Below are 54,691 nucleotides of genomic sequence, written 5' to 3' on the forward strand. Positions count from 1 at the left end.
ACCGTGAACACCTCAAGCCCCGCGGTGGCGGCGCGGAAGCTCTCGTACATCTCCCGGTCGTGCAGGACATGGTCGAAGATGACGGAATTCCCGGCGTCGACCAGGGCCCGGACCGCCGGTGCCATGCCGTCGATCAGGTTGCGGAACACCGGGCCGAAGCGGGCGCTCACGGACAGCGGCGCGCCGGGCGGCGAGGTCGTGACCATTTCGACCCCGAGCGCGGTGAACCGGTCGCGCTCCTCCTGCCGGCCGGTATCGGCGCCGAGATAGTAGCGCGGTGCGGACATGAAGATGAAGTCGTCGAAGCCGACCACCAGGTAGGGATGCTCGATGGCACTCTGAAGCGCCCGGCAGAGCGTCGACTTGCCGGCGCTGGACGGGCCGTTCACCAGGATGAGCTGCGGCCAGCCCGCGCTTGCGCTCTTCACCGCGCCCCCTGAAGGATCATGCTGCCGTCCCCCTGCCATCTGTCATATCCCAGCTGCCCAACTCTACCGGCGACGGTAGCGGCCTACCAGCCGAATTCGATGAAATCGGACCGTGCCCGGCCACCGGGTGAGGCGGCTCATGCGTGGCCGACACGGAGGCCGCCCGCCTTGTCCTTCCGGTTCAGGCCGGGGCGAAGCCGCCGGTCTGGCGGAGCGCCTCGCCGGCGACGAGCCCCACCGCGACTGCAAGGTTCAACGACCGAACGCCGTCGACCATCGGGATCCGGAGCCGGTGGTCGGCCGCCGCGTGCACCGCTTCCGGCGCGCCCGCCGATTCCCGACCGAACAGAAGCGTGTCGCCGTCCCGGAACCCGAAATCGACGTGCCGGGTCTCGGCGCGGGTGGTGAGCAGCAGCAGTCGGCCTCCGACATCGTGACGCGCTGCGACAAATTGGTCCCAGGAGGCATGACGCACGAGCCCGGCCCGCTCGATGTAGTCGAGCCCGGCCCGGGTGAGGGCCCGGTCCGTGAGCGAGAAGCCGGCGGGCTCGATCAGGTCGACCACAAAGCCGAGGCACGCCGCGGTCCGGAGGATGGTGCCGGTGTTCTGGGGAATATCGGGCTGGTAGAGCGCGACGCGGATCGGCATCGGACCTCAAGGGGAATGGCGTTTTCGGCGATCTCGCGCACTTTGTCGGTTTTGCGACAAACCGTCCAATGCGTCGGCTCGACACTGGACATCCGCATGAAGGGGTGCAAAAACGCAAGCGGTTCTAAAAGAGCCGTTCGTGGGCTCGGGGCGGTGCCCCCTTCGACCGTCTCCCTGGCTGTCGAAAGTGCCAGACCGAGCTGGTCCCGCGAGAAACTGAGATCATCATTCTCGGCATCTAGAGGAGCCGACCTTGGCGAGCATGGATTCGTCGGAGCCGAACCGCCGCGACTTTCTTTATCTGGCCACCGGAGCGTTTGGCGCGGTGGGCGTTGCCGCGGTTGCCTGGCCCTTCATCGATCAAATGAACCCGGACGCTGCCGCGCTCGCGCTGGCGACGACGGAAGTCAACGTGTCCTCGATGTCGCCCGGCCAATCGATCACGGTCAGCTGGCGCGGCAAGCCCGTTTTCGTGCGCTATCGCACCGAGGAAGAGGTCAATGCGGCGAAGGAAACGCCGCTGTCCGACCTCAAGGATCCGGTTGCGCGCAATGAGAACCTGCAGGGCGATGCTCCGGCAACGGACGAGAACCGCGGCGCTCCCGACAAGGAAGCCTGGCTGATCATGGTGGGCATCTGCACCCATCTGGGCTGCGTACCGATCGGCGAAGCAGGTTCGTTCAACGGCTGGTTCTGCCCCTGTCACGGCTCGGTCTACGACACCGCTGGCCGTATTCGCAGCGGTCCGGCCCCGACCAACCTGCCGATCCCGACCTACCAATTCACCGCCGACACCGTGATTCGGATCGGTTGACGGGCGTCAAGGGAAACTCGGAATGTCCGGACACTCGACCTATCAGCCTCAGGGAAAGTTCGCGAAGTGGCTCGACTCGCGGCTCCCCATCCTCACCTTGATGAATGCGCAGGCGATCGACTTCCCGACGCCGCGCAATCTCAACTATTTCTGGACCTTCGGCGCCATCCTGATGATGATGCTGGTGGTGCAGATCCTCACCGGCGTCGTGCTGGCGATGCACTATGTCGCAGACACGCAGCTCGCGTTCGCATCGGTCGAGAAGATCATGCGCGACGTGAACTTCGGCTGGCTGCTGCGCTACATGCACGCCAACGGCGCATCGATGTTCTTCATCGCCGTCTACATCCACATTTTCCGCGGCCTCTACTACGGCTCCTACAAGGCGCCCCGCGAGATCCTCTGGATGCTCGGCGTGGTCATCTTCCTTCTGATGATGGCGACCGCCTTCATGGGCTACGTGCTGCCCTGGGGCCAGATGTCCTTCTGGGGCGCGACGGTGATCACCAACCTGTTCTCGGCGATCCCGCTGGTGGGTGAATCGATCGTGCAGTGGCTGTGGGGCGGGTTCTCCGTCGCCAACCCGACGCTGAACCGGTTCTTCGCCCTCCACTACCTGCTGCCCTTCATGATCCTCGGCGTCGTGATCCTCCACATCTGGGCGCTGCACGTCCCGGGCAACAACAATCCGACCGGCGTGTCCGTGAAGTCGGGGCAGGACACGGTTCCGTTCCACCCCTACATCACCGTCAAGGACATGTTCGCGATGGTGGTGTTCTGCATCTTCTTCGCGTGGTTCCTGTTCTACATCCCGAACTATCTGGGTCACGCGGACAACTACATCGAGGCCAACCCGCTGGTGACCCCGGCGCACATCGTTCCGGAATGGTACTTCCTGCCGTTCTACGCGATCCTGCGCGCCGTGCCGTCCAAGCTCGGCGGCGTGATCGCCATGTTCGGCGCGATCGCCATCCTGTTCGTGCTGCCCTGGCTCGACACCTCCAAGGTCCGGTCCGGCGCCTTCCGGCCGATGTTCCGTCCGTTCTTCTGGGTCTTCGTTCTCGTGTGCATCCTGCTGGGCTGGCTCGGTGCCCAGCCGGCCGAGGGCATCTACGTGATCCTGGCCCGGATCGGAATGGCCTACTACTTCGCCTACTTCATCATCATCCTGCCCTTGCTCGGGATGGTGGAGCGGACCACGCCGCTGCCTGCCTCGATCTCCGAATCGGTCCTGGGCAAGCAGGGTGGCGGCAGTGCCCACCCCGCCGGCTCGACGGCGGCGCCTGCGGACAAAGGGTGAGCCGGATATGCTTTTGACACGGAAGAAGAAAATGAGTCTCCGGTCCGCCGCATTCCTCGCCGCCGGCCTTCTCGGTGCGGTCCTCACCGCACCGACGGCCATGGCCGCCGGAGAGGCACCGCACATCCCGAAGGAGCGCTGGTCGTTCTCCGGTCCCTTCGGACAGTACGATCCGGCCCAGCTCCAGCGCGGCTTCAAGATCTACCAGCAGTCGTGCTCGGCCTGCCATTCGCTGCAGTACGTGGCCATCCGCACCCTCGGCGCGGCGACCGGCCCCGACTTCCCGGAGGCGGCCGTCCGGGAGATTGCCGCCGGCTATCAGGTCGAGGACGGCCCGAACGACGACGGCGAGATGTTCATGCGGCCCGCCCGGCCGTCCGACCACTTCCCGCCGCCGTTTCCCAACGAGGAAACGGCCCGGCTCGCCAATGGCGGCGCCTATCCGCCCGACCTGTCTCTGATCGCGAAGGCGCGTGCGGCCCATGCCGGCTTCCCGTGGTTCGTGTTCGACGCCTTCACCCAGTATCAGGAGGCCGGTCCGGACTACGTCCACGCCCTTCTGACCCACTACGAAGAGGCGCCGGAAGACGTCGAGCTGGCACCGGGCATGTACTACAACACGGCCTTCCTCGCCGGTAACCAGATCGCCATGCCGCCGCCGCTGTCGGACGGGCAGATCGAGTACACCGACGGCACGCCGGAGACCGTCGACCAGTACGCGCGCGACGTCGCAGCATTCCTGATGTGGACTGCCGAGCCGAAGCTGGAAGAGCGCAAGCAGATCGGCTTCCGGGTGATGCTGTTCCTGGTGGTCTTCGCCGCCCTGCTCTACTTCACCAAACGCAAGATCTGGAGCAACGTCGCCCACTGACGACGCCACTCCAAAGCCTCCCCGACACGACGCGCCCGAACCCGGTTCGGGCGCGTTTTTTGTTGCCGCACCCCGACGGTGAACCATTGTGCCGGTCGTCCGCAGGCCGGGTCCGGGAACAGGCTCCCGAGACCGCTGGATTCCGTAGATATTTGAGAAAATTATCGATTTCCTTCCCCGACCTTCCTGCGTAATATGCACAATGATGCACTTTCCGGGCGGTGCCCCGGAAAGCCAGCCGCTCCGCCCAAGCATGCGGAACGTCAAGAAGAAATCGGATCTCGGGAGGATCTCTATGAAGCGGGTATTGGTTTGTGCGGCCCTCATGGCCGGCACCGCGCTCTCGGCCCATGCCGAGGAAGTGACGCTGCGCGGCGCGAGCGCGTTCGCCTCGGGCACCACGTTCGACCGGCCCTTCCAGGCGTTCGTCGAGTGGATCAACGAGAACGGCGAAGGCGTCCTGCAGATCAACGTGGTCGGCGGCCCCGAAGCCGTTCCGCCATTCGAGGTGGGCAATGCCGTGTCCTCGGGTGTCATCGACATCGCCAACGTGACCGCCGCGTTCTACACCAATCTCCTGCCGGAGGGCGACGCGCTCAAGCTGGCCACGAACACCATCCAGGACCAGCGCGAGAACGGCTGCTACGAGTTGGTCGACCAGCTTCATCAGGAAGCGATGAACGTCAAATATCTCGGCCGGACCGGCGACGGCATCCCGTTCCATCTCTACCTGACCAAGCCGATCGACTCCGCCGATCTGAGCGGCCTCACGATCCGCACCACACCGGTCTATCAGGCGATGTTCGAATCGCTCGGCGGCAATCTGGTCCGCACGGCGCCGGGCGAGGTCTATACCGCGCTCGAGCGCGGCACGATCGATGGCTACGGCTGGCCGGCCCAGGGCGTGCTCGATCTCGGCTGGGATGAGCAGACCAAATACCGCGTCGATCCGGGCTTCTATCAGGTCGATGTGGACCTGATCATGAACCTCGACACCTGGAACGAACTCGGCGAGGAGCAGAAGTACCTGCTCCAGCGCGGCATCAAGTGGATCGAAACCCGGAATGCCGAAAACGAGCAGATCAACGCCGAGGAGCGCGAGAAGCAGGCTCAGGCTGGTATCGAGACCATCACCCTGGAAGGCGAAGAGCGCGAAAAGTGGCTGACCGCCGCCCAGGAAGAGGGTTGGGCCGCCATCGAGAAGATTGATGCGGAAAACGCGGAGAAGCTGCGCGCCTGCCTCACCGACTAGGCATCGCACCAGCGCCTCCCGTCATCTGGCACCGGAGCCTGTCCGCATCGCGCACGAGCGGGCGGGCTCCGGAGTTTCCGCGACACGGCCCGTTCACAGGGCGCGACCGTGTACCCCCTCACAACCCCTGACCTTCTGTCCAACTTCATGCGACTGTTTTCGAGCGTCTTCGACAAGGTGATCACCGCGCTCGCCTATCTGGCGGGCGCGATCTTTTCGGCGATCGCGCTGGCGATCGCGGTGAACGTCGTCCTGCGCGCCGCCGACGCGCCCCAGGTCCGCGGCCTCGTCGACCTGATCGAGGCGGGTATGGTCGCGGCGACCTTCCTGGCGGCGCCCTGGGTTCTGAACCGGAACGCCCACGTCACCGTCGACATTCTGTCCTCCCAGTTGCCCCTGGAGAGCCGCCGCGTGCTTGCGCGGGCGGTGGCCCTTCTGGGCATGGCGCTCTGCGCCGTCTTCTTCTGGAGCGCGCTGCAGGCGGTGCTGATCAGCTACGACCGCGGCTCGATGGTGCGGGGCATTCTCGTCTATCCGGAATGGTGGCCCCTGATGGCGCCGACGATTTCGGCCGCGCTCCTGTCGCTGGAGTTCGCACGGCGCGCCGTCAGCGGAACAACCGCGGCCGAGCGGCAGGCAAGCGGGCTCTAGGCGATGGATTGGTCCACCACACTCGTTCTGATGCTGGGCAGCCTCGTCGCGCTGCTGGCCATCGGACTGCCGGTCGCCTTCGCCTTCATCGCGGTGAACATTGCCGGCGCCTATTTCATCCTCGGCGGCGAGAACGGTCTGGTCCAGATGGCGCGCAACGCGACCCAGTCCGTCTCGACCTTCTCGCTCGCGCCCATCCCGCTCTTCATCCTGATGGGGGAGATCCTGTTCCAGACCAGGGTCGCCCACCGGGCGATTGACGCCATCGAACGGGTCGTCACGCGCGTGCCCGGCCGGCTTTCGGTGGTCACCGTCTTCGGCGGCACCATCTTCGCCGCGCTCTCCGGCTCCACGATCGCCAACACCGCGATGCTGGGCTCGACGCTGCTGCCGTCGATGCTCAAGCGCGGCTACCATCCGACGCTGGCGATGGGGCCGATCATGGCGTCGGGCGCTATCGCGATGCTGATCCCGCCGTCGGCGCTCGCGGTGCTGCTCGGTTCCCTCGCCGGCATCTCCATCGCAGGCCTTCTGGTGGCCGGCATCCTGCCCGCCATCATCCTGTCCGCCCTGGCCGTCCTGTTCATCGTCGGCCTGGCGACCCTGCGACCGAACCTCGCGCCGCGGGACGATGCCCCGTCCATGGGCCTGCGCGAACGCTGGACGCCGTTCGCCATCTACGTCCTGCCGCTCTCCGGCATCTTCATCGTCGTCATCGGCAGCCTCCTGACCGGTCTCGCCACCCCGACCGAGTCCGCCGCACTCGGCTGCATCGCCGCGATCGTCGCCGGACTGGCCTACCGCTCCATGAGCGCCGGCGCCCTCGTCACCGCCGTGATGGAGACCGTCAAGCTGTCCGTGATGATCCTGTTCATCATCGCGGCCAGCCAGACCTTCAGCCAGATCCTGTCTTTCTCCGGCGCCACGGGCGGCCTGATCCGGATGATCGAAGGGCTGGACCTCTCCGCCCTTTACATCCTGATCGGGATGATCCTGATCCTTCTGTTCCTGGGCTGTTTCGTCGACCAGATCAGCATGCTGATGGTGACGATCCCGGTCTTCATCCCGCTTGCCCGCTCCGTCGGCATCGACGAGCTGGTGCTCGGCGTCGTCTATCTGCTGACCATGGAGATCGCGCTTCTGACGCCGCCGTTCGGGCTGCTCCTGTTCGTCATGCAAGGCGTCTCGCCGCCGGAAATCCGCATGCGCCAGATCTACGCCGCGGTGACGCCGTTCCTGATCATCAAGCTGATCGTGCTGGCGCTGGTCGTCGCGATCCCGGCGCTCGGCACCTGGCTGCCCGGCCAGCTCGGGCGGTGAGCCCCGACGGAGACCCGGTTCCCACTTTCCTGGGATCGGCCTTTTTCTTCGCAAATCCCAGACGGAAAACCGGTTCCCACTTTTCCTGGGATTTGCTTGCCAGCGCGCGACGGCGCGCCGGCCGGTCAAGAGGCGAGAACCGAAGCGACCGGGACGAAAGATCCGCCGCCCCAGCGCAGCCATGAGCGCCGAGAATTGGCATGAGCGCTGTTTTTTGAACGCAAATCCCGGACGGAAAACCGGTTCCCACTTTTCCTGGGATTTGCGTCAGAACCCGGCCATCCGGTTGACGCTCTCGCCGATCACCAGGCTCAGGAGCAGGTCCAGCACCACGATGCCGATGGTCGGCGCAATCGCCAGTTCGAGCGCGATCCGCGTGATCAGGTACTGGTAGCGGACGACCACGACGATCACGATCAGGAACAGGATTGCCGCGAACTCCTGGCCGACCAGCCCGGACGCGAACAGGATCGCCGGAAGCACCGACAAGGACAGCGAAATCGGGCTCGCCCAGTTCCGAGCCACGACAAAGGGGATGTAGCGGGGGCCGAAACCGAGGGGACGCGCCAGGATCACCAGCACCACCGGCAGCGCGATCCAGTCGATGGCAAGCCCGAGCATCTTCCAGGCGAAGAACCAGCCCATCGGGAAGGCCTCCACCGAGGCGGCACCCCCGACCTGAAGAAGGCGCGCCTCGGCCAGCACCGAGATCGCATAGGGCGGCAGCAGCAGGAAGATCGCGCCGAAGGAGCGGAAGAAGCCGTCGATCGAGACGTCGAAGGCCTGCATGCCTTCGCGGCGGTTGAGAAACAGCGCCCACGCCCCGCCGAGCGAGCGGCCGATTTCCTCCCGCGTGGGTATCATGTGCCGGCCGCGCCGCCGCCCCCGGCCAGAACCAGGGACGTGAAGCGCCCGTAGATCTCCGTGAGCCCCTCAAGGTCGGCGAGAGGAACCCGCTCGTCGATCTGATGCATCGTGTCGCCGACGAGGCCGAACTCGACCACGGGGCAGTAGGCGCGCACATAGCGGGCATCGGACGTGCCGCCGGACGTGGAGAGCTCCGGCCGCGCGCCGACTACCTGGCTGATCGCCTCGCTCATGGCATCGGCGAGGGCACCGCTTTCGGTGACGAAGGGTTCGGACGGCCGCTCCCACTCCACCTGGGTCGAGATCCCGTCCGGCGTGGCATCCTCGATCCGGCGCAGCAGCTCCGCCTTCAGCGTGTCCGAGGACCAAATCGTGTTGAAGCGCACGTTGAAACGGATCTCGCAGGCGCCGGGAATGACATTGAACGCACTGTTGTCGGTGTCGATGGAAACCAGCTCGAGGTTGGACGGCTGGAAGTCGGACGTTCCCTCGTCGAGCGGATCCTCGGCGAGGGTCCGGGCGATCGGCGCGACGGCGGCCATCGGATTGAGGGCCCGGTGGGGATAGGCCGCATGGCCCTGACGCCCCTGGACCCGGATCGTGCCGGACAGCGACCCGCGGCGGCCGATCTTGGCCATGTCGCCCAGCCGGGCGACGCAGGTGGGTTCGCCCACGAGCGCGCCATCGAAGGCGAAGCCCTTGTCGGCGCACCAGGCGAGCGCCTTCTGGGTGCCGTTGATACCCGGGCCTTCCTCGTCTCCGGTGATCACGAGGGTGATCGTTCCCACGGGAAGCCGGTCCGCCGCCTTGAGCCGTGCAATCGCGGCGACGAAGGCGGCCACACCGCCCTTCATGTCGACGGCACCGCGGCCATAAAGAAAGCCGTCGTCGATCTCTCCGGAAAACGGCGGATGGCGCCAGGTCCGGCTGTCGCCGGGGGGAACCACGTCGGTGTGGCCGGCGAACAGCAGATGCGGAGCGCCGGTGCCGAGACTGGCGACCAGATTGTCGACCTCCGCCGTTCCCGGCTCGCTGAACGTCAGGCGCGTGACCGAGAAGCCCAGCCGGTCCAGCACGCGTTCCAGCAGATCCAGCGCGCCGCCTTCCTCCGGAGTAACGCTCGGGCAGGCGATGAGGGCGCGCGCGACCGCCACCGGATCGCAGACGTCCAGGCGGTCCTCGGTTTCGGCGGAGGGGGTGCTCATCAAAGCGTCCTCACGGCTTGCGCGTATTGGGTGCCGGGCCGAACGCGTTCGGCCCCTTCTCACCCGGAAGCAGGCCGAGCACGATGAACACGACGAGGTTCAGAAGCGGGACGAAGAGGAGCGCGGCGAACCAGCCCGAGAGCCCCCGGTCATGGAGACGCTTGACCACCAGCGCGAGCTCGCTCCACAGCGCAACGCACAGGATCACGAGAAAGCCGGCATCCATCATGACCTGCTCGTCGCCCTGCGGGCGATAGGGCGTCAGCGCGATGCTCGCCAGCAGCGACACCAGGAGAAAGCCCAGCCAGTAGGGTTCGCGCGAAATGCGCCCGTCGAAACCGAAGACGACCCAAATCACGTTCGAGATCTTCGTCTGGGATTGGCGGACCTGGTTCATTGCACTCCCGTGGCGTCGTGTGTCTCGGTCCGGCCGCGAACGCCGTCGGAGCCGACCGTTGTCATTCCCCCCAAGCCCCCGGGCCGTCCCGTGGCTCTTCGCCCTGCCCCTTGCCGGACCGATCCCGCCTGCCCGGCCAGAGGCCCCCGGCAACGACGAGAAGACCGACAAGAGCGCCCGCAGCGGCAGCGACCGCAAGCCGGGGCGGGGTCAGCACGCCACAGGCCCCGAGCGCATCGAGTTTCAGCGCCACCGGCGCAGCCAGTGCGGCGAGTGCCGGCAGGATGGCGAGCCAGTCCGGCCATCCCATGTCGGACAGCCGCTTGGCCCCGACTGCAACGAGCATAACTGCGCCCAGAAGCGCAAGCACGGCCAGTGCGGCGAAATAGACCTGCCCCATGTGATCGGCCAGGTCCATGGCGCAGAAGGCACCTTGGGGAACCCGGAAGATCACCGCGACGGCGCCCCCGTAGATCGCGATCAGGGCAATGCCGCCCCAGAACGCGCCTCGGCCGATGCGTCCGGATCCCGACAGAAGCAGGCGCTCGAGAGTCACGGATGCGGGTCTCCGGCTGGGGTTTGCGCCTGCGCTACGACCGCAGGAGTTCGTTGATCGACGTCTTGGCGCGGGTGCGTTCGTCGACGCGCTTTACGATCACCGCGCAGGCCAGAGCCGGACCCGGCTGGCCGTCCGGCAGCGGCCGGCCCGGGAGCGCCCCAGGCACGACGACCGAATAGGGCGGAACCTGGCCCACGAAGGTCTCGCCGGTTTCCCGGTCGACCACCTTGGTGGAGGCGCCGATGAAGACACCCATGGAGATGACGGCGCCTTCGCCCACATAGGCGCCTTCGGCAAGTTCCGAGCGCGCGCCGACGAAACAGTTGTCCTCGACGATCACCGGCCCCGCCTGCAGCGGCTCCAGCACCCCGCCGATGCCGACGCCGCCGGAGATGTGGCAGTTCTCGCCGATCTGCGCGCAGCTGCCGATGGTCGCCCAGGTGTCGACCATGGTGCCCGCACCGACGAAAGCGCCGAGATTGACGAAGGACGGCATCAGCACAACGCCCGGTGCGATATGGGCGGACCGGCGGACGATGGCGCCGGGCACCGCACGGAAGGCGGCTTCCTCAAAATCGCCCGCGCCCCAGCCGGCGAACTTGGAGGGAACCTTGTCCCACCACGGCGCGCCGCCGGGACCGCCGGGAATCACCGTCATCGGATTGAGGCGGAAGGACAGCAGAACGGCCTTTTTCAGCCACTCGTTGACGGACCAGGCGCCGTCCCGCTTCTCCGCGACGCGAGCCTCGCCCCGATCGAGCAGACCGAGAGCCGCATCCACGGCCTCGCGCACGTCCCCGCCGGTATCGGCACCGATTTCGGCCCGTTTCTCGAACGCCTCGTCGATGATCGGGGCAAGGGTCTCGGGCGCGGCAGAGGCAAGCGTCATATTCCAGCTCCAAGGAAACGCGAAAGGGTGGCCGAGGCGGTTGTCATATGTCGGGTCGACGAGGGCTGACACACAAGGACGCGGCGGACGATAGCGGCGGGTACAGCCGAGTCAACGCTCCTGCGGAGCGGGCGAGACAGGGTTGTGATCCAGCAGGCGCTCCAGAAAGCCGGTCAGGTGATCGGTGACGAAATCGATGTGCGGCGCGGTGCGGCCTTCCAGCTCCCAGCTTTCCCGGAAGACCTCCCGCGTTCCCTCCGGGACAACCAGCACCGTGCGCATGCCGAGATCGCCCGGAACCTTCAGATTGCGCGACAGGTCCTCGAACATGGCCGAGGCCTTCGGGTTGAGACCATGGAGTTCCAGGAATCGCGCATAGGTCGCTTCCGCCGGCTTGGGCAGAAGGTCGGCGGCCACTATGTCGAAGATGTCCTCGAAATGGTCGGTGATACCGAGACGCTCGGCGACCTTCTCCGCGTGGCGGCGCGAGCCGTTCGTCAGGATGAACCGGCGGCCCGGAAGAGCCGAGATCGCCTCACCGAGCCGGGGATCGGGATCGAGATGGGAATGGTCGATGTCGTGGACATATTCCAGGAAGCCGTCCGGGGATATGTCGTGTTCCTGCATCAGTCCGCGGAGCGTCGTGCCGTAGCGGTGATAGTAGTCCTTCTGGACGCGCTGGGCGGCCTGCGCATCCAGGTTCAGGAGTTTCTGAACATACTCCCGGATGCGGTCATTGACCTGATCGAACAGGTTCGAGTGCGCCGGATAGAGCGTGTTGTCGAGATCGAACACCCAGGTGTCGACGTGCCGGAAGGCGTCTGCGACCGGCATCTCCGCAGCCGGGTGTCCTTGATCCAGTTCTGAGCGCACGATGGCGGTCCTTGCGTGTTCGCCCCGGTGGGCCGGACCTGCCGGGCCACGCCGAGGCGCGTTGGGGTGCTCCCTTATCTAGGGAGTCATCAGCGTGCCGGCACCGCGCTCGGTGAACAGCTCCAGGAGCACCGCGTGGGGCAGCTTCCCGTTCAGGATGACCACACCCTTCACCCCGCGCTCCAGCGCCTCGATGCAGGTCTCCACCTTCGGGATCATGCCGCCGGTGATGGTCCCCTCGATGATCATCCGCCGCGCATCGGCGACGGTCAGTTCCTTGATCAGCCGGCCGTCCTTGTCGAGCACGCCCGCGACATCGGTCAGGAACAGCAGGCGCGAGGCATTCAGCGCGCCGGCGATCGCACCGGCGAAGGTATCGGCGTTGACGTTGTAGGTCTCGCCGTCGTCGCCCGGCGCCACGGGGGCGATGACCGGAATGATCTCGCTCTGGGCCAGCATGTCGAGAACCTCGCGGCGCACCTCTTTCGGTTCGCCCACGAAGCCGAGATCGACGACCTTCTCGATGTTGGAATCGGGATCGACCACCGTCCGCTTCACGCGTTCGGCCGTCACCATCCGGCCGTCCTTGCCGCACAGCCCGACGGCCCGTCCTCCGGCGCCGTTGATGGCCCGCACGATTTCCTTGTTGATCGATCCGGCAAGCACCATCTCGACCACCTCCACGGTGGCCTTGTCGGTCACCCGGAGCCCGCCGCGGAACTCGGAACGGATGCCGAGCCGCTCCAGCATCGAGCCGATCTGCGGCCCGCCGCCGTGGACGACCACCGGATTGATGCCGGCAAGCTTCATCAGGGTGACGTCTTCGGCGAACGCCTTGGCAAGCGACGGGTCGCCCATGGCGTGGCCGCCATATTTCACCACGATGGTGCGCTCGTCGTAGCGCAGCATGAACGGCAGCGCTTCGGCGATGATGCGCGCGCGCGACAGGTCGACTTCGTCGGTGTCCGTGTCCGTCAGGGTCATGGTCGCTCTTTCCGCACTCGGGCCGGTCTCGTTCAGCGCCTGCTATACCGGTCGCAGGGGCCCGGCTCAATCACTGTGCGCCGGCAGCTTCCGCCGCGAGCCTGGCGAGTTCGGCGCGAAGCGCATCGACCCCCTCCTTCGTGACCGACGACGTCGCCACGATCTCCGGGTAGGCCGCGGGCCGCTTCTTGATCTTCTCGGCCGTCTCCGCCAGCAGCGTTTCCAGCGCGGAGGGGGCGATCTTGTCGGTCTTGGTCAGAACGATCTGGTAGGACACCGCCGCCTGGTCGAGGGTGTTCATCACCTCCTCGTCGTTCGCCTTGAGGCCGTGGCGGGCATCGATCAGGAGATAGACCCGGCGCAGCGTCACGCGGCCGCGGAGATAGTCGAACACCAGCCCCGTCCAGGCTTCCACCGTCTTCTTCGGCGCGGCCGCATAGCCGTAGCCGGGCATGTCGACCATGACGATCGGCGCGGTGTCGGTGACGAAGAAGTTGAGTTCCTGGGTGCGGCCCGGCGTGTTGGAGGTGCGGGCAAGCGCCTTCTGGCCCACCAGCGCGTTCAACAGGGTGGACTTGCCGACATTCGACCGGCCGGCAAACGCGACCTCGAGCGGCCCGGCGTCCGGCAGGTCGCCCATGCCGCGCGCGCCGCGCAAGAAGGACCACGGCCGCGCGAACAGCCTGTGCGCAAGGTCATCCACGGGCAGGGCCTTCCGATCTCGGCCAAATCGGCGTCACGAGGACGATCCGCCCTCGTTGCTCTCTTTCTTCCGCTTGAACACGCCGGAGATATTGTCCCACAGCTCCACCTTCACGCCCTGGCGGCGCATGATGACATATTGCTGGAGAACCGACAGCGAGTTGTTCCAGGCCCAGTAGATCACCAGCCCAGCCGGGAAGCTCGCCAGCATGAACGTGAAGATCACCGGCATCCAGTTGAAGATCATCGCCTGCGTCGCGTCCGGCGGCGTCGGGTTCATCTTCATCTGCATCCACATGGTGAAGCCCATGATCAGCGGCCAGATACCGATCATCAGGAAGGACGGCGGATCCCACGGGATCAGCCCGAACAGATTGAAGATCGTCGTCGGGTCCGGCGCGGACAGGTCCTGGATCCATCCGAAGAAGGGCGCGTGCCGCATCTCGATGGTGACGAGGATGACCTTGTAGAGCGCGAAGAAAACGGGGATCTGGATCAGGATCGGAACGCAGCCGGAGACCGGATTGATCTTCTCCTTCTTGTAGATCTCCATCATCGCCTGCTGCTGCTTGACTTTGTCGTCCTTGTAGCGTTCGCGCAGCTTGACCATTTCCGGCTGTAGCTTCTTCATCTTGCTCATCGACACATAGGCCTTGTTGGCAAGCGGGAAGAAGATCGTCTTGACCAAAACCGTCACGATCAGAATGGCGACACCGAAGTTGCCCACGAGCTTGTAGAAGAAGTCGAGGGCGTAGAACATCGGCTTGGTCAGGAAGTAGAACCAGCCCCAGTCAATCAGCAGATCGAATTTCTCGATGCCGAGCGACGTCTTATAGCCGGAGATGACGTCGACTTCCTTGGCACCGGCAAACAGCAGGTTGCTGGATTCGGCGGAGGAGCCGGGATCGATGGTGATGCCGGATTCCAGATAGTCGCTCTGATAGATCTCGCGACCGCCGCGCTCCGTCGCCGACAGGCGGGCCTGGAACTCCGCACCCGGGGTCGGGATCAGGGTCGAGGCCCAGTATTTGTCGGTGAATCCGAGCCAGCCGTTGTCGACCTTCTCCGGAGAGATCGGCCCGTCCTCGATCAGGTCGTCGTAGCTGAACTCCTGCAGGCCCTCTTCGCCGAACACACCGATCGGGCCTTCGTGCAGGATGAAGAAGCCGGACGTCTCCGGTGTCCCGTGGCGGGAGATCAGTCCATAGGGGAAGAGCGTGACCGGTTCGGAGGTGTTGTTCTGCACCGACTGGGTGACGGTGAACATGTAGTTCTCATCGACCGCGAACGTCCGGTTGAAGGTGAGGCCGGCGTCATTGGTCCAGCTCAGGGTCACCGGGGTCGAGGGCGTGAGCGTAGGTTCGCCCTCCACCGTCCAGACCGTGTCGGCGGTCGGAACCTGGACATTGCTTCCGCCGTCGCCACCGGCCACCCAGCCGACTTCGGCGTAGTAGGGATCGGGCGAACCGGACGGGGAGAACAGAATGATCGTCGGGCTCGTGGGATCTACCGTCAGGTGGTAGTCCTTGAGCCGGAGATCGTCGAGCCGGCCGCCGGTCAGGTTGATCGACCCTTCCACCCGGCCGGTGTTGATGGCGACGCGTTCGGACGCAGCGAGCGCTGCTTCGCGGGTCTGTCCCTGCGGCACGCTCGCCGAGCCGCCGCCGGTGGGTGCGTTCTGGCCCTGGCCGGACGCACCGGGCTGCGGAAGGCTGGTTCCGTCGCCCTGCAGAGCCTGATCGTCGGCGACCTGTTCGGCCGCCTGCTCGCGCTGCGCCTGCTGCTGCGGCTCGATGAAGAAATACTGCCAGCCGATCAGGACCGCCAGGGAGAGCGCGATCGCGAGAATGAAGTTCTTGTTGTCCATGATCGCACCGGTTCAGCGTTTCGGAGCCCGGCGGCGGGGTGCCGGACGGTCGACGGCGTTGTGGACCCGCTCGAAGGCGAGTTCAAGATCGCCGAGCAGGTCTGCGTACGAGCGCGACAACGCGGCGCGGCGCCCCACCAAAACGTAGGCGCATCCGCTTCGCGCTCCGGCGAGCCGCTCGTCCACGGCAGCCTTCAGGCGCCTGCGGATCCGATTGCGCTCGACGGAGTTGCCGGTTTTCTTGGTCACCGTGAAGCCGAAGCGGGGCGGGGTCTCGACCGCGGGCTCGCATCTTGCCTGCAGCACGAAGGCCGGTCGTTCGGCCCGCACGCCGCGCGCGACCGACTTGAACTCGGCACGCTTCTTGAGCCGCATCATCGCGAATACGGACCGAGGCCTCTAACGATCGATGGCCACGCAGCGTCGGATCTAGGCCGACAGCCGCTTCCGCCCCTTCGCGCGGCGACGCGCGATCACGGTGCGGCCACCCTTGGTCGCCATGCGGGACCGGAAACCATGGCGGCGCTTACGGACGAGGCGGCTCGGCTGATAAGGACGTTTCATCGGACATAACCTGCTGTCGCGGGCTCGCGTCTGGCGCGTCGGTGCCCGTCGGATCGATCGAGAAAAACGGTTCCCCGCCCGTTTGCCAGCCAGAACGGTGCTCGAAAGCCCAGCATTCGACGAGGAAATCAGCCCCGGCTTATAAAAACCCCAGGGCACCAAGTCAACGTAGGCATGGCGCCTCGATGCGCAAGTCGGGCGATCCCTGTTTCCCTGCCCCGCCTGTGCTCGCAATGTCTCAATTTCGAGTGAGACATGATTTCGCTGGATGCGGTGTGCCCGGATCGCAGTCATCTGTAGAGTGCGGCCGTCGCGCGTCGGCCGGACGGACGAGCGCCACCGGACGATCACGCAACCCCGAGCAAGGTTCCGCCACCGTGGCAAGCCAAGACAGGTGCGAAGAAGGACGGTCCGACGACCGGCGCAGGCGCCCTGTGCTCGCCTGGCTGCCCTTGCTCGTCCTGTTCGGCGCAATGCTCGTTGCCTACGCGGCGGGCTGGTTCGACCAGCTGACGCTGGCCAACCTGATCCGGCGGCGCGGCGAGCTCGCCGCAATGGTGGAGGAGAGCGTTGCGGAAGCCGTTCTCGCCTATGCGGGCCTTTATGCCGTCCTGGTCGCCCTGTCCTTTCCCGGCGCGAGCCTGCTTACGATCGCCGGGGGCTTCCTGTTCGGGGTCTGGATCTGCGGCCCCGTGACCGCGCTGGCAGCCACCATCGGCGCCACGGTCGTCTTCCTGGCCGCGCGCTCCTCGCTCGGCCATGCGCTTCGGGCCCGCGCCGGACCCTTCGTCGGTCGGCTGGCGGCAGGTTTCCGCGCCGATGCCTGGAGCTATCTCCTGTTTCTGCGGCTGGTTCCCGTGTTTCCCTTCTGGCTCGTCAATCTCGCGCCGGCGCTGTTCAATGTGCCGCTCCGGACCTACGTGATCACAACCTTCGTCGGCATTCTGCCCGGCACCTTCGCCTACGCCTTTCTTGGCCAGGGCCTCGACAGTCTGATTGCGGCCCAGGAGGCGGCCAACCCCGGCTGCGCGGCGGCCGGAACCTGCTCGATCGAGCCCGCCGCCCTGATAACCCCGACCTTCCTCGGTGCGCTGGTCGCTCTCGGGCTCGTGGCCCTGATACCGCCGGCCGTGCGCCGCGTCAGAGGCCGCCAGGGTGGGCCGGAATGACGGCGTGTCCCAAACTGCTGACGCCCGACATCTGCGTGATCGGGGCCGGCTCGGCCGGCCTGACGGTCGCGGCCGCGGCAGCCCAGTTCGGCGTTCCGGTGGTGCTCGTCGAAAAGGGCGAGATGGGCGGCGAGTGCCTCAACACCGGCTGCGTGCCGTCGAAGGCCCTGATCGCCGCCGCCGCCGTGCGCCAGACGGGACGCCGCGGGCCTGCCTTCGGCATCGAGGCGACGGAGCCGGCCGTCGACTATGCCGGCGTCCACCGGCACATCCACGAAGTCATCGCGAAGATCGCCCCCCACGATTCGGTGGAGCGGTTCGAGGGGCTCGGCGTCACAGTCCTGCGCGACCATGCCCGGTTCCGCGATGCGCGGACCCTGGAGGTCGGTGACACGCTTGTCCGGCCGCGCCGGTTCGTCATCGCCACCGGGTCGACCGCTGCGGTGCCTCCGGTCGAGGGCCTGGAGACCGTGCCGTACCTGACCAACGAAACCGTCTTCGGCCTGACCGAACTCCCGGGGCACCTGCTGGTGGTCGGGGGCGGGCCGGTCGGCGTGGAACTCGCCCAGGCCTATCGCCGGCTCGGCTCGGAAGTAACCGTCATCGAGACCGGATCGATCCTGTCGCGCGACGACCCGGAGCTGGTCGAGGTCGCCCGGGAAGCCCTTTCGGCCGACGGCGTCCGCCTTCTGGAGAACACCACGCTGGCCGAGGTCGGAGGCAGCGCGGGCGCGATCGAAACGGTGGTTGAGATGGCGTCGGGTCGCCGGACCATCGCCGGCACCCACATTCTCGTCGCCACCGGCCGGGCTCCGACGGTCGAGGGCCTGGATCTCGACAAGGCCGGCATCGCCTATTCGGCGAAAGGGATTTCGGTGAACCGGGGCCTGCGCACGACGAACCGCAGGGCCTACGCCATCGGCGACTGCGTGGGCGGGCTCCAGTTCACCCACGTGGCCGGCTATCATGCCAGCCTCGCGATCCGATCGATCCTGTTCCGGCTCCCGGTCAAGGTGGACACGACGCGCCTGCCGCGGGTGACCTATCTCGATCCCGAACTCGGCCAGATCGGCCTCACCGAGGCCCAGGCCCGGGAGATCCACGGCGACCGTGTCCGTGTGTTGTCCGCGCCGTTTTCCGGCAACGACCGGGCGCGCGCGGAGCGGCGCACCGAAGGCCTGGTGAAGATCGTCACCGGCCCGCGCGGGCGGATCCTCGGCGTCGGCATGGTCGGCGCCGGCGCAGGCGAACTCCTGGCCGGGTGGTCGCTGGCTCTGTCGGCCGGTGTCAAGATCTCCACCGTAGCCAGCCACGTCGCGCCTTATCCGACGCTTTCGGAGGTAAACAAGGCGGCCGCGATCGGCTATTTTAGCGAAAGTTTGACCAACCCCTGGCTCCGCCGCATTCTCGGGGTGTTGCGTCGCCTGGGATGAGCCGTCCATGCGCACCGATTCGCGCCGAGTTTCATCAAGCCGAACCCCTGTTGCCGCCCATGACCGGGCCGCTTGCGCGCGCCGTCGGAGCGAGGCCGGCCGGCCATGACCGAGACCGGCGAGACGCCCCGGTCGGGGGCAAACGATCCTGTCGCGCCGGCGCCGCAGCGCCGGCCCTGGCGCGCCGGGCTCAGCGGCAAGCTGCTATTTCTCACCATCCTGTTCGTGATGGTCAGCGAAATCCTGATCTACGTTCCGTCGATCGCCAACTACCGCATGACCTGGCTGCGCGACGCCCATGCCACGGCCAGCGTGGCCGCCGTGGTGCTGGCCGAAGACAGTGAATTGCCGAAGCCGCTGCAGGCACGGCTCCTGAGGTCCACCGACACCATCGCCATCGCACTTCTGACCGGCGAACGGCGCCGCCTGATCGCAATTGATATGCCCCCGGAGACCGTGGACCACCACGTCGATCTGGCCGAAACGGAACCGGTCAAGGCCATCGTCGATGCCTTCGCGGTGCTTCTGGAAAGCCGGCCCCACACCATCCGCGTGTCCGGCGTGGCGCCGGGCCGGGACGAGCAGGTGGAGATCGTCATTTCCGACCGCCGGCTGCGCGCGGCGATGCTGGCCTATTCCAGCAACATCCTCGTCCTGTCCCTGATCATCTCGATGGTGACCGCAGTGCTCGTCTACATGAGCATTCGCTGGCTGCTGGTTCGTCCGATGCAGCGCCTGACCGGCGCGATCGCCCATTTCGCAGAGAACCCCGAGGATACGAGCCGGATCGTCGCCCCGTCCGGCCGCAACGACGAGATCGGCGACGCCGAGCATCGGCTGGCGACGATGCAGCGGCAGCTCTCCGAAACGATCCATCAGAGGCGGCGGCTGGCCGAGCTCGGGCTCGCGGTCTCCAAGATCAACCACGATCTGCGCAATCTGCTGGCGTCCGCCCAGCTGTTCTCCGACCGGCTGGCGTCGAGCCCCGACCCGATGGTCCAGCGCATCCTGCCCAAGATGGTGGGCGCGCTGGATCGGGCCGTCGGCTACACCCGCTCGGTGATGTCCTACGGCAGCACGAGCGAACCGCCGCCATCCCGCCGCCTGCTCCGGCTGCGCCGGCTGGTCGACGACGTGGGCGAGCTGGTCGGCCTCGGCCAGCATCCCCAGATCGCGTTCGAAAACGGGGTACCGGACGGTCTCGAAGTCGACGCGGATCCCGACCAGCTGTTCCGGGTGCTCATCAATCTGGCGCGCAACGCCGTACAGATCCTGGAGACCGGCGACGACGCGACGCTGGTGAAGCGCCTGGAAATCACCGCGGAACGGGAAGGATCTGTCGTGACCATCCGGGTCGCCGACACCGGGCCCGGCGTTCCGGCCAAGGTGCGCGAGCACCTGTTCCAGCCGTTTCAGGCCTCCACGCGCAAGGGCGGAACCGGGCTCGGCCTGGCCATTTCCGCCGAGCTGGTTCGGGCGCACGGCGGCTCGATCGAACTGACCGATGGGGCACCGGGAGCGGTGTTCGAGATCACCCTGCCCGATCGCCCCGTCGATCTGGCGGAGGTGCGCCGGACGAGCGGGGGGAAAATCGCCAGAAAACGGGTCGAATAGCGGTTGAACCTGGTCCGGCTTCGCCGTATATAGGCGCCTTGCCCGCACCCCTGGAGGCGGGCGGTTGGAAAGAGGCCGCGTTGCGCGGCCTTCTTTCGTTTCATGCCATGAAGGAGAGACCGATGGCTCAAGAGTATGTGCTCGAGGCCACGGTGCGCGATCGGGTGGGCAAGGGGGCCGCTCGTGCGCTGCGCCGCGAGAACAAAATTCCAGCCGTGATCTACGGCGGCAAGAAGCCGCCGCTGCCGATTGCCCTGCCCTACAAGGACGTGAACCTGAAGCTCCATGCCGGTGGCTTCCTGACCCACGTCTGGACGATCAAGGTCGGCGGCGAGTCGATCCGCGTCCTGCCCCGCGACTACCAGCTCGAGCCGGTGCGCGACTTCCTCGCTCACGTGGACTTTCTGCGCATCACGCGCGACAGCCGCGTGGCCGTCGAGGTGCCCGTGCACTTCGAGAACGAGGAAGAGTCCCCGGGCCTGAAGCGCGGCGGCGTGCTCAACATCGTCCGCCACACGGTCGAGCTCGATTGCCCGGCGACGTCGATTCCGGAAGCGCTGACCTTCGATCTCACCGGTCTGGACATCGGCGACACCATCCACATCTCGGCGGTGACCCTGCCCGACGACGTGGCGCCGACGATCACCGACCGCGACTTCACCGTCGCGACGATCGCCGCGCCGGCCGTCACGCCCGATGAGGAAGACGCCGCGGCCGAAGAGGCTGCCGCCGAGGAAGCCGAAGAGGCTGCCGAGGGCGAAGGCGAAGCCGAGGGTGGCGAGGAGGAAGGCTCCTCGGACGACAGCGAGAGCTGATCTCCATCCCGCGATGTTCCGCGCACCCCGCGGAACGCAACAGCATCAAGGAAACCGGGCGGCAGGCGCTGCCCGGTTTCTTTTTTGTCGGCAGCCGGCCAGCCCGCAGACACCTTGCCCGGCACTGGTGACGAGCGCGGCCGCCCTGCTATATCCGTGGCCAGCGACAAGGCCGGAAGCGGTCCGGCCCTATCCTTCTGACTGGAGCCAATTCCTGTCGTCCGGACGTTTCCGTCCGAGCGGAAAAGGCTCTGAACGACGGGACGACACGCCATGCTTCTTCTGGTCGGTCTCGGAAATCCGGGTCCCCGCTATGCCGGCAACCGGCACAATGTCGGCTTCATGGCGCTCGACCGGATTCAGGATCGCCGCCGGTTCCCCGGCTGGCGCGCCCGGCGCAACGCGGAAACGACCGAGGCGTCACTCGCCGACGACAAGGTCCTGCTTCTGAAGCCGCAGACCTACATGAACGAATCCGGCCAGGCGGTCGGCGAGGCGATGCGCTTCTACAAGCTGACCCCGTCGGACGTCGTGGTGATCTACGACGAGCTCGACCTGCCGCCGGGCAAGTTCCGGATGAAGGCCGGGGGCGGGCACGGCGGGCACAACGGCCTGCGCTCCATCAACGCCCACATCGGAGAAGGCTATCGGCGCCTGCGGATCGGCATCGGCCACCCCGGGCACAAGGATGCGGTCGTGCCTTACGTGCTGAAGGATTTCGCCAAGGCCGATCTGGACTGGCTCGACCCCCTGCTGGACGCGATCGCGGACCATGCCGACCTTCTGGTCGCGGGCAAAGACTCCAGCTTCGCGAACAAGGTGCATCTCGCCACCGGCGACAGCGGAGACGCCAAAACGGAAAAGAAAAAGCCTGCAAGCTCCGCCAAGGAACCGGACCAGGACGGCGCGCGCCCCTCCCCCGCGCCCGGCCCCGCCGACAAGGCGGAGAGCGGCCCTTTCGCCGCGCTCGGCAAGCTGATTGGCCGGACGCCCGGCAGGGACTGACGAAGAAAGGGCCGCGCAACCGCGCGACCCCTTCTCGATCGACACATGTCTCGTGTCTTTACTGGGTCATCGAGGACCCGCTGCCGGTGGTCCCGGTCGTGGTAGATCCGCTGCCCTCCACGGGCTGGGACTCGGCGTCGCTGCGCGCCTCGGCATCCTCGCGGGACACGAATTCCGGCAGGCTCTCGATTTCCTCCTGGGTCATCGCGAGCCGGACCACTTCGTCGCCGTCCTCGTCCTGGGTGACGTTGAGCTGCTCCCAGGGCAGCATCACTTCCTTGTCGCCAAGGCCGAGGAAACCGCCGAACGACACGATGACATGGCTGATCTTGCCGTCCGGGCCGATGATGAAGTCGTCGATGTCGGCGAGGTTCTCGCCGTCCGTGTTCTGGACCGGCTGGCCGGTGAGTTCGCTCGACAGGTGCGTGTCGGCCGGCTGCTGGACACTCATCTCGCCGTCACCGTCGGTGGCCGCGGCCGTGTCCTGGTTCATGGTGTCGGACGAGGCATCGTCCGAACTCATGTCGGTCGAGCCCGAGTCCATCGTGTCGGACTGAGCCTGACCCGTCGCGGTCGACGCGCTGTCGCTCTTGTCCGCCTTCGGCGTCGGCGTGGCCTGGCTTTCGGTCTGGGCCTGCGTCTCGTTATTTGAGTTCGACTGCGAAAGCGCCGGTGAAATGGCTCCCGCCGACATAAGAGCGGCCGCGGAAACTGCAGCAAGCAAGGTCTTGCGCATGACATACTCCCTTTTTCTGTCACGTATAGAAGCAAATTGCCGACATCAACGGCCCATGACCCACATGGTTCCCGGATCTTGACTTGGTCCCAGGAATTTCATGAAATATTCGCGTTTCCACCTCATTTCGCCAGGCCAGGCGGCTGGAACCACGCTCAGATCCGATCACGCGGATTTCGCATTGTCGGGACGGGTGCCTTTGGCCTATCACGCCCGCTGATCCGGCACGGTCATTCCCTGCCAAGCTCGAACAACCCCACCCGAGGAAAGCGCATGGGCTTCAAATGCGGCATCGTCGGCCTGCCGAACGTCGGCAAGTCGACCCTCTTCAACGCGCTGACCCGCACCGCCGCGGCCCAGGCCGCGAACTATCCCTTCTGCACGATCGAGCCGAACACCGGCGACGTTGCGGTCCCGGACCCGCGGCTGAAGAAGATCCGCGAGATCGCCGGCTCCGCTCAGATCATCCCGACCCGGCTCACCTTCGTGGACATCGCCGGCCTGGTGCGCGGCGCCTCCAAGGGCGAAGGTCTCGGCAACCAGTTCCTCGCCAACATCCGCGAGGTCGATGCGATCGCGCACGTGCTGCGCTGCTTCGAGGATGACGACATCGCCCATGTGGAAGGCCAGATCGATCCGATCGCCGACGCCGACACGGTCGAGACGGAGCTGATGCTTGCCGACCTGGAAAGCCTGGAACGCCGGGTGACGCCGCTGCGCAAGAAGGCGACCGGCGGCGATAAGGAAGCCAAGCACATCGTCCCGATCATGGACGCCGCGCTGGAACTCCTGCGCGACGGCAAGCCGGTGCGGCTGCTGGTTGCCCAGAACCCGGAGATGGCCGACGACATCAACGGCCTGAACCTGCTGACAGCCAAACCCGTGCTCTATGTCTGCAACGTCGAGGAAGCCGCGGCAGCGACCGGAAACAGCCAGTCGAAGCGGGTTGAGGAGAAGGCCGCGGCCGAAGGGGCCGCGACCGTGGTCATTTCGGCGGCCATCGAGGCCGAGATCGCGCAGCTCTCCAACGAGGAGGAGATCGAGTATCTGGAGACGCTCGGTCTCGAGGAGCCCGGCCTCGACCGGCTGATCCGCACCGGCTACGACCTGCTCGGCCTGATCACCTACTTCACCGCAGGGCCGAAGGAGACCCGCGCCTGGACCATCGGCAAGGGCACCAAGGCGCCCCAGGCGGCCGGCGTGATCCATTCCGATTTCGAGCGCGGCTTCATCCGGGCCCAGACCATCGCCTATGACGATTTCATCGCCTGCGGTGGCGAACAGGGCGCCAAGGAAGCCGGCAAGGCCCGCGACGAAGGCAAGGAATATGTGGTCCACGACGGCGACGTGATCCTGTTCAAGTTCGCCACCTAGAGCGGGATGAGGAAAAGTGGGAACCGGCTTTCCGCCCGCATCCCGCTCGAACTAGAATGGCCATGCCCCGCTGGACAGTTCACGGCTACGCCATCGTCTCCGCCGACGACCGCATCGCCGACGCCGACGGCAGCATGCCGGACGCGCTGCGCAACGAGGCCGACTGGCGGATGTTCCAGTCGGAACTCGACCGCATGGATGCGATCGCCCTCGGCCGCCGGTCCCACGAGGCCACGCCCAACCGACACGGGCGCACGCGGATCGTGCTGTCGTCCTCGCTTCCCGCGCTCGAGCGGCGGGCGGACGGCTGGTGGTGGAACCCGTCCGGCATGGCCACCGGCGACATGCTGGCCACCGTGCTGCCCGAAGGCGGGGCCGTGGCCGTCCCGGGCGGCCGGGACGTGTTCGATCTCTTTCTCGGTTTCGGCTTTTCCAGCTTCCACCTGAGCCGGGCGGATCGCGCCCATCTGCCGGGAGGCGTCGCCGTGTTCGGCGCGTGCGACCGCGGCATGCCGGCGGAGGAAGTCCTTCGGGCGAGCGGGCTGGCACCGGAACAACCGGTGATCCTGGATGCGGAAAATTCGGTCAGCCTGACCGTGTTTCTGCCCACCAATCCGGCTCGACAGGCCGCACCGGCGAGCCTATGAGCCAGCCATGCAGAAGACCACCTTTTTCGAAGACTTCACCGTCGGCCAGGTGATCGAACTCGGCTCCGCGCCGGTGACGGACGCGATGATCACCGACTTCGCGACCGAATTCGATCCGCGGCCCGTCTATCTCGATCCGGCGGTGGGATCCGAGGCCGGGCTCGGCGGAATCGTCGCCTCCGGTTGGCATGTCTGCGCGCTCGCCATGCGGCTGGTCTGCGACAGACTGCTGTCCCATGCCGCCTCGGGCGGCTCTCCCGGCATCGAGCGGGTGTCCTGGATCCGTCCAGTGCGTCCCGGCGACCACCTGACAGCCACAATGGAGGCCACCTCCGTGCGAGCGCTGCGCAGCCGGCCGGATCTGGGTATCGTCGGCTTCACGCTGACCCTGACCAATGGCGACGATCAGCCGGTCATGGAGTGGGATGCCCCGATCCTGTTCGAACGCAGGGCAGCCGCGGCATGATCTATTTCGAGGATCTGGAGCCGGGAAAGACCACCGTCGTCGGCAGCCACACCTTCACCGCCGAGGCCATCCGGGCGTTTGCAACCCGGTTCGACCCGCAGCCGTTCCACATCGATGAAGCGGCGGGACGCGAGACCCATTTCGGCGGGCTGGTCGCCTCGGGATGGCATACGGCTTCGGCCTATGCCCGGCTGGTCGCGCTCTACCTGGCCTCGCGCCAGGAGATCCGCAGCGAACAGGTCGGCGAGGACCCGGCCCCGCCCGGCCCGTCCACCGGTCTCGAAGAGCTGCGCTGGATCAAGCCGGTCCGGCCCGGCGATACCGTGACCTACAGCTGGGAAGTCCTGGAAACGCGGCTGTCGCGGTCGCGGCCCGGCTGGGGCGTCACCCGCCTGCGGATTCACGGGGTCAATCAGGACGGCGTCGAGGTCATCACCTTCGTGCAGACGGTGCTGGTCGCGACACGCGACGCCACGTCTTATTCCGGCGCGGCGTAGATCAGCTCGGCGTTGCCGGATTGGTCGATCAGGCTGAAGCGTTCCAGCTTCAGCCCGAACGCTCCCCACGACCAGACGCCGGATCCGATCCGACCATCTGCGTCGCGTGGGCCTTCCGCCAGAAAACGTCCGGCGTCGGCGTCCCATTCGACCGCCCGCACGCGGGCGGTCCCCTGCCAGCCGTACTCGTCGGTGTAGACGGCCACGAAGGTCGGGTGGACGCCCTCGATCTCGCCGGTTTCGTGGACATAGAGCCGATAGGTGGGTCGGCTTGCGCCTGCAGTACACGGCAGCGCGTAGAGCGTCGCCGTTCCCGACAGCTGCCCGAGCACGGGATCGATGCCCTCGAAGGACTCGCCGAGCGGCTCCTCGCATTTGGAGATCGTCAGGTGCTCTATCATCACCGGCTGCGGGACGGAGAGCCAGGCGTCCGCCTCGGCAGCCGTCCCCGCGTCCTGACCGGCAACGGGGACCGCCCACACAAGAAGCAGAGCGAGAAGCGGAGCGAGGCCCATCCCGATACCGCCTACCGCGACCGGACCGGCGGCATGCGCTGGCCGGCCTTCGTGCATGCATTGCGGTCGACCTCGGGGCAGGAGCGGTAGGCGGAGAGATCCCGGGTCATGCAGATCCGGACCTCCCGGATGCGGTTGCCCCGGCAGATGACCGCGATCTCATCGGCGGCAAGCCCCTCGTTTGTCGTGCGGAAGGCCCGTTCCAGATCGGCCGGATCGATCACGATCGCGGTATCGGGCTCCTGAAAGGCGGACGGGATCGTGATCCGCTCGAAGGCCTTCCGGGTCGCGGAGAAATAATCGACCGGAGACAGCCCGGAACAGGTGCCGTGCTTGTCCCATTCGTGCCGGACCAGACTGCGGCTCGGCATGATGTCAAGCATGGAGTTGACCAGACGGCGCGGCGGATCTCCGCCGGCCGCACAATGCTCGGGATAACCGCGATTATATTGCGGCCACAGCCCGTGCACGACGAACGCGTAGGGCCGGCCGCTGTCGCACTGGGTCTTGTCGGCGCGGTCGCCCGCGGCCGCACAGTAGCTCGGCGACCAGGAGAGCGAGAGAACGTAGAAATCGAAGCTGCCCGGCGTTCCGTCGGCGCGCGCCGGCAGGACCGATCCCGCCAGCAACAGAGCAAACGCCAACGAAAGGGCTCCGACGGCCCGTCGCAGAGAGGCGCTCACCGGGGCGCGCTCCACCGGGATCAGCTGTCCGGAGCCGCCCGCGCGGTCCGGCAGTGGCCGTCATAGACGCGCCACTTGTCGTAGCCGTCGAGGCAGACGTTGACCGCCCAGCCGAGACCGACGAAGCCGCCGGCTTCCTCGATGCGGATGTAGGCGGTCGCCGTGCGGCCGTCCTCGAGGACGGCGCGGCCCTGGCAATAGCGACGGGCGAGCGGGCTCGGATTATCGACTTCGAGGCTGCGCTCGTAGACCTGATCGATCGCGGCGACGCGGATCGCGCGATAGACCGGCTCGGCACCGTTGGTGAACTTCATCGCGGCGTTGACGACCTTAGCGTCGCCGCAGGCCGGAAGCGGCTTGCCGGCCGCCTCGTCGGCATTGAAGCCAAGCAGGTTATTCAGCGAGCCGTTGATGCCCTGGGACTTCGGCTGCGTTTCGGCCGACGGTGCGACGACATAGGGATCCGCCGCGTTGGCCCCGGCGAACCCGGCAACGACGAACAGTGCGGCAGCGGCGAAACGCGCGAGCATAATGGCCCCCAACAACGATGGTTTTGCGGACGATGCGCGAAAACCGGACACAGAATCAAGGTTGCGAGCGCATCCGGCCGCTCAGGAGCCGGCGAGTGTGACGCGGAAGCCACCGCCGGGAGCCTCCGCCAGGGTCTCCGCGAGCCACGGCAACAGCCGGTCGAGCTCCTCCTTCAGCGTGTAGGGCGGATTGACGATGGCCAGACCGCACCCCGCCATCGGTCCATCGGCCGCCGGCGCACGGACGGTCAGTTCGACGCGAAGCCGTTTGGCGATCCCGGCGTCCACAAGACCGTTCTCCACGACGTCTCCCTCGGTCCCGGCCTTGATCGGATACCAGCCGCAATAGACCCCGGTCGGCCATTTCCGCCAGCTTTCCGCGATGCCCTCACCGAGGCGCTTCGCCTCGCCGCCCACCTCGAATGCGGGATCGACCAGCACCAGGCCACGCCGCTCCTTCGGCGGCACGAAGGCGCCGAGCGCAAGCCAGCCGTCGAGCGCGACGATTCGGACCTGATAATCGCCGGTGAACAGATGTCTCAGGGCATCGCCGTCGGCCGGGTGGAGTTCGACCGCCGTCAGCCGGTCCTGGGGGCGCATCAGATGACGGACCAGCCGCGGCGAGCCGGGATAAGCCAGAAGGCCGCCATCGGGGTTCTCGGCCGCCACCGCTTCCCGCCACGGACCGATCAGCTCGGCGATCTCCGGCGGCGTGTGCCCCTGAAGCACCCGTGTCGCGCCCCGCTCCGCCTCGCCGGTGCGCAGCGCCTCGTCGGACGAGAGGTCGTAAAGCCCGACGCCGGCGTGGGTATCGATGACGCGGATTGCGCCGTCCTTGCGCTGCATGTAGCGAACGATCCTGGCAACCACGACGTGCTTGAGGACGTCGCCGAAATTGCCGGCATGAAAGGCGTGACGATAATTCATGGCCTGACGGAGAGTTGAAACGACACGGCAGGGTCCGCTACGGATCCTGTTTGGGCCGGGAACAGACTGATGACCACATTCGACCACGCTTCCGCAAGCGACCTCCTGAGGACCGTCTTTGCGCCCTGGATCCAGGCCCTCCGCCTGTCCGTCGAGGAGGTGCACTCGGGCGGCGCGACCCTGCGCATGCCGTTTTCGGATGACCTTACCCGCGACAACGGGGTGGTTTGCGGCCAGGCGCTGATGGCACTGGCCGACACCGCGATGGTCTGCGCCGTCTCCGCGGCCTCCAACCGCTACCTTCCGATGACCACGGTCGACCAGACGACCCATTTCCTCCGTCCGATCGCCGGTCGCGACACGCTGGCGGAGGCGGAGGTCGTGCGCCTGGGCCGGACCATGGCGTTCGGTCACATCCGCCTGTTCGCCGACGGCGACGACCGGCCTGCCGCGACCGTGCAAACCGCCTATGCCCTTCTCGGCGAACCGCAAAAACCGGTTAAAAACAGACTTTCACGGCCCGATTCGCCCTCACTGCCAGGAGTGACCGGATGACGGAACCCAAGACGTCGGGACCTGCCGCAGGCTCGATCGACCGCTTCTTCAACCTCACGGCCAACGGCACGTCCGTGCGCAAGGAACTGGTGGCGGGACTGACCACCTTCCTGACCATGGCCTACATCCTGTTCGTGAACCCCTCGATCCTGGGGGCGGCGGGCATGCCGGAGGGGTCTGTCTTCGTTGCCACGGCGGTCGCGGCGATCGCCGGTACCCTCATCATGGCGCTGGTCGCCAACTATCCGATCGCGCTTGCTCCGGGCATGGGGCTGAATGCCTTCTTCGCCTTCACGGTCGTGCTCGCCTACAATTTCACCTGGCAGGAAGCGCTGGCGGCCGTGTTCTGCTCCGGCGTCATCTTCGTCGGCATCTCGGTCATCGGGTTGAGGCGCGCGATCATCGACGCCATCCCGGAGAACCTGAAGCGCGCGATTTCCGCCGGTATCGGCCTCTTCCTCGGCATCATCGCCTTTGAGAACGCCGGTATCGTCGTCGACAGCCCGGCAACGCTCGTCACGGCCGGCGACTTCGCCTCCGCGCCGGTGCTGCTCGCCATTCTCGGCTTCGTCCTGATCGCCGCACTCAATTCGCTGGGCATTCTCGGTGGCACGATCATCGGCATCCTGATCGTGACCGTGCTCGGCATCCCGCTCGGGCTGGTCGAGCTCAACGGCCTCGTCTCTTTGCCGCCGGATCCGACGCCGACCCTGTTTGCGCTGGACTTCGCCAAGGTCGCCACCGGCACGTTCTGGATCGTCGTTTTCTCGCTGCTGCTGGTGGATCTCTTCGACACCGCGGGCACCCTCATCGGCGTGTCGGCCCGTGCCGGACTGCTGGACAAGGAAGGCCGCCTGCCGCGGATGAAGCAGGCGCTTCTGGCCGATTCCAGCGCCACCGTCATCGGCTCCCTCGTCGGCACGTCCAACACCACCAGCTACGTGGAGAGCGCGACCGGCGTCGCCGCCGGGGGCCGCACCGGTCTGACCAGCCTGACCGTGGCTGTCCTGTTCGCGCTGGGGCTGTTCTTCGCGCCGCTGGCCGGAGCGATCCCGGCCTACGCAACGGCCGGTGCGCTCCTGTTCGTTGCCACGCTGATGCTGCGCGGCCTTGCCGAGATCGACTGGTCGGATCCGACCGAGGTGACCCCGGCCGTGGTCTGCGCCATCGGCATGCCGTTCACCTACTCGATCTCCGACGGCATCGGGCTCGGCTTCATCACCTACGTGCTCGTCAAGCTGTTCTCCGGCCGCATCCGGGATCTGACGCCGTTCAATGTGGCGATCGCCGTGGTGTTCGGCCTGTTCTTCATATGGGGCTGACGGGGGGAGCGGCGTCTTCGGACGGAGCCGGGCGCTGGACGGGCGAGACCAGGGGCCTCGCCCTCGTCCTGGCGCTTGCCGTTCTTCTGCACGCCCTGATCTGGATCGTCCTGCCGGTGCTGCTGGAAGGGTCGATCCGCCTCGACGTGGCAGAAGGCGCGATCGGCGGTCAGCACTGGCGGATCGTCTATGCGCGGCACCCGCCGTTCACGCTCTGGCTCACGGAACTGGCCCGCCAGGCGGGGCCTGCCCGCTACGCCGTGCTCTACGCGATCGCGCAGATGCTGGCGCTCGGCGGTCTGGCCGGCGCGGTCTGGCTCGCCCATGCGATCGGAGGCGCCCGGGCTGCCGTTCTTGCCGCCGCGATGGGGCTGTTGTCGCCTTATCTCACGATCTCGCCGCTGGAGCTGAACCACAATATAGGCGTGATGCTCTTCTGGGGACTGACGCTTGCGACCGCCTGGCTGGCCTTCACGCGGGGCAGCTGGTGGGCCTGGGTCCTGTTCGGCTGCGCCGTCGGCGGCGGCATGTGGGCGAAGTACGCGATCCTGCATCTGGTCGCGGGCCTGGGGATCGCCTTCCTGATCGTTCCTTCATGGCGACGACAGCTGGCGAGCGCCGGCCCCTGGCTGGCGCTTCTTGCCGGCGCCGTGATCCTCGTGCCCCAGATCTGGGTCCTGGCCACGGCCGACGCCTCGCCCCTCGGCTGGGCGGTCCGGACGGCCGCATCCGGCTGGATGGACCGGGCGGCCGGCGCGCTTGCCTTCACCGGCGCCACCCTCGGCGCGATTGCGCCCATGATGCTGATTGCGGCGCTGGCGACACCTCGGCCGCGCACCCTGCCGGGGTCCGTGCGCCGGCTTCTGTTCGCCGGGCCGTCGGATCCGCCCGGCGTCTTTCTCACCTGGGCCGCGATGGGCCCGTTTCTGGTCATCGTGCTGGCCGATCTCGGCTTCGGGGTGGATGCCAAGTCCCACTGGCTGACCCCGATGGCGCTCTCATTCGCCGCCTGGTGGGCGATTGCCGCCGTGCGCGCGGGTGCAGAGCCGGCCGGGCGGCGGCTGGGGTGGGGGATCGGTGCGCTCGCGGCCGCATTCATCCTCGGCTACGGGGCCATCCGGCTCCTGTCTCCGCTGGTTCAGGATCGGCCGGGCTATCCGGATTTCGACGGACCGGCCATGGCCGACCTCGCCCGTTCGTATTGGGAAGAGGTTTCCGACCGGCCGCTCGAGGCGATCGTGACCCAGGGCGTTCAGAAGGGGCGGCAGCTCGGCGGGTCGCTCGCCTTCGATCTCGGCCAGCCGGTCAACGTGTTCGAGGACGCGAGCCCCCACCTTTCCCCCTGGACGTCAGCTGACGAGGTCCGCTGCAGCGGCGCGCTCGTCGCCTCCACGGTGCCGATCAGTCCGGAAACGCTCGGGCCGGACCTGCCGATCGAGGCGATCCGGGTGGTGGACCGCCCGCTGGTGCGCGGCGCGAGCTCTGAACGGGGCAAGGCCTGGCTCGGCTACATACCGCCGGCCTGCAACTGATCGTTCAGCCAGCGGCGGCGGTTTCGATTTCCGACAGCCACCGCTCCACCCGGGCGCGGTTCACGCCCCAGTCATATCCGGGCAGATTGGCGCGGGAGAAGATCGCGACGGAGGAGCGGTCAGGTCCGAGCGGGACCACCTCGACCGAAACCGTGTCGGGGAACCGCATCAGATGCGAACGGACCACATATCGGGCGCGAAGCGGATCGCCCCCGGGGTCGACCCGTTCGGTGCGCGGCTCGCGCGCGGCAACACCCTCGACGATCGTGAACAAGCGGTCCGCCGACACGTCGAACACCGGTGCCGTCTCGTCAGCCGCCCGGGGCGGACAGAATTCATCGGGACAGACCACGTAGCCGTTCACGTGCGGGGCCGGCTCGAGGCTGGCGAAATCGACCGCGCCCAGATCCGCGGGTCCGGCGGCTAGGCGCCAGATCCGCTCGCGCCCGACGACGGCGAACGCGGCCGCGGCACAGGCCGCGACCCCGAGTCCCACATAAAGCACCGTTCTTCCGCGCCCCATACGCTCCTCCCACGCCTTCGATGATCAGGCCGGCACCGGGCGACCAGGCCGCCGGCGGACCGATCCCGGAGCGGGCGCGTTCTGACTGGAAGAACTGGTCGGCCCCGATCAGGCCTCCTCGTTCTTCCGCTTCCGCTCGGTCTCGACCGACTGGCGGAACGACCGCCAGGAGACCGCAACCACCGAGATCATCGTTCCGAACAAGAGGGTCGCAACGCCTCCCGCAACGACCCGCTCTACGACCGGTTCATGGCCGCTCGTATGAGGAGCCGCCACCTCAGCGACTTCCGCGGCCTGACCTGCCACCATCTCGATCTGGTGCGTGTTCAGGGGAGCCGCATCGGCGACGCCGGCGGTGATCACGCCGCCGAACCCGACCATGAAGGCGGCGACCAGCATCAGGTTGCGCACGCGCCGGGTGAGCGGCCCCATGCTCCGGTGCGGTGTGGTGGTCTGTCTGCTTCTGCCGAACTGCATTCGACCGTCTCCTGCATTCCCGCGGCGACCCACGCCGATCGGTCACCCCAGTCTGCGTCTCAATGGGACGATGATGGGGGCGATGCGGGACGAAGGACGGGCGATATTGTGGCAAATTCGGCCTGAATACCCAGCCATTCGCCACACCTGTGAAACATCCGTTAACGGGAACGGGTCGCAACGGCAGATCGCTGTAATTTTAATGATTTAAATCCGTGACAGGATCGCCCATCATCGGAAATCGGCATGTGCCCTGCCGACCCAGGAGGTTGGGTGGCGTGCCGGCGCGGGGGCTGCGGCAGCCGCGGGAGTTGGACGGAAGTCCCGGCCGAACGAGGACCGGGGAAATAAGGGGCTGAGTATGTACGACCACATCGACACGGCGACCCGTTTGTCGACGCGCGCCGCGGATCCCGGCATCGGCCGGCGCACCCTTTCGCAGGCTCGGCGGGCCATCGCCGGCACCGCGCTGGCGGCGCCGGCGCTTCTGTTCGCCCTCGGCTCGGCTCCCGTCCTCGCCCAGTCCGACACCAGCGGCAATTCCGGCAACGCCGCGTCCCAGAGCACGTCCGGCAGCACGAGCAGCGACGCGACGACCGGTTCGGACGCGACGGCGGCCAAGAGCACGACCTCCGCGGCGGCCGACGATCTTATCGCCAAAGGCAAGTATCTCGTCACCGCGGCCGACTGCATGCCCTGCCACACCGGACAGGGTGCGGAACCCTTTTCCGGCGGCCTGATGCTCGACACGCCGTTTGGCGGCATCTCCTCGCCGAACATCACGCCGGACAACGAGACCGGCATCGGAACCTGGTCGGAGAAGGAGTTCTACCGGGCGCTCCACAACGGCATCGGCAAGGACGGCGAATATCTCTATCCGGCCATGCCCTACACCTCGTTCACCAAGATCACCGAGGACGACGTCAAGGCGATCTACGCCTATCTGCAGTCGCTCCAGCCGGTGAACAATCCGCGCAAGCCGAACACGATGACGTTCCCGTTCAACGTGCGCGACGGGCTGGCGGCCTGGAACCTGCTCTATTTCACGCCCGGCACCTTCCAGCCCGATCCCAGCCTCTCCGATCAGATCAATCGCGGCGCGTACCTGGTCGAGGGCCCGGGCCACTGCGGCGAGTGCCATACTCCGCGCAACGTCGCCGGAGCGATGGAGAACAGCGAGTTCCTTGCCGGCGGCAAGCTGCTCGGTCAGCCCTATTCCGCGCCGAACATCTCCGGGTCGCTGCAGGACGGCATCGGCGACTGGTCGACCCAGGAGATCGTCGATTATCTCCACACCGGCGCCGACAAGAAGAAGGGCACCGTGTTCGGCCCGATGGCCGACGTGGTCACCCACTCCCTGTCGAAGCTGACCGACGACGACATCGAGGCCATCGCGGTCTATCTGAAGCAGACCAAGGCGGAGTCCGGTGACGAGACGAAGGTCGCCGACACCACCACCAAGGCCGGCTCGGAGGTCTATCTGAACAACTGCGCCCAGTGCCACCAGTCGACCGGGCTCGGCATCTCCGGTTCGGTGCCGCCGCTTGCCGGCAACGACGCGGTCGCCCAGGCCGGCCCGCAGAACGCCATCACGGCCGTGCTCGGCGGCCTTCCGGGTCAGGGCTCCTACATCCAGATGCCGGCCTTCGGCGGCCAGTTCGACGACCAGCAGATCGCCGACGTGGTCAACTTCGTGCGGACCAACTGGGGCAATGAAGGCTCCGCCGACGCGACGCCTTCGATGGTCGCCAGCCTGCGTAACCAGGTGACCCCCACCGGCGTCGCGTCCGAGGCCGCACGCAGCTTCGGGTGCCCGGCGGTGTCCGAGTCCGGATCCCAGGATGCGATCACCGCGCCGGCCAAGGCCATCCTCGACGGCTTCCAGGGCGTGACGGATGCGGAGATGTCCAACCGGGTCGGCGAGCTGGTCCGGCTGGTCAAGTCCGCCAATCCGGGCAGCCAGGACGCCGATATCGCCGACACGCTCGTCGCCGCCTACTGCCCGGTCGTGGCCGCCGACGGCGACCTGACGATCTCGGAGAAGAAGGCTCGGATCGACACGTTCCTGACCGAGGTCAATTCCGAACTCGATCGCAGCACCATGCCGTCCGGAAGCCGCGTCCTCCTGCAGGTGCCCGTGTCTCCGGAAGTCGCCGATCAGGTCAACTCGGCCGCTCGAGCCGCCAAGGAGCAGCCGGGCGAATATCTCGGCAAGCTGATCGAGGACCAGGTGAAAGCCCCTGCCGCCCAATAGGCGTCGGGCCGCTCAGCCGGCCGGACGATAAGGCCCTGATCAACTAAAAATGCCCCGCGTCGGGATCGGCGCGGGGCATCTGCGTTTCGCACAAGCCGTGTTCGCTGGGCCACCGGAACCAGACCGGGCCGCCTGACGGAAACCAGGCAGACGGGGGGATCTATTCGCATGAAGCGGTACTGGAAGTGGGCCATCGCCATCTCGATTGCCGTGCCCGTACTTTTGCTGGTCTTCCTTCTGGCGACCGGCGAGAGAGGGTTGTCGTCAGGCAAGCGGTCGAAACCGCGCACTTCCTTCGAGCCCCGGGATGTCGCAACCTATCAGGTGACGGGGCCGGAGGCCGAACGGCTCGGCTGGTCGGCGGATCGCCTGGCCGCCATGCTGGACTACCTGTCCCGGCTGAGCGCGGATGCGTTCGTGATCGTGACGGACGGCGAGATCGTCGCCTCGCTGGGCCCGCTCGACACGGTCTACAACGTCCATTCCGTGCGCAAGGCCATGCTCAACGCCGTCGTCGGCCAGCATGTCGGCGACGCGCCGGACGAACTGCCGCTCGATGCCACGCTGGAACAGCTCGGCATCGACGATGAGCCTGACCCGCTCACCCCTCTGCAAAGGCAGGCGACGGTGCTCCACCTGGTGCGGAGCATGTCGGGGATCAATCATCCGGCAGCGGCCGAAGGCGGTCTGACCGCCGACAAGGACAAGCGGCTCGGTCACGACGAGAACCAGCCGGGCTCCGTCTGGGCCTACAACAATTGGGACTACAACGCGCTGACCACGATTCTTGAGGAGCAGACCGGCCAGTCCGTGGCCGAAGCCTTCAAATCCGGCATCGCCGATCCGCTCGGCTTCCAGGATTTCTCGGAGGAGTCGGTCTCTCGCAGCGTTGAGCTTGACCTGTCCCAACACCCGGCCGCGGCTTTCAGGCTGTCGGCACGCGACCTCGCCAGGTTCGGCCAGCTGTATCTCGACGGCGGCGTCGTCGATGGGAAAGCCGTGCTGCCGGCAACCTGGATCGATCGCATTTCGAACGACTATGTGGACACCGGAATGCCGGGGCTCCGCGGCGGACATGGCTATCTCTGGTGGATTCCCGATGCCGAAACGGGCCTCCCCGAAGGCAGCTTCTTCGGATGGGGCCTCGGGCAGCAGGCCGTGTTCGTCGTCCCCGTCTGGGACACCGTCATCGTGCACCAGTCGGACACGACGGAGTTCATCAAGCGGTGGCTGAACCTTCAACGGGAAGGTGTGGACGGCGATACGGCGCTCGAGCAGATCGTCGTCGAGTGTCTTCAGAAAGGCGGACCGGCGATCGAATTCTGCAGAGAGCACAGGTTCACCAGCCGCCGGGAATTCGACGGCCTGATCTCGCTGATCGCCGACGCGCGCCTGTCGGACTGAGTGGGCCACGCCGGCGGACCAGTCATCGAGGCTGTCGGCTGGCCACCCGTGCTCGCGCCCGTTCCCGGCTAGAGCGCCGCCGCAATCTCGTCGACGATGGCGGCGGCTGCGGCGCGGCGGTCGTCCGCGTTCAGAATCGGCCGGCCCACCACGAGATAGTCGGCACCTGCCTTGATCGCGTCGGTCGGCGTGGTCACCCGCTTCTGATCGCCGGTCTCCGAGCCCGACGGGCGGATGCCCGGCGTTACCAGCACGACCTGACTGCCAAGACGGTTCCGGAGTTCGGCGACTTCCTGGGCCGAACACACGAGACCGTCGGCCCCGTTCTCGATCGCCTTCTGGGCCCGCGAGGCCACCAGGTCGCCGACCGGTCCGACGAGACCCGCCTCGGCGAGGTCCGCGTCGTCCATGGAGGTGAGCACGGTGACGCCAAGCACCATCAGATCGTGGCCGAGGGCCGCCTCGGCCGCGGCCGCGATCGCCTTCGGATAGGCATGCACCGTGAGCATCACCGCGCCGCTCTTCAGGATCGACCGGACCGCGTTGGCAACGGTGTTATCGATGTCGAGGAGCTTGGCATCGAGAAAAACAGTCTCTCCCTGGGCCGTCAGCCTGCGGGCGAGATCGATCCCGCCGGCATAGATCAGCTCGAGGCCGATCTTGTAGGCTCCGACCACGCCGGACGTTTCCGACACGACCGCCTCGGCCTCCGTCACGGTCGGAACATCAAGCGCGAGGATCAGCCGGTCTTTCGGTTGAGAGGGCTTCAGACGCATCGAACCTTCCTGTCGCATACCCGTGCGCCTGGGCGCACGAACGCACTTTTATCCACGTCTTCCGTGTTTCTTTTCAATCGCGCACCGTGTTGATACAAGGCATCTTTCGCTGGTCTCCACCAATTAGAGGATCTGCCCCGGTGCCTCGGATCGCCAAGATCGTCCGGCAGACGAACGAAACGTCTATCACAGTCGACGTCGACCTCGACGGCAGCGGCCGCACCGAGATCGCCACCGGCGTGGGCTTCTTCGACCATATGCTGGACCAGCTCGGCCGCCACTCGATGATCGACCTGACCGTCAGGGCCGAGGGCGACACGCACATTGACGATCACCACACCGTCGAAGACACCGGCATTGCGCTCGGGCAGGCGGTGCGCGAGGCGCTGGGCGACCGGCGCGGCATCACCCGCTACGCTGATGCCTATCTGCCGATGGACGAGACCCTCACGCGGGCGGCGATCGACATTTCCGGGCGGCCCTATCTCGTCTTTCGTGCCCCGTTCTCCGCGCCGAAGATCGGCACGTTCGATACGGAACTGGTTCCGGAGTTCTTCCGGGCCTTCGCCATGAACGCCGGCGTGACGCTGCACGTGGAAACGCTGTACGGTGAGAACAATCACCATATCGCCGAGAGCTGTTTCAAGGCACTCGCCCGGTGCCTCGGCGCAGCGGTCGCCATCGACCCGCGGCGCGCGGACGACGTTCCCTCGACAAAGGGAACCCTGAACGGCTAAGTCGCTGTCCGGGGAGAGACAAGCCGTCGCTGGACGCGCCCGGCGCGCAAACGGGAACCGAACCATGGCCGTTTACACGGTGCTGCTTCCACCGCCGTCGAACAAGGACGGGGCCCCTTCGCCTTTGGAGCGCGCGGTCTTCGTGCGCGAGGGCTTCGCGTGGCTCGCGCTCTTCTTCCCGGTGCTGTGGCTCCTGTTCCATCGCATGTGGCTGCTGCTCATCCTGTTCGTTGCCGTCACTGTCGGCGTAGAACTCGCAGCCTCGCTCATCGGCGGTCCGGTCCCGGGCGTGTTCGGCTTCGCGATTGCCGTCCTGTTCGCCTTCGAAGCGAACGGCCTCCGGCGCTGGGCCCTGGTTCAGCGCGGCTACGAACTCGCCGGCATTGTCGCCGGATCGAACCGGACCGAGTGCGAGCGCCGCTTTTTCGCCGAGGTCCAGGAACCGGTATCGGCCTCGGTCATCGACCCGGCCCCGACGAGCCCGCGCCGGTCGGTTCTGGTCGTGCCGCCGCGGGGCGACCCGGGCGTGCTCGGCCTGTTTCCGCAAAAGGGGACTTCTTCGTGAACAACGTCGTCATCGTCGATTACGGCTCGGGCAATCTGCGCTCGGCGGCCAAGGCGGTGGAGCGTGCCGCGACCGAGGCCAGCGTCGAGATCGATCTCAAGGTCACGGCCGCCATCGACCGCGTTTTGGAGGCCGACCGGCTGATCCTGCCGGGCGTCGGCGCGTTCGCCGACTGCCGCCGCGGCCTGGAGACGGAACCCGATATGATCGAGGCGATCCGGTCCGTCGTGGAGGAGCGCGCCGCACCGTTTCTCGGCATCTGCGTCGGCATGCAGCTGATGGCCGACCGCGGGCTCGAATACGAGATCACGCCGGGCTTCGGCTGGATCCACGGCGACGTCACGCGCATCACGCCGGCCGACCCCACACTGAAGATTCCGCACATGGGCTGGAATACCCTCGACGTGACCGGGCAGCACCCGATCCTGGAGGGCATCCCGACCGGGCCTGAGGGATGGCACGCCTATTTCGTGCACTCCTACCACATGTCCCCTGCCGATCCGGACGACCTGATCGCGACCACGGACTATGCCGGGCCGATCACGGCAATCGTCGGTCGCGACAATGTGGTGGGGACCCAGTTCCACCCGGAAAAGAGCGAAAAGCTCGGCATCAGACTTCTCTCCAATTTCCTCAGGTGGGACCCGTGATCCTCTTCCCGGCAATCGATCTCAAGGACGGCGCCTGCGTCCGGCTGCTGCAGGGCGACATGGCGCGGGCGACCGTCTTCAACGACGATCCGGCCGCCCAGGCCGCCGCGTTTGCGGACGCCGGGTTCGAGTGGCTGCACATCGTCGACCTGAACGGCGCCTTTGCCGGCAAGAGCGTCAACACCGAACCCGTGGAAGCCATTCTCGCCCGGGTTTCCATTCCGGTGCAGCTGGGCGGCGGCATCCGCGATCTGGCCGGGATCGAGGCCTGGCTAGCCCGCGGGGTGACCCGCGTCATTCTCGGGACCGCGGCCCTGCGCGATCCGGATCTGGTGCTGGCGGCCTGCCGGGCCCATCCCAACCGGATCGCCGTCGGCATCGATGCCCGGGGCGGGCGCGTCGCGGTCGAGGGCTGGGCGGAAACGGCGGAGACCCGCGCGGTGGATCTGGCGCGCCGGTTCGAGGACGCCGGCGTGGCCGCGATCATCTACACCGACATCGCCCGCGACGGCATGCTGGCCGGCCTCAACATGGACGAGACGCTGGCGCTGGCCGATGCCGTCGACATTCCGGTGATCGCCTCCGGCGGCCTCAACGGCATGGACGACATCGAGCGGCTGGCCTCGGACGGGTCGGCCCGGCTGGCAGGCGCCATCGCCGGACGGGCGCTTTATGACGGACGGCTGGATCCGAAAGCCGCACTCGAGCGTCTCAAGGCGGCCGACGGCGGCGCAATTGCCGCCGGCGGGCGACTGGGCTAGACACCCCCGATCTGCGAAAGGCCGCGATCCCGTGCTGAAGACCCGCGTCATACCCTGTCTCGACGTCCACGAAGGGCGCGTGGTGAAGGGCGTCCAGTTCGTCGACCTGGTCGATGCCGGCGACCCCGTCCAGGCGGCGATCGCCTATGATTCCGCCGGCGCGGACGAGCTGTGCTTCCTCGACATCACGGCCAGCCACGAGGAGCGCTCGATTATCCTCGACGTGGTTCGGCGCACCGCCGAGGTCTGCTTCATGCCGGTGACGGTCGGCGGCGGCGTGCGCTCCAACGACGATATCCGCCAGCTGCTCCTGGCCGGCGCCGACAAGGTGTCCATCAACACCGCCGCCGTCCACGATCGCCAGTTCGTGCGCCGGGCGGCGGAAAAGTTCGGCAGCCAGTGCATCGTCGTGGCGATCGACGCCAAGCGCGTGAACCATCCCGACGAACCGCCGCGCTGGGAGGTGTTCACCCACGGCGGACGGCGCTCGGCGAAGATCGACGCCATCGAATATGCCCGGGAAGTCGAGATGCTCGGCGCGGGCGAGATCCTGCTGACCTCCATGGACCGGGACGGCACCAAGGACGGCTACGACATCGAGCTCACCCGGGCGATCACCGACGCCGTCACCATTCCCGTCATCGCGTCGGGCGGTGTCGGCACCCTCGATCATCTGGTCCAGGGTGTGCGCGACGGCCATGCCTCGGCGGTGCTCGCCGCCTCGATCTTCCATTTCGGCACCTACTCGATCCAGGAAGCCAAGGAAGCGATGGCGGAGGCCGGCATCCCGGTGCGGCTGACATGAGCGCGTTCGCCCTGGAAGACCTGGCCGCGATCGTGGCCGCCCGGGCGGAGGCGGATCCTTCGGAGTCCTACACCGCAAAACTTGCGGCCAAGGGCCGGGCCCACTGCGCCCGCAAGTTCGGCGAGGAGGCGGTGGAGGCCATTGTCGCGGCGGGCGAAGGCGACCTCGACGGCTTGCGCGGCGAGGCCGCCGATGTTCTCTATCATCTGCTGGTTCTGCTAAAGGTTGCAGGCGTGCCCTATGACGAGGTCGTCGCCGAGCTCGCCCGCCGAACCGGCCAGACCGGCCTCGAAGAGAAGGCCTCGCGGCCCAACCCCTGACCGGGCCTCTGGCATCCGGTCGTCGGACCCCTCTTTCATGGACACCTTCAATCCGATGGAGCTTTCGCCTTACCGCGTCTTCTCAAAGGCTGAATGGGCGCGTCTGCGCGCCGACACGCCGATGACGCTCTCGGCGGAGGAAGTGCAGCAGCTTCAGGCCTACAACGACCAGGTCAGTCTGGAAGAGGTGGAGGCGATCTACCTTCCCCTGGCCCGGCTCCTGTCGATGTATGTGGAGGCGACCCAGGCCCTCCACGCCACCACCAACCGCTTTCTCGGCCGCGACGACGGACAGATCCCGTTCGTGATCGGCATTGCCGGGTCGGTCGCCGTGGGGAAGTCGACGACCGCCCGTCTCCTGCAGGCGCTCCTGTCGCGCTGGCCGACCAGCCCGACCGTCGACCTCGTGCCGACCGACGGCTTCCTGTTTCCCAACGCGGTTCTGGAAGCCGAAGGCCTGATGGAGCGCAAGGGCTTCCCGGAAAGCTACGACCTCAAGTCGCTGCTCGCCTTCCTGCATGACGTCAAATCCGGCGTCGCCAGCGTCGAGGCGCCGGTTTACTCGCATCTGACCTACGATGTGGTGGACGGCGAGACGATCCGGGTCGACCGGCCCGACATCCTCATCCTGGAGGGTCTGAACGTTCTGCAGACGAGCCGGCTCTCCCGCGAAAGCCGCGGCATCCCGTTCGTGTCGGACTTCTTCGACTACTCGATCTACATCGAGGCGGACGAAGAGGTGCTGCACCGCTGGTACATGGAACGGTTCATGCGCCTGAAGGGCACGCGCTTCCACGATCCGCGCTCCTATTTCCACAAATACGCCGACATCTCCGATGACGAGGCGCTCACCTTCGCCAACCGGCTGTGGAACCGGATCAACCTGGTGAATTTGCGCGAGAACATCCGCCCGACCCGCCCCCGCGCCGACCTGATCCTGTCCAAGAATGCCGAGCACCGGATCGAGACGGTCGCGCTTCGTAAGATCTGAGGGCCTCTATCGCCCGGACCGCGCCCGCCGATCGGGCGCGGCGATCGCCCCGCTGGCCGCCGCCTTCACGATCCGGCGGAAGGTCGGGCATTCCATGTGGCTTGGAGCGGAACAGGCGGCCGCGTGGCGCAGCCCGTCCCGCATTGCGGTGAGTTCGCGGATGCGGGCATCGATCTCGTCCGCCTTGGCCACGAGCTTCGTCCGGTCGATGGCCGGCCGCCCGTCCGGGCCGAGCATTTCGCCGATCTCGTCGAGGGCGAACCCGGACGCCCGGCCGAGGGCAATCAGCGCGAGCCGCTCCAGGACGTCCGGATCGAACGTGCGCCGCAGACCGCGCCGTCCCGAGGCCGTGATCAGCCCCTTTTCCTCGTAGTAGCGCAGCGTCGAGGCCGGCACGCCCGACCGTTTCGCCACCTCGGCGATATCCAGATCCCGCACGGGCTTGACCTCAAGTCGACTTGAACTGGCAGAATGCTGCGCAAGCCTGAGACTTGCAAGGACAGCGGAGACACGCATGGACGCATCACCCGACACGAACGCCGACCAGATCGCCCACTGGAACGGGGCTGGCGCCGGCGCCTGGATCGAAGCCCAGAGCACGATGGACGCCATGTTCGCAGGCCTCGTGCCCCTCCTGACCGAGACGATCCTGGCGGGCTTTTCCGGCCAGGTTCTGGATGTGGGCTGCGGCACCGGCGCCACGTCCCTTGCCGCCGCGCGGAAACTTGACGGCACGGGCCACTGTCTCGGTCTCGACGTCTCCACGCCGATGGTGGAGATGGCGCGCGCCCGCGCCGCCGAGGTCGGTCTCCCGGCGTCGTTCGTGGTCGGAGATGCCCAGATCCATCCATTCGAGCCCGACACGTTTGACCACATCGTGTCGCGCTTCGGCGTGATGTTCTTCGAGGATCCCGTCGCCGCCTTCGCCAATCTCCGGTCAGGCGCCAAAGCCGGCGCGGCGCTGCGCTTCGCCGCCTGGCGCAGCCCGTCGGAAAATGCCTTCATGACCACGGCGACCCGGGCCGCCAAGCCCTATCTGCCGGAACAGCCCGCGCACGATCCCGACGCACCCGGCCAGTTCGCCTTCGCCGACGGCGACAAGGTCCGCCGGATCCTGACGGACGCCGGCTGGCGCGATATCGAGGGCCGGCCGATCGACGTGGAGTGCCGCTTTCCGGCCGCCGATCTCGATCTCTTTCTCACCCGGCTCGGTCCGCTGGGCCGCTATCTCGGCGACATGAACGAGGACACCCGTGCCAAGGTCATCGAGACGGTCCGGGCGGCCTTCGAGCCCTTCGTCCACGGCGACGAGATCCGCTACACCGCGGCTTGCTGGCTGGTGGAGGCGAGGTCGTAAGGGGCGGCGCGAAGCGACCGGGACATCAGGACTGCACGCCCGCCCCAGGGTCTGCCGAACCGATACGACGTGGCTCTCCCCACCCGCTCATTCCCGCGAAAGCGGGAATCCATCATGAATCTGAGAAACTTGAGGGCATCTGACCGGGGCACGGAGGGGCCGGCCGATCCGTTTGACCGTCCCGCCGAACGGCGTCGCCTGTGCAGAATTTGCCGCGGCGCCCCATGGATTCCCGCTTTCGCGGGAATGAGCGGAATTTGGAGCGGGCGCCAGGCGCCGCCCGCAGAAGCGAAAAACCCGCCTCCTTTCGGAGGCGGGCCTTTCGTTTTTCTTCACGCAATCCCGGACGGAAAACCGGTTCCCAATTTTCCCGGGAGTGCTTTTACTCCGCCGCCTCTTTGATCCGGCCGGGCTGGTAGTTGAGGATCGGGGCGAGCCAGCGCTCGGCCTCCTCCACGCTCCAGCCCTTGCGGGCGGCATAGTCCTCGATCTGGTCGCGCTCGATCTTGCCGACGCCGAAATAGAAGCTCTCCGGCCGTGCGAAATAGAGCCCGGAGACCGACGAGGCCGGCCACATGGCGTAGGATTCCGTCAGCCTCACGGTCGTCGCCTTCTCCGCGTCGAGAAGCTCGAACAGCGTCGCCTTCTCGGTGTGGTCCGGCTGGGCCGGGTAGCCCGGCGCCGGGCGGATGCCCTGATATTTCTCCGAGATCAGATCGGCCGGGGAAAGGTCCTCATCCGGTGCATAGCCCCAGAATTCGCGGCGCACGCGCTGGTGCATGTGCTCGGCGAAGGCCTCCGCGAGCCGGTCGGCCAGCGACTGGGACAGGATCTTGGAATAGTCGTCGTCCGCCTTGTCGAAGCGGGCGGCCACTTCCTCCTCGCCGAGACCGGCGGTGACGCAGAACCCGCCGATATAGTCCGGCACGCCCTCGTCCAGCGGCGCGATGAAGTCCGACAGCGCCGCATTCGGGCGCTCGCGGTCGCGGGCGATCTGCTGGCGAAGCGTGTGCAGCGTGGCGATCTTCTTGGTCCGCTCCTCGTCTTCGTAGATGCAGATGTCATCTCCATCCGCACCCGCCGGCCAGAAGCCGATCACGCCGTTCGCGCTGAGCCACTTCTCCTCGACCATCTGTTTGAGCATGACCTTGGCATCGTCCATCAGCGCCCGGGCGGCCGGGCCGACCTTCGGATCGTCGAGGACCATCGGATAGGTCCCCTTGATCTCCCAGGCAGCCAGGAACGGCGTCCAGTCGATGTAGTCGACCAGCTTGTCCAGCGGATAGTTCTCGAACACCTTGGTCCCGAAGAATTCCGGCTTTTTCGGCTGACCGGCCTTCCAGTCGGGGGTCACGCGCTTGTCACGGGCCTTCTCGATCGGCAGCCGCTTCTTGTCGGCCTGGCCGCGCGAATAGGACTCCGCCGCCTTTTCATAGTCCGAGCGGATCTGGTCGAAATACTCGTTGCGGTTGGCCGCCATCAGCTTGGAGCACACGCCGACGGCGCGCGAGGCGTCGGTGACGTAGATCGCCTGGCCGCGATTGTAGTTCGGATGGATCTTCACGGCGGTGTGGACCTTCGAGGTCGTCGCGCCGCCGATCAGAAGCGGCACGTCGAAGCCCTCGCGCTCCAGTTCGCCGGCCACCGAGCACATCTCGTCCAGGGACGGCGTGATCAGGCCGGACAGACCGATGATGTCGACGTTCTCCTGCTTGGCCGTCTCCAAGATCTTCTGGGAGGGAACCATCACGCCGAGGTCGATCACCTCGAAATTGTTGCACTGCAGAACCACGCCGACGATGTTCTTGCCGATGTCGTGGACGTCGCCCTTCACCGTGGCGAGGAGGATCTTGCCGGCGTTGGAGTTCTCGGTGTTTCCGAGTCGCTTCTTCTCCTCCTCCATGTACGGCATGAGATAGGCGACGGCCTTCTTCATGACGCGGGCGGATTTCACCACCTGGGGCAGGAACATCTTGCCGGCGCCGAAGAGGTCGCCGACCACGTTCATGCCGGCCATCAGCGGGCCTTCGATGACGTGGAGCGGGCGCTCGGCACGGGCACGCGCTTCCTCGACGTCCTCGTCGATATAGTCGGTGATGCCGTGGACCAGGGCATGTTCGAGCCGCTTCTCGACCTCGTTCTCGCGCCAGGCGAGATCCTCGACCCGCTTCTTGCCGCCTTCGCCCTTGTAGCGCTCGGCCGCTTCCAGAAGCCGGTCGGTCCCGTCGTCGCGCCGGTTGAGGACCACGTCCTCGCATAGCTCGCGCAGTTCCGCGTCGAGATCGTCGTAAACGGCGAGCTGGCCGGCGTTCACGATGCCCATGTCCATGCCCTTCTGGATGGCATGGTAGAGGAACACCGAGTGCATCGCCTCGCGCACCGGCTCGTTGCCGCGGAAGGAGAACGACAGGTTCGACACGCCGCCGGAGATGTGCGCGTGCGGCAGGTTCTCCCGGATCCAGCCGGTCGCCTCGATGAAGTCGTTGCCGTAGTTGTTGTGCTCCTCGATGCCCGTGGCCACCGCGAAGATGTTCGGATCGAAGATGATGTCCTGGGGCGCGATGCCGACCTTCTCGGTCAGGATCTTGTAGGAGCGCTGGCAGATCTCGACCTTGCGCTCGTAGGTGTCGGCCTGGCCGGTCTCGTCGAAGGCCATGACGACCACGGCGGCGCCGTAGCGGCGCACCTTCTCCGCCTGCTCCACGAACTGCTCCTCGCCCTCCTTGAGCGAGATGGAGTTCACGATGCCCTTGCCCTGGATGCACTTCAGGCCGGCCTCGATCACCGTCCACTTGGACGAGTCGACCATGACCGGGACCCGGGCGATGTCCGGCTCGGCGGCGACGAGGTTCAGGAACGTGACCATCGCCTCCTCGGAATCGAGCAGGCCCTCGTCCATGTTGACGTCGATCACCTGGGCGCCGTTCTCGACCTGATCGCGGGCGACCTCCAGCGCGGTCGGGTAGTCGCCCTCCTTGATCAGCTTGCGGAAGCGGGCGGAGCCGGTGACGTTGGTCCGCTCGCCGACGTTCACGAACGGAATGTCCTTGGTCAGCGTGAACGGCTCGAGACCCGACAGCCGCATCATCGGCGCGATCTCGGGCACGGCGCGCGGCTTGTGGATCGAGGCCACCTCGGCGAGCGCAGAAATGTGCGCCGGCGTGGTCCCGCAGCAGCCGCCGATGACGTTGACGAGCCCGTCGCGGGCGAATTCGTCGAGCTGGGCGGCCATGGCCTCCGGGCTCTCGTCGTATTCGCCGAGTTCGTTGGGCAGGCCCGCGTTCGGATAGGCGCAGATCAGCGTATCCGCGACGCCGGACAGCTCGGCGATGTGGCCGCGCAGCTCCTTCGCGCCGAGGGCGCAGTTGAGGCCCACGGTCATCGGATCGGCGTGGCGCACCGAATGCCAGAATGCGGTCGGCGTCTGGCCGGAGAGCGTGCGGCCGGACAGGTCGGTGATGGTCCCGGAGATCATCACCGGCAGCCGGTAGCCCAGCTCCTCGAACAGCCCTTCGAAGGCGAAGATCGCGGCCTTCGCGTTCAAGGTGTCGAAGATCGTCTCCAGGAGGATCATGTCGGCGCCGCCTTCCACGAGGCCGCGCGCGGCATCGCCATAGGCCTTGGCCAGATCGTCGAACGTCACCGCCCGGAAGCCGGGATCGTTGACGTCCGGCGAGATCGAGGCGGTCCGGTTGGTCGGGCCGATGGCGCCGGCGACGAAGCGCGGGCGTCCGGTCTCCGCCGCGACCTCGTCGGCCGCCTCGCGGGCCAGCCGCGCGCCTTCCTTGTTCATCTCGACCGCGAGCTCTTCCATGCCGTAATCGGCCTGGGCGATCGTGGTGGAGGAGAAGGTGTTGGTGGCGACGATGTCGGCGCCGGCCTCCAGATAGGCGCGGTGGATCTTCTTGATCGCCTCACCCTGGGTGAGGATCAGAAGGTCGTTGTTGCCTTTTAGATCGCTGGGCCAGTCGCTGAAGCGCTCGCCTCTGAAGTCCTTTTCCTCGAGCTTGAGGTCCTGGATCATCGTCCCCATGGCACCGTCGAGCACGAGGATGCGATCCGCGGCTGCGGCCCGGAAGGTGTCGAAGGTGTCGCTGCGGCGAAGCGCCATTGGAAAGGTTTCCCTATCTCGTGTTGAACCCGGCCGCGCACGGACGTGCGCAGCCGGCTCTGTCATTGTCTGGTCTGCGACTGGTCGGCTCCCTTGCGGGAGGCGGCTCAGGCGGCCTCCGAAACGGGCTCCTCGCCGCGCATGCCGAGAAGGTGGCACAGGGCGTAGACGAGCTCCGCTCGGTTCATCGTGTAGAAGTGGAAGTCGGTGAACCCGCGCTGCTCCAGATCCAGCACCTGCTCGGCGGCCACGGCGGCAGCGACCAGACGGCGCGTGTCGGGATCGTCCTCGAGCCCCTCGAACCGGTGCTCCAGCGTGTCGGGGATCGACGCCCCGCAGGAGCCGGCGAAGCGGGCGACCTGCGGGAAGCTGTGCACCGGCAGGATGCCCGGAATGACCGGAAGCGTCACGCCGGCTTTGGCGACCCGCTCCATGTAGGCTTCGAACAGATCGTTGTCGAAGAAGAACTGGGTGATCGCCCGGGCGGCACCGGCGTCGGCCTTGCGCTTCAGGTTGTCGATATCCTCGTCCCAGTCGACGCTGTCGGGATGGCGCTCCGGATAGGCGGAGACGGACACCTCGAAATCGGCCAGGCGGCGGATTCCGGCGGTCAGCTCGGCGCCGTTGGCATAGCCGCCCGGATGGGGCTCGTAGGCGGTGCCGGCGCCGGCCGGCGGATCACCGCGCAGCGCGACGATGTGGCGGATGCCGGCGTTCCAGTAGTCCTGGATCACCTCGTCCACCTCTTCCCGGGTCGCACCGACGCAGGTCAGATGCGCCGCCGGCTTGAGCGAGGTCTCGTCGATGATGCGTTTCACCGTCCGGTGGGTCCGCTCGCGGGTCGATCCACCGGCACCGTAGGTCACCGACACGAAGCGCGGGTTCAAGGGTTCAAGCCGCTGGATCGACGCCCACAGAGTCTCCTCCATCTGCGCGTTCTTCGGCGGGAAGAACTCGAAGGAGGCGGAAATCTTAGGCTGGCCGGCCTTGGGGTGGCTGAGATCGGTCTCGGTCATCCGGTGGTCTCCAGTCTTTCGGTTGTTTCGGCGTCGGCGGTCTGCAAGCGCGTGTCGCGACCGAGCCAAAGGGTTACAGTCAGGTCGGCGGGAGAGGCCCGTTCGGGAGACAGATCCTCCACCACCATTGTCTCGAGCCCGGCCTGGGCAAGCCAGGCGGACACCTGGTCATGCGAGAAGCCGAGCCGTCGATGGGCGTGCTCGGAGCGCAGGAACTCCAGGTCGTGCGGCGCGAAGTCGACCACGAGCAATCGCCCGCCGGGCCGCAAAACGCGTGCCGCTTCCTCGATCGCGCTCGCCGGATCCTCCAGGTAGTGAAGGACCTGGTGCAGCGTCACGAGGTCGTAGGACTCCTGCGGCATGGCGAGCGCGAAGATGTCGCCCTGGCGGACCCGCGCATGTTGGATCTGCGCGTTCGCCAGGTTCATCCGCGCCACCGAAAGCATGGCGGCGCTGGCGTCGACCCCGAGCCCGCGCTCGTAGAGGTCCTGAAACAGTTCCAGCATCCGGCCGGTGCCGGTGCCGAGATCGAGCATCGAGCGGAACGGAACGGCGCCCACAAGGCGCCGCATCGCTGCTTCGACGGCATCTTCCGGCACGTGCAGCGTCCGGATCGCGTCCCACGCGTGGGCGTTCGCCGCAAAGTAGGCTGCGGCCGCTTCGGCGTGGGCGCGCTGGACCGCCGCAAGGCGCTCCCTGTCGCGCGCCAGAACCGGGTCGGACGGATCCAGCTGCAGGAGCAGCTGATCGGCCAGACGCGAGCCGGAATCCACTTCCGTCAGACGGTAGTAGGCCCAGGCCCCTTCCGGAGCCCGGACGATCAGACCGGCATCGGTCAGGAGCTTGAGATGCCGCGAGATGCGCGGCTGACTCTGACCGAGGATCGTCGTCAGATCCTTGACCGTCAGGTCGGCCCCGGCCAGCAGCGCCAGAATGCGCAGGCGCGTGGGCTCGCCTGCGGCCCTAAGGCCGGCGACCAGCTGATCGAGACCGATCACACTGTCGACGATCATTCCCACGATCTCCTTCTGCACCGCCGCCGGCGGCCGGAAAATGCGATATAAAGATATCTTTATACGTTGAAGTCCGTCGTTGCAAGCGTTGCCGCCTCCCGACGGGGAAATTTCCCACATCGCTCCCGGCCGTCTTGCGGCCCGGCTACGGCCTTCCCGGGGGCATTGCCGCTGATGGCCCGCGCTTCACCGGCAGACCGGATGCGCTTGCCCGGACCAGGCTGTCGGAAGAAAGCGATCCGGCCGCCGCCGGCGCCCGTGGTTTGACACAGCCGAAGAGGTGCGGAAGCGTCTCATGGACGAAAGAACCGGCCCGATGTCCGTCCCAGCGGCCCCCGCACGCGAAAGACACGCGAAAGAGTTGAGATGCGCAAACCCATCGATCACCTCATCCGCAACAACCCGCGGCATGTTCACTGGGTCAGGTACGTCGTCAGCATCACGCTCGGCCTGATCGTGCTCGGCCTTCTGCCCGGCTCGTTCACCCTCGCCTCCAGGGTCGCCGTGGCCTGGAGCGTCGCGGCTCTCTGCCAGATTGCGGTGATCATGGTCGTGATGGGACGGCTCAGCGCCTTGTCGCTTCACGACCGGATCGTGGTCGCGTCGCTCGGCCCGATCGGCTTTGCGCTCGTTCTGATCGTCGGAGCCGGCACGTCGGTGGCGGCGACGATCTGGGTGCTCCGGGTGGCGAGCAACCAGGGTCCGCTCATGGAAACGCTGCACCTGCTTCTCGGCGGAGGAACCGTGCTCGTCACATGGTTCACCATCCAGTGCATCTTCGCTGTCCGCTACACGCACCTCTATTATGAGGAGCCGCCCGCCCACGAAGGCGGCGAACCCGGGCTGATCTTCCCGGGCAAGCGCCCGCCGGACTACTGGGATTTCCTGTATTTCTCGATCTGCGCCGGCATGACCTTCCAGGTCTCCGACGTCGTGACCGTCAGCCACGCCTTCCGCAAATGGGTGACGTTCCACGGCGTGCTGTCGTTCCTGTTCTCAGCGGTGAACGTGGCGCTGATGGTGGATATTGCAGCCAATCTGGTGGGAAGCTGAGTGGAAGGAAAACGTCCGAACCAGGCGCCACGACCATTCGGCGGGCAGAAAACGGACGGATCCTCGATCGTGAGAAAGCCCTGTTCGGACAGACAGTCTCCAGCCGCCGGAAAACGCTCTAGTCGTTGGCCGGAGAGCGATCCTTGGCGCGCGCCTTGCCACCGGCGTTGTCCGGTTCGCCCGCATCGTGGTCAGGGTCGGCAGGCAGTCGCGGAATGCCGAACCGTTCCATCCGTCCGCTCTGGCGCGCCGACTTGAGCGCGCGGCGGCCGAGCACGAGCGCGCTCAGCGCCATGGCTCCGACCGCCATCGCGCCGCCGGCAACCGATCCCATAGCCACCGGTTCGTCGTCGCTCTTGCGCTTGCTGGACGCCATCACGGTCCTCCTCGCGAAGCCATAATTATAGCTCAATCGCGGCCTGGTCGAAAGCCGCCGCCCGGGAGCCGGCTAAGCATCACACGAAGCTGTGAAGGAGACGCGCGGGAGGGTACCGGCGCGACACCATTGGCCGTGCCTTTTTGAGAACACATGCTATGAACACTTAAGTGATCAGCGAATAACGACACCGGCACGGACGCAGAGCGGGGAGAATGGGGCTCGTCCATATCATCGACGATGACGAAAGCGTGCGCGACGCGCTTTCGATGCTGTTGCAGCAGGCGGGGATGCGCACGGCCGTGCATCCGTCCGCCGGCTCGTTTCTGGACGCGTCATCCGAGGGCGAGTTCGGCTGCGTCGTGACCGATGTCCGCATGCCGGGCATGACGGGCATCGACCTCCTCAGAAAGATGTCCGAGATCGACCGCGTGGTGCCGGTTATCATCGTAACCGGGCATTCGGACGTTCCGCTCGCGGTCGAGGCCCTCAAGTCCGGCGCCTTTGACTTCATCGAGAAACCGTTCGACGCGGACCGGATCGTGGAGACGGTGCGGGCGGCCCTTGATTTCCGGGAAAAAGCCCGGCGCAGCGAGGAGACCCGCGCGGAAGTGGCCGGCCGGATGTCTTCCCTCACCGTGCGCGAACGGGAGGTTCTGGAAGGCCTGGTCGCCGGACACGCGAACAAGGTGATCGCGCAAAATCTGGGCATCAGCCCGCGCACCGTCGAAATCTACCGCGCCAACGTCATGCACAAGCTGCAGGCTTCGAGCCTGTCGGAACTCGTCCGGCTGTCCTTCGTCGCCGACGGCCTCCTGGATGCCGACGCGGCGCACCGCGCCAGATAGCGCCACGCCGTTCCGACTTCCTCATCCGAACGGAAAAGGCTTTGCCATCCCGGTCAGGCCTGCTGAGTGAGCGAGGCCATCAGCCGGTCCAGGTCGATCGGCTTGGTGAGAAAAGCGCGCGCATCGAGCCGTTTGGCTTCCCGCCGCATCTCATCGGTCGCGCGCCCGCTGACGACGATCGCCGGGACCCGGTTGCCGGCTGCCCGCAACCGAGCCAGGGCCTGGAGGCCGCTGATCCCGGGCAGATCGATATCGAAGACCAGCACCGTTCCGGGCTCGATCCGCGCATGGGCGAGAAACGCTTCCGCGCTATCGAACTCGGCCACACGAAATCCGTCCAGCTTCAGTATCGTGCCGAGGGACTCACGGACGGACTCGTCATCCTCCACCAGGACGACCTCGCGCACGCGACCCCCGCGCCCGTTTTCACGCGAACGCGGAGCCGTCGCGACCGCATCGTCCGGATCGCCAGGTCCATCGGGCCGTATCGGCCGCACGATATCGTCCAAGTCCTTGCCCTTTCCGCCAGCGGGCCGGCACGTTACGCCGACTCCGGCGGCATCGGACCAACCGGCCACGCTTAATCGGCAGATCTTTACGACGAGGACCGATTCGGCCCCAGCCTTTCACTCCTCGCCGGTGAGAAACCGGTCGAACCCGGCCGAATTCCAGTTAAACGCGCACACCGCGGCGATTTGGAGACAGACATAGTCGCCGCCGCCCCGAATTCCCATCCCTGGATGACGTCTTACGGGTTTCTACGGATCCCGATGTCCTCAAGCACTTCCCGTTCAGATTGACTCGATCTGACTGGGAAGCAATCGCTCAACCTCTTGAATCTTGAGCCATTTCGTACCGGTCAGATCTTCGCACCTGATCGGAAAAAGCTTCAGGTTGTGCGCCTAGGCCTTCTGCCCGGCAGCCGCCTGAGCCTGAGCAATCACCGACGCGGTTGCGCTGCCGAAATCGTCCGCCGCTTTCTCGAAGAAGGCGGAATGGGCCTGGATGGCATCCTCAACGGAACTGCAACGGGCAAGGTCGATGCAGAGTTCCGCCTGAGCCTCGAGCCTCCGGCTCGCCAGCCGCATCGTTTCGGCCGCGACCGTCAGCGGGACGTCAACGGCCATCCGCTTCCAGAGCGAGTTGAACGGCCCCGCGTCCCCGAATGGCTCGCCGAACGGCATCGGCATCTCGAACATCTCGGCAAACGGATTGGTGGTCTTGAAGTGCGATTGGCGCTCCGACATCCCGCTCTCCCTCTGTCGGCCTGGTTTCCAGGCCGATGTTGACGACTGTTGCGCGCGCTCGCATTGACGTTGCGCAAGTGTCGACTGCTCCATTTGCCGTTATGACACGAAATGTCGGTCCATCTGTGCGGATACCGTCCCGCGCGGCCGGTCCGTCGTCAGGGGAGTATTAGAGATGAACGTTGGGGATATCATGACCGTGGGTGCCGCCACGGTTTCGCCGAAGACCACCATCGCCCAGGCAGCCCAGCTCATGCTGGAGCACCATATCAGCGGCCTTCCGGTGGTGGACGAGAGCGGACAGTTGGTTGGGATGGTCACCGAGAAGGACCTGCTCCGCCGCGCCGAACTCGGCACCGAGCCCGGCCATCCCCACTGGATGGAACTCGTCATGAGTGCGTCGGCGCTGGCCGATCAGTACGTGCGTGCCAATGCCCGGACCATCGAGGACGTGATGAGCCGCGACGTGGTTCAGGTCGGACCGGACATGTCGCTGGCCGACCTGGTGGCGCTGATGGAGAAACACGGCTTCCGCCGTCTTCCCGTCGTCGAGAACGGCAAGCTGACCGGCATCGTCGCCCGATCCAACTTCCTGCGCGCCCTGGTCCGCCGGGCGGAGGGGGCGCCGGCCTCGAGCGCCGACGATCTGGAAATCCGCACCCAGATCGTCGAGGAGATCCGCAGGCGCGGCTGGGTGCCGACATCGGCCATCGAAGTGATCGTCACCGAAGGCGTCGTTGAGCTGAAGGGCGCGGTGATCGACGAGCGCATCCGCGATGCCCTGCGGGTGATCGCGGAGAACACCGCCGGCGTGAAATCCGTTGAAGACCACATCGAGATCGTGCCGGCCATGCCCGGCTGGATGTGATCTCCGCGCAAGGATGACAGCGCATCCGGCGACGATCCGGTCGCCGGTTGCCTGCCTTCGTTTTGGGCAATGACGGCGGCGGGGCGATCTGCCGTCGCACGGCGCAGGAAGGGCCGACGTTCCGACCCGATGGCGCTGATGAAAAGTTCGGCTTCGGCGAGACCGACGCCGGTGATATAGTGCAGCGCAACAAACACCTGAATAAATCAGTTTGCGTCATGAGGTGCGGATGGAGGCGCCGCGCCGCTGTCAGTCGGTTATCAGCCGTGTTGCGTACTGCGTATCTGTCTCCCCTCACAGGCTTCGCAGCCTGTCTCTTTGCGATTTCGCTGGGCGGCGCATGGTCCGCCCAGGCTCAGGATGCCCGACCGGTTTCCGTCGATCTGGCGAGCGACGACGACCGCGTCTACTCCATGACGGTCGGAACCACCGCGTCGCAGTGGTGGATCCCGTCTGTGGGGACCAGCGTGGCCTTCGAGCGTGACCGCCGGCCGGCCCCCAGCATGGACCCCGGCGACGCAGCCGCC

The 54,691-nt window shown here is 66.5% G+C and carries 60 protein-coding genes (2 of these 60 cut by a window edge); 32 read left to right on the forward strand and 28 right to left on the reverse strand.

Annotated features, from left to right (window positions below):
* A protein-coding gene (locus J2S73_RS15495) for a chloramphenicol phosphotransferase CPT family protein (RefSeq protein WP_306886525.1) crosses the window boundary here: on the reverse strand, positions 1 to 428 show its 5' portion. 196 nt of this gene lie to the left of the window's left edge; 428 of the gene's 624 nt are visible here — the first part of the coding sequence; the start codon lies at positions 426 to 428; the stop codon falls past the left edge of the window.
* 181 nt (positions 429 to 609) lie between these two features.
* A complete protein-coding gene (locus J2S73_RS15500; protein ID WP_306886526.1) occupies positions 610 to 1,077 on the reverse strand; it encodes a tRNA (cytidine(34)-2'-O)-methyltransferase in 468 nt (155 codons plus the stop codon).
* A 262-nt stretch (positions 1,078 to 1,339) separates the two neighbouring features.
* Here J2S73_RS15500 and petA point away from each other — a divergent pair, with 262 nt between their 5' ends.
* From petA to J2S73_RS15530, 6 genes are all read left to right on the forward strand, one after another.
* The gene (gene petA / locus J2S73_RS15505; RefSeq protein ID WP_306886813.1) at positions 1,340 to 1,891 is read left to right on the forward strand and encodes a ubiquinol-cytochrome c reductase iron-sulfur subunit; all 552 of its coding nucleotides are present in this window, start codon (positions 1,340 to 1,342) and stop codon (positions 1,889 to 1,891) included.
* 22 nt (positions 1,892 to 1,913) lie between these two features.
* Positions 1,914 to 3,191, forward strand: a complete 1,278-nt coding sequence (locus J2S73_RS15510) for a cytochrome b (RefSeq protein WP_306886527.1) — start codon at positions 1,914 to 1,916, stop codon at positions 3,189 to 3,191.
* A gap of 31 nt (positions 3,192 to 3,222) precedes the next feature.
* Positions 3,223 to 4,062 (forward strand): cytochrome c1, encoded by an 840-nt coding sequence (locus J2S73_RS15515; RefSeq protein WP_370874443.1) that lies wholly within the window; start codon positions 3,223 to 3,225, stop codon positions 4,060 to 4,062.
* Positions 4,063 to 4,357: 295 nt separating this feature from the next.
* On the forward strand, positions 4,358 to 5,314 hold the full coding sequence (dctP, locus tag J2S73_RS15520; protein WP_306886528.1) for a TRAP transporter substrate-binding protein DctP: 957 nt from the start codon (positions 4,358 to 4,360) through the stop codon (positions 5,312 to 5,314).
* Between the two features lie 108 nt (positions 5,315 to 5,422).
* Positions 5,423 to 5,965, forward strand: coding sequence for a TRAP transporter small permease (locus J2S73_RS15525; RefSeq protein ID WP_306886529.1), 543 nt, complete (start codon positions 5,423 to 5,425; stop codon positions 5,963 to 5,965).
* Positions 5,966 to 5,968: 3 nt separating this feature from the next.
* Positions 5,969 to 7,285: a TRAP transporter large permease gene (locus J2S73_RS15530; protein WP_306886530.1), complete on the forward strand. Its 1,317-nt coding sequence runs from the start codon at positions 5,969 to 5,971 to the stop codon at positions 7,283 to 7,285.
* Between the two features lie 267 nt (positions 7,286 to 7,552).
* On the opposite strand, the gene J2S73_RS15535 is transcribed toward J2S73_RS15530, so the two are convergent.
* From J2S73_RS15535 to rpmH, 11 genes are all read right to left on the reverse strand, one after another.
* Positions 7,553 to 8,149 carry a hypothetical protein gene (locus J2S73_RS15535; RefSeq protein WP_306886531.1) on the reverse strand — a complete coding sequence of 199 codons (597 nt, stop codon included), beginning with the start codon at positions 8,147 to 8,149 and terminating at the stop codon, positions 7,553 to 7,555.
* Entirely contained in the window at positions 8,146 to 9,357 is a 1,212-nt protein-coding gene (dapE, locus tag J2S73_RS15540) for a succinyl-diaminopimelate desuccinylase (protein WP_370874444.1), read from the reverse strand. The genes J2S73_RS15535 and dapE overlap by 4 nt, the downstream gene beginning before the upstream one ends.
* A 10-nt stretch (positions 9,358 to 9,367) precedes the next feature.
* On the reverse strand, positions 9,368 to 9,754 hold the full coding sequence (locus J2S73_RS15545) for a DUF805 domain-containing protein (RefSeq protein ID WP_306886532.1): 387 nt from the start codon (positions 9,752 to 9,754) through the stop codon (positions 9,368 to 9,370).
* Between the two features lie 61 nt (positions 9,755 to 9,815).
* Positions 9,816 to 10,310 carry a DUF805 domain-containing protein gene (locus J2S73_RS15550; protein WP_306886533.1) on the reverse strand — a complete coding sequence of 165 codons (495 nt, stop codon included), beginning with the start codon at positions 10,308 to 10,310 and terminating at the stop codon, positions 9,816 to 9,818.
* A 34-nt stretch (positions 10,311 to 10,344) separates the two neighbouring features.
* Positions 10,345 to 11,202 (reverse strand): 2,3,4,5-tetrahydropyridine-2,6-dicarboxylate N-succinyltransferase, encoded by an 858-nt coding sequence (gene dapD / locus J2S73_RS15555; RefSeq protein WP_306886535.1) that lies wholly within the window; start codon positions 11,200 to 11,202, stop codon positions 10,345 to 10,347.
* Between the two features lie 111 nt (positions 11,203 to 11,313).
* On the reverse strand, positions 11,314 to 12,036 hold the full coding sequence (locus tag J2S73_RS15560) for a pyrimidine 5'-nucleotidase (RefSeq protein ID WP_306886536.1): 723 nt from the start codon (positions 12,034 to 12,036) through the stop codon (positions 11,314 to 11,316).
* Between the two features lie 117 nt (positions 12,037 to 12,153).
* Complete coding sequence (gene argB / locus J2S73_RS15565) at positions 12,154 to 13,059, reverse strand: acetylglutamate kinase (protein WP_306886537.1); 906 nt, start codon at positions 13,057 to 13,059, stop codon at positions 12,154 to 12,156.
* Between the two features lie 70 nt (positions 13,060 to 13,129).
* Positions 13,130 to 13,762, reverse strand: coding sequence for a ribosome biogenesis GTP-binding protein YihA/YsxC (yihA, locus tag J2S73_RS15570; protein ID WP_306886538.1), 633 nt, complete (start codon positions 13,760 to 13,762; stop codon positions 13,130 to 13,132).
* Between the two features lie 33 nt (positions 13,763 to 13,795).
* Complete coding sequence (yidC, locus tag J2S73_RS15575; protein WP_306886539.1) at positions 13,796 to 15,628, reverse strand: membrane protein insertase YidC; 1,833 nt, start codon at positions 15,626 to 15,628, stop codon at positions 13,796 to 13,798.
* 12 nt (positions 15,629 to 15,640) lie between these two features.
* Positions 15,641 to 16,006, reverse strand: a complete 366-nt coding sequence (gene rnpA, locus J2S73_RS15580) for a ribonuclease P protein component (RefSeq protein ID WP_306886540.1) — start codon at positions 16,004 to 16,006, stop codon at positions 15,641 to 15,643.
* A 51-nt stretch (positions 16,007 to 16,057) separates the two neighbouring features.
* On the reverse strand, positions 16,058 to 16,192 hold the full coding sequence (rpmH, locus tag J2S73_RS15585) for a 50S ribosomal protein L34 (RefSeq protein WP_306886541.1): 135 nt from the start codon (positions 16,190 to 16,192) through the stop codon (positions 16,058 to 16,060).
* Positions 16,193 to 16,569: 377 nt separating this feature from the next.
* Between rpmH and J2S73_RS15590 the strand changes: the two genes are divergently transcribed.
* The 5 genes from J2S73_RS15590 (at position 16,570) to pth (ending at position 22,228) form a co-directional block, all read left to right on the forward strand.
* Positions 16,570 to 17,361, forward strand: coding sequence for a TVP38/TMEM64 family protein (locus J2S73_RS15590; RefSeq protein WP_306886542.1), 792 nt, complete (start codon positions 16,570 to 16,572; stop codon positions 17,359 to 17,361).
* Positions 17,358 to 18,794, forward strand: coding sequence for a dihydrolipoyl dehydrogenase family protein (locus J2S73_RS15595; protein WP_306886543.1), 1,437 nt, complete (start codon positions 17,358 to 17,360; stop codon positions 18,792 to 18,794). The genes J2S73_RS15590 and J2S73_RS15595 overlap by 4 nt, the downstream gene beginning before the upstream one ends.
* Positions 18,795 to 18,899: 105 nt before the next feature.
* Positions 18,900 to 20,408: a sensor histidine kinase gene (locus J2S73_RS15600; RefSeq protein ID WP_306886544.1), complete on the forward strand. Its 1,509-nt coding sequence runs from the start codon at positions 18,900 to 18,902 to the stop codon at positions 20,406 to 20,408.
* Positions 20,409 to 20,530: 122 nt separating this feature from the next.
* Complete coding sequence (locus J2S73_RS15605; RefSeq protein ID WP_306886545.1) at positions 20,531 to 21,223, forward strand: 50S ribosomal protein L25/general stress protein Ctc; 693 nt, start codon at positions 20,531 to 20,533, stop codon at positions 21,221 to 21,223.
* 273 nt (positions 21,224 to 21,496) lie between these two features.
* On the forward strand, positions 21,497 to 22,228 hold the full coding sequence (gene pth / locus J2S73_RS15610) for an aminoacyl-tRNA hydrolase (protein ID WP_306886546.1): 732 nt from the start codon (positions 21,497 to 21,499) through the stop codon (positions 22,226 to 22,228).
* A gap of 58 nt (positions 22,229 to 22,286) precedes the next feature.
* On the opposite strand, the gene J2S73_RS15615 is transcribed toward pth, so the two are convergent.
* Positions 22,287 to 22,964 (reverse strand): PRC-barrel domain-containing protein, encoded by a 678-nt coding sequence (locus J2S73_RS15615; RefSeq protein ID WP_306886547.1) that lies wholly within the window; start codon positions 22,962 to 22,964, stop codon positions 22,287 to 22,289.
* Between the two features lie 273 nt (positions 22,965 to 23,237).
* On the opposite strand from J2S73_RS15615, the gene ychF reads away from it, so the two are divergent.
* From ychF to J2S73_RS15635, 4 genes are all read left to right on the forward strand, one after another.
* The gene (gene ychF, locus J2S73_RS15620; RefSeq protein ID WP_306886548.1) at positions 23,238 to 24,338 is read left to right on the forward strand and encodes a redox-regulated ATPase YchF; all 1,101 of its coding nucleotides are present in this window, start codon (positions 23,238 to 23,240) and stop codon (positions 24,336 to 24,338) included.
* Between the two features lie 62 nt (positions 24,339 to 24,400).
* Positions 24,401 to 24,985, forward strand: coding sequence for a dihydrofolate reductase family protein (locus J2S73_RS15625; protein WP_306886549.1), 585 nt, complete (start codon positions 24,401 to 24,403; stop codon positions 24,983 to 24,985).
* A gap of 7 nt (positions 24,986 to 24,992) precedes the next feature.
* Complete coding sequence (locus tag J2S73_RS15630) at positions 24,993 to 25,451, forward strand: MaoC family dehydratase (protein WP_306886550.1); 459 nt, start codon at positions 24,993 to 24,995, stop codon at positions 25,449 to 25,451.
* Positions 25,448 to 25,948, forward strand: a complete 501-nt coding sequence (locus J2S73_RS15635; RefSeq protein WP_306886551.1) for a MaoC family dehydratase — start codon at positions 25,448 to 25,450, stop codon at positions 25,946 to 25,948. The genes J2S73_RS15630 and J2S73_RS15635 overlap by 4 nt, the downstream gene beginning before the upstream one ends.
* Here J2S73_RS15635 and J2S73_RS15640 read toward each other — a convergent pair.
* The 4 genes from J2S73_RS15640 to J2S73_RS15655 all read right to left on the reverse strand — a co-directional run bounded on the left by J2S73_RS15640 (position 25,930) and on the right by J2S73_RS15655 (position 28,603).
* Positions 25,930 to 26,463 carry a hypothetical protein gene (locus J2S73_RS15640; RefSeq protein WP_306886552.1) on the reverse strand — a complete coding sequence of 178 codons (534 nt, stop codon included), beginning with the start codon at positions 26,461 to 26,463 and terminating at the stop codon, positions 25,930 to 25,932. The genes J2S73_RS15635 and J2S73_RS15640 overlap by 19 nt on opposite strands.
* An 11-nt stretch (positions 26,464 to 26,474) precedes the next feature.
* Complete coding sequence (locus J2S73_RS15645) at positions 26,475 to 27,107, reverse strand: ribonuclease T2 family protein (RefSeq protein ID WP_306886553.1); 633 nt, start codon at positions 27,105 to 27,107, stop codon at positions 26,475 to 26,477.
* A gap of 59 nt (positions 27,108 to 27,166) precedes the next feature.
* Positions 27,167 to 27,676, reverse strand: a complete 510-nt coding sequence (locus J2S73_RS15650; RefSeq protein WP_306886554.1) for a hypothetical protein — start codon at positions 27,674 to 27,676, stop codon at positions 27,167 to 27,169.
* 81 nt (positions 27,677 to 27,757) lie between these two features.
* Complete coding sequence (locus J2S73_RS15655) at positions 27,758 to 28,603, reverse strand: 23S rRNA (adenine(2030)-N(6))-methyltransferase RlmJ (protein ID WP_306886555.1); 846 nt, start codon at positions 28,601 to 28,603, stop codon at positions 27,758 to 27,760.
* A 69-nt stretch (positions 28,604 to 28,672) separates the two neighbouring features.
* Here J2S73_RS15655 and J2S73_RS15660 point away from each other — a divergent pair, with 69 nt between their 5' ends.
* Genes J2S73_RS15660 through J2S73_RS15670 form a run of 3 tightly spaced genes read left to right on the forward strand, consistent with a single transcriptional unit; the run spans position 28,673 to position 32,012 of the window.
* Positions 28,673 to 29,158: a PaaI family thioesterase gene (locus tag J2S73_RS15660; protein ID WP_306886556.1), complete on the forward strand. Its 486-nt coding sequence runs from the start codon at positions 28,673 to 28,675 to the stop codon at positions 29,156 to 29,158.
* Entirely contained in the window at positions 29,155 to 30,480 is a 1,326-nt protein-coding gene (locus tag J2S73_RS15665) for an NCS2 family permease (RefSeq protein WP_306886557.1), read from the forward strand. Before J2S73_RS15660 ends, J2S73_RS15665 begins: the two co-directional genes overlap by 4 nt.
* Positions 30,471 to 32,012, forward strand: a complete 1,542-nt coding sequence (locus J2S73_RS15670; protein ID WP_306886558.1) for an ArnT family glycosyltransferase — start codon at positions 30,471 to 30,473, stop codon at positions 32,010 to 32,012. The genes J2S73_RS15665 and J2S73_RS15670 overlap by 10 nt, the downstream gene beginning before the upstream one ends.
* Before the next feature lie 4 nt (positions 32,013 to 32,016).
* Here the strand turns inward: J2S73_RS15670 and J2S73_RS15675 are convergent, their stop codons facing one another.
* Positions 32,017 to 32,535: a DUF1499 domain-containing protein gene (locus J2S73_RS15675; protein WP_306886559.1), complete on the reverse strand. Its 519-nt coding sequence runs from the start codon at positions 32,533 to 32,535 to the stop codon at positions 32,017 to 32,019.
* A gap of 108 nt (positions 32,536 to 32,643) precedes the next feature.
* Positions 32,644 to 33,012, reverse strand: coding sequence for a hypothetical protein (locus tag J2S73_RS15680; protein WP_306886560.1), 369 nt, complete (start codon positions 33,010 to 33,012; stop codon positions 32,644 to 32,646).
* Between the two features lie 361 nt (positions 33,013 to 33,373).
* On the opposite strand from J2S73_RS15680, the gene J2S73_RS15685 reads away from it, so the two are divergent.
* Complete coding sequence (locus J2S73_RS15685; protein ID WP_306886561.1) at positions 33,374 to 35,266, forward strand: c-type cytochrome; 1,893 nt, start codon at positions 33,374 to 33,376, stop codon at positions 35,264 to 35,266.
* Positions 35,267 to 35,434: 168 nt separating this feature from the next.
* On the forward strand, positions 35,435 to 36,670 hold the full coding sequence (locus J2S73_RS15690; protein ID WP_306886562.1) for a serine hydrolase domain-containing protein: 1,236 nt from the start codon (positions 35,435 to 35,437) through the stop codon (positions 36,668 to 36,670).
* 68 nt (positions 36,671 to 36,738) lie between these two features.
* Here J2S73_RS15690 and pyrF read toward each other — a convergent pair whose 3' ends face one another.
* Entirely contained in the window at positions 36,739 to 37,446 is a 708-nt protein-coding gene (gene pyrF / locus J2S73_RS15695; RefSeq protein WP_306886564.1) for an orotidine-5'-phosphate decarboxylase, read from the reverse strand.
* A gap of 140 nt (positions 37,447 to 37,586) precedes the next feature.
* On the opposite strand from pyrF, the gene hisB reads away from it, so the two are divergent.
* From hisB to coaA, 7 genes are all read left to right on the forward strand, one after another.
* Complete coding sequence (gene hisB / locus J2S73_RS15700; protein WP_306886565.1) at positions 37,587 to 38,183, forward strand: imidazoleglycerol-phosphate dehydratase HisB; 597 nt, start codon at positions 37,587 to 37,589, stop codon at positions 38,181 to 38,183.
* Positions 38,184 to 38,247: 64 nt separating this feature from the next.
* Positions 38,248 to 38,748: a DUF2628 domain-containing protein gene (locus J2S73_RS15705; RefSeq protein WP_306886566.1), complete on the forward strand. Its 501-nt coding sequence runs from the start codon at positions 38,248 to 38,250 to the stop codon at positions 38,746 to 38,748.
* On the forward strand, positions 38,745 to 39,398 hold the full coding sequence (gene hisH, locus J2S73_RS15710) for an imidazole glycerol phosphate synthase subunit HisH (protein ID WP_306886567.1): 654 nt from the start codon (positions 38,745 to 38,747) through the stop codon (positions 39,396 to 39,398). The genes J2S73_RS15705 and hisH overlap by 4 nt, the downstream gene beginning before the upstream one ends.
* Positions 39,395 to 40,159, forward strand: coding sequence for a 1-(5-phosphoribosyl)-5-[(5-phosphoribosylamino)methylideneamino]imidazole-4-carboxamide isomerase (hisA, locus tag J2S73_RS15715; protein WP_306886568.1), 765 nt, complete (start codon positions 39,395 to 39,397; stop codon positions 40,157 to 40,159). Before hisH ends, hisA begins: the two co-directional genes overlap by 4 nt.
* 31 nt (positions 40,160 to 40,190) lie before the next feature.
* A complete protein-coding gene (hisF, locus tag J2S73_RS15720; RefSeq protein WP_306886569.1) occupies positions 40,191 to 40,964 on the forward strand; it encodes an imidazole glycerol phosphate synthase subunit HisF in 774 nt (257 codons plus the stop codon).
* Entirely contained in the window at positions 40,961 to 41,284 is a 324-nt protein-coding gene (locus tag J2S73_RS15725) for a phosphoribosyl-ATP diphosphatase (RefSeq protein WP_306886570.1), read from the forward strand. The genes hisF and J2S73_RS15725 overlap by 4 nt, the downstream gene beginning before the upstream one ends.
* 37 nt (positions 41,285 to 41,321) lie before the next feature.
* Positions 41,322 to 42,275 carry a type I pantothenate kinase gene (gene coaA / locus J2S73_RS15730; protein ID WP_306886571.1) on the forward strand — a complete coding sequence of 318 codons (954 nt, stop codon included), beginning with the start codon at positions 41,322 to 41,324 and terminating at the stop codon, positions 42,273 to 42,275.
* 6 nt (positions 42,276 to 42,281) lie between these two features.
* Here coaA and J2S73_RS15735 read toward each other — a convergent pair whose 3' ends face one another.
* Complete coding sequence (locus J2S73_RS15735) at positions 42,282 to 42,713, reverse strand: helix-turn-helix domain-containing protein (protein WP_306886572.1); 432 nt, start codon at positions 42,711 to 42,713, stop codon at positions 42,282 to 42,284.
* 76 nt (positions 42,714 to 42,789) lie between these two features.
* Here J2S73_RS15735 and J2S73_RS15740 point away from each other — a divergent pair, with 76 nt between their 5' ends.
* Positions 42,790 to 43,632 carry a class I SAM-dependent methyltransferase gene (locus tag J2S73_RS15740; RefSeq protein ID WP_306886573.1) on the forward strand — a complete coding sequence of 281 codons (843 nt, stop codon included), beginning with the start codon at positions 42,790 to 42,792 and terminating at the stop codon, positions 43,630 to 43,632.
* Between the two features lie 382 nt (positions 43,633 to 44,014).
* On the opposite strand, the gene metH is transcribed toward J2S73_RS15740, so the two are convergent.
* From metH to J2S73_RS15755, 3 genes are all read right to left on the reverse strand, one after another.
* Complete coding sequence (metH, locus tag J2S73_RS15745) at positions 44,015 to 47,743, reverse strand: methionine synthase (protein WP_306886574.1); 3,729 nt, start codon at positions 47,741 to 47,743, stop codon at positions 44,015 to 44,017.
* 107 nt (positions 47,744 to 47,850) lie between these two features.
* Entirely contained in the window at positions 47,851 to 48,759 is a 909-nt protein-coding gene (gene metF / locus J2S73_RS15750; protein ID WP_306886575.1) for a methylenetetrahydrofolate reductase [NAD(P)H], read from the reverse strand.
* Complete coding sequence (locus J2S73_RS15755) at positions 48,756 to 49,772, reverse strand: ArsR/SmtB family transcription factor (protein ID WP_306886576.1); 1,017 nt, start codon at positions 49,770 to 49,772, stop codon at positions 48,756 to 48,758. The genes metF and J2S73_RS15755 overlap by 4 nt, the downstream gene beginning before the upstream one ends.
* 366 nt (positions 49,773 to 50,138) lie before the next feature.
* Between J2S73_RS15755 and J2S73_RS15760 the strand changes: the two genes are divergently transcribed.
* On the forward strand, positions 50,139 to 50,825 hold the full coding sequence (locus J2S73_RS15760) for a DUF1345 domain-containing protein (RefSeq protein WP_306886577.1): 687 nt from the start codon (positions 50,139 to 50,141) through the stop codon (positions 50,823 to 50,825).
* 118 nt (positions 50,826 to 50,943) lie between these two features.
* Here J2S73_RS15760 and J2S73_RS15765 read toward each other — a convergent pair whose 3' ends face one another.
* Positions 50,944 to 51,201 (reverse strand): hypothetical protein, encoded by a 258-nt coding sequence (locus J2S73_RS15765; protein ID WP_306886578.1) that lies wholly within the window; start codon positions 51,199 to 51,201, stop codon positions 50,944 to 50,946.
* A 215-nt stretch (positions 51,202 to 51,416) separates the two neighbouring features.
* Here J2S73_RS15765 and fixJ point away from each other — a divergent pair, with 215 nt between their 5' ends.
* Positions 51,417 to 52,049 carry a response regulator FixJ gene (gene fixJ / locus J2S73_RS15770; protein ID WP_306886579.1) on the forward strand — a complete coding sequence of 211 codons (633 nt, stop codon included), beginning with the start codon at positions 51,417 to 51,419 and terminating at the stop codon, positions 52,047 to 52,049.
* A gap of 53 nt (positions 52,050 to 52,102) precedes the next feature.
* On the opposite strand, the gene J2S73_RS15775 is transcribed toward fixJ, so the two are convergent.
* Positions 52,103 to 52,456 carry a response regulator transcription factor gene (locus J2S73_RS15775; protein WP_306886580.1) on the reverse strand — a complete coding sequence of 118 codons (354 nt, stop codon included), beginning with the start codon at positions 52,454 to 52,456 and terminating at the stop codon, positions 52,103 to 52,105.
* A gap of 495 nt (positions 52,457 to 52,951) precedes the next feature.
* Positions 52,952 to 53,296: a hypothetical protein gene (locus J2S73_RS15780; protein WP_306886581.1), complete on the reverse strand. Its 345-nt coding sequence runs from the start codon at positions 53,294 to 53,296 to the stop codon at positions 52,952 to 52,954.
* Between the two features lie 175 nt (positions 53,297 to 53,471).
* Between J2S73_RS15780 and J2S73_RS15785 the strand changes: the two genes are divergently transcribed.
* Together J2S73_RS15785 and J2S73_RS15790 are read left to right on the forward strand one after the other, a co-directional pair.
* Positions 53,472 to 54,164 carry a CBS domain-containing protein gene (locus J2S73_RS15785; RefSeq protein ID WP_306886582.1) on the forward strand — a complete coding sequence of 231 codons (693 nt, stop codon included), beginning with the start codon at positions 53,472 to 53,474 and terminating at the stop codon, positions 54,162 to 54,164.
* Positions 54,165 to 54,430: 266 nt separating this feature from the next.
* Positions 54,431 to 54,691 carry the start of a hypothetical protein gene (locus J2S73_RS15790; protein WP_306886583.1) on the forward strand. It continues 435 nt past the right edge of the window, so 261 of the gene's 696 nt are visible here — the first part of the coding sequence; the start codon lies at positions 54,431 to 54,433; the stop codon falls past the right edge of the window.

The organism is Amorphus orientalis (genome assembly GCF_030814015.1).
In the GTDB taxonomy this organism is placed as follows: Bacteria; Pseudomonadota; Alphaproteobacteria; order Rhizobiales; family Amorphaceae; genus Amorphus; species Amorphus orientalis.

Bases quoted from the DNA above. Each gene is read 5' to 3' on its own strand.
- ychF (WP_306886548.1), top strand. From the start codon at position 23,238: ATGGGCTTCAAATGCGGCATCGTCGGCCTGCCGAACGTCGGCAAGTCG.
- J2S73_RS15765 (WP_306886578.1), bottom strand. From the start codon at position 51,201: ATGGCGTCCAGCAAGCGCAAGAGCGACGACGAACCGGTGGCTATGGGA.
- J2S73_RS15655 (WP_306886555.1), bottom strand. From the start codon at position 28,603: ATGAATTATCGTCACGCCTTTCATGCCGGCAATTTCGGCGACGTCCTC.
- J2S73_RS15685 (WP_306886561.1), top strand. From the start codon at position 33,374: ATGTACGACCACATCGACACGGCGACCCGTTTGTCGACGCGCGCCGCG.
- J2S73_RS15600 (WP_306886544.1), top strand. From the start codon at position 18,900: ATGACCGAGACCGGCGAGACGCCCCGGTCGGGGGCAAACGATCCTGTC.
- J2S73_RS15640 (WP_306886552.1), bottom strand. From the start codon at position 26,463: ATGGGCCTCGCTCCGCTTCTCGCTCTGCTTCTTGTGTGGGCGGTCCCC.
- J2S73_RS15530 (WP_306886530.1), top strand. From the start codon at position 5,969: ATGGATTGGTCCACCACACTCGTTCTGATGCTGGGCAGCCTCGTCGCG.
- dapE (WP_370874444.1), bottom strand. From the start codon at position 9,357: ATGAGCACCCCCTCCGCCGAAACCGAGGACCGCCTGGACGTCTGCGAT.
- dctP (WP_306886528.1), top strand. From the start codon at position 4,358: ATGAAGCGGGTATTGGTTTGTGCGGCCCTCATGGCCGGCACCGCGCTC.
- J2S73_RS15625 (WP_306886549.1), top strand. From the start codon at position 24,401: ATGCCCCGCTGGACAGTTCACGGCTACGCCATCGTCTCCGCCGACGAC.
- J2S73_RS15660 (WP_306886556.1), top strand. From the start codon at position 28,673: ATGACCACATTCGACCACGCTTCCGCAAGCGACCTCCTGAGGACCGTC.
- J2S73_RS15665 (WP_306886557.1), top strand. From the start codon at position 29,155: ATGACGGAACCCAAGACGTCGGGACCTGCCGCAGGCTCGATCGACCGC.
- J2S73_RS15785 (WP_306886582.1), top strand. From the start codon at position 53,472: ATGAACGTTGGGGATATCATGACCGTGGGTGCCGCCACGGTTTCGCCG.
- J2S73_RS15670 (WP_306886558.1), top strand. From the start codon at position 30,471: ATGGGGCTGACGGGGGGAGCGGCGTCTTCGGACGGAGCCGGGCGCTGG.
- metH (WP_306886574.1), bottom strand. From the start codon at position 47,743: ATGGCGCTTCGCCGCAGCGACACCTTCGACACCTTCCGGGCCGCAGCC.
- fixJ (WP_306886579.1), top strand. From the start codon at position 51,417: ATGGGGCTCGTCCATATCATCGACGATGACGAAAGCGTGCGCGACGCG.
- J2S73_RS15595 (WP_306886543.1), top strand. From the start codon at position 17,358: ATGACGGCGTGTCCCAAACTGCTGACGCCCGACATCTGCGTGATCGGG.
- J2S73_RS15705 (WP_306886566.1), top strand. From the start codon at position 38,248: ATGGCCGTTTACACGGTGCTGCTTCCACCGCCGTCGAACAAGGACGGG.
- petA (WP_306886813.1), top strand. From the start codon at position 1,340: ATGGATTCGTCGGAGCCGAACCGCCGCGACTTTCTTTATCTGGCCACC.
- J2S73_RS15725 (WP_306886570.1), top strand. From the start codon at position 40,961: ATGAGCGCGTTCGCCCTGGAAGACCTGGCCGCGATCGTGGCCGCCCGG.
- J2S73_RS15635 (WP_306886551.1), top strand. From the start codon at position 25,448: ATGATCTATTTCGAGGATCTGGAGCCGGGAAAGACCACCGTCGTCGGC.
- J2S73_RS15680 (WP_306886560.1), bottom strand. From the start codon at position 33,012: ATGCAGTTCGGCAGAAGCAGACAGACCACCACACCGCACCGGAGCATG.
- J2S73_RS15510 (WP_306886527.1), top strand. From the start codon at position 1,914: ATGTCCGGACACTCGACCTATCAGCCTCAGGGAAAGTTCGCGAAGTGG.
- rpmH (WP_306886541.1), bottom strand. From the start codon at position 16,192: ATGAAACGTCCTTATCAGCCGAGCCGCCTCGTCCGTAAGCGCCGCCAT.
- J2S73_RS15560 (WP_306886536.1), bottom strand. From the start codon at position 12,036: ATGCCGGTCGCAGACGCCTTCCGGCACGTCGACACCTGGGTGTTCGAT.
- pth (WP_306886546.1), top strand. From the start codon at position 21,497: ATGCTTCTTCTGGTCGGTCTCGGAAATCCGGGTCCCCGCTATGCCGGC.
- J2S73_RS15500 (WP_306886526.1), bottom strand. From the start codon at position 1,077: ATGCCGATCCGCGTCGCGCTCTACCAGCCCGATATTCCCCAGAACACC.
- argB (WP_306886537.1), bottom strand. From the start codon at position 13,059: ATGACCCTGACGGACACGGACACCGACGAAGTCGACCTGTCGCGCGCG.
- yidC (WP_306886539.1), bottom strand. From the start codon at position 15,628: ATGGACAACAAGAACTTCATTCTCGCGATCGCGCTCTCCCTGGCGGTC.
- dapD (WP_306886535.1), bottom strand. From the start codon at position 11,202: ATGACGCTTGCCTCTGCCGCGCCCGAGACCCTTGCCCCGATCATCGAC.
- J2S73_RS15545 (WP_306886532.1), bottom strand. From the start codon at position 9,754: ATGAACCAGGTCCGCCAATCCCAGACGAAGATCTCGAACGTGATTTGG.
- J2S73_RS15675 (WP_306886559.1), bottom strand. From the start codon at position 32,535: ATGGGGCGCGGAAGAACGGTGCTTTATGTGGGACTCGGGGTCGCGGCC.
- J2S73_RS15615 (WP_306886547.1), bottom strand. From the start codon at position 22,964: ATGCGCAAGACCTTGCTTGCTGCAGTTTCCGCGGCCGCTCTTATGTCG.
- J2S73_RS15515 (WP_370874443.1), top strand. From the start codon at position 3,223: ATGAGTCTCCGGTCCGCCGCATTCCTCGCCGCCGGCCTTCTCGGTGCG.
- J2S73_RS15650 (WP_306886554.1), bottom strand. From the start codon at position 27,676: ATGCTCGCGCGTTTCGCCGCTGCCGCACTGTTCGTCGTTGCCGGGTTC.
- J2S73_RS15755 (WP_306886576.1), bottom strand. From the start codon at position 49,772: ATGATCGTCGACAGTGTGATCGGTCTCGATCAGCTGGTCGCCGGCCTT.
- J2S73_RS15690 (WP_306886562.1), top strand. From the start codon at position 35,435: ATGAAGCGGTACTGGAAGTGGGCCATCGCCATCTCGATTGCCGTGCCC.
- J2S73_RS15740 (WP_306886573.1), top strand. From the start codon at position 42,790: ATGGACGCATCACCCGACACGAACGCCGACCAGATCGCCCACTGGAAC.
- J2S73_RS15780 (WP_306886581.1), bottom strand. From the start codon at position 53,296: ATGTCGGAGCGCCAATCGCACTTCAAGACCACCAATCCGTTTGCCGAG.
- J2S73_RS15605 (WP_306886545.1), top strand. From the start codon at position 20,531: ATGGCTCAAGAGTATGTGCTCGAGGCCACGGTGCGCGATCGGGTGGGC.
- pyrF (WP_306886564.1), bottom strand. From the start codon at position 37,446: ATGCGTCTGAAGCCCTCTCAACCGAAAGACCGGCTGATCCTCGCGCTT.
- J2S73_RS15535 (WP_306886531.1), bottom strand. From the start codon at position 8,149: ATGATACCCACGCGGGAGGAAATCGGCCGCTCGCTCGGCGGGGCGTGG.
- J2S73_RS15760 (WP_306886577.1), top strand. From the start codon at position 50,139: ATGCGCAAACCCATCGATCACCTCATCCGCAACAACCCGCGGCATGTT.
- coaA (WP_306886571.1), top strand. From the start codon at position 41,322: ATGGACACCTTCAATCCGATGGAGCTTTCGCCTTACCGCGTCTTCTCA.
- rnpA (WP_306886540.1), bottom strand. From the start codon at position 16,006: ATGATGCGGCTCAAGAAGCGTGCCGAGTTCAAGTCGGTCGCGCGCGGC.
- J2S73_RS15630 (WP_306886550.1), top strand. From the start codon at position 24,993: ATGCAGAAGACCACCTTTTTCGAAGACTTCACCGTCGGCCAGGTGATC.
- metF (WP_306886575.1), bottom strand. From the start codon at position 48,759: ATGACCGAGACCGATCTCAGCCACCCCAAGGCCGGCCAGCCTAAGATT.